Origin of the sequence: Burkholderia sp. BCC1972 (genome assembly GCF_905339605.1) — a bacterium.
Classification (GTDB): Bacteria; Pseudomonadota; Gammaproteobacteria; order Burkholderiales; family Burkholderiaceae; genus Burkholderia.
Genome location: NZ_CAJPGH010000015.1, coordinates 115,344 through 171,782, shown reverse-complemented (window position 1 = coordinate 171,782; position 56,439 = coordinate 115,344). Strand labels below are relative to the sequence as shown.

The 56,439-nt window shown below is 66.8% G+C and carries 52 protein-coding genes (2 of these 52 running past the window's edge); 39 read left to right on the top strand and 13 right to left on the bottom strand.

Going from position 1 to position 56,439, the window contains the following annotated elements; translation table 11 throughout:
• The 3 genes from U5798_RS21890 to U5798_RS21880 all read left to right on the top strand — a co-directional run.
• Nucleotides 1-304 carry the 3' portion of a lysozyme inhibitor LprI family protein gene (locus U5798_RS21890; protein WP_322083171.1) on the top strand. 185 nt of this gene lie to the left of the window's left edge, so the window shows 304 of its 489 coding nt (coding positions 186-489); its start codon lies off the left edge, out of view; it ends in the stop codon at nucleotides 302-304.
• 31 nt (nucleotides 305-335) lie between these two features.
• Nucleotides 336-875, top strand: a complete 540-nt coding sequence (locus U5798_RS21885; protein WP_322083170.1) for an aspartyl-tRNA synthetase — start codon at nucleotides 336-338, stop codon at nucleotides 873-875.
• Nucleotides 876-1,029: 154 nt separating this feature from the next.
• Entirely contained in the window at nucleotides 1,030-1,503 is a 474-nt protein-coding gene (locus U5798_RS21880; RefSeq protein WP_322083169.1) for a VOC family protein, read from the top strand.
• 63 nt (nucleotides 1,504-1,566) lie between these two features.
• Here U5798_RS21880 and U5798_RS21875 read toward each other — a convergent pair whose 3' ends face one another.
• Complete coding sequence (locus tag U5798_RS21875) at nucleotides 1,567-2,538, bottom strand: sensor domain-containing diguanylate cyclase (RefSeq protein WP_322083168.1); 972 nt, start codon at nucleotides 2,536-2,538, stop codon at nucleotides 1,567-1,569.
• A 263-nt stretch (nucleotides 2,539-2,801) separates the two neighbouring features.
• Here U5798_RS21875 and U5798_RS21870 point away from each other — a divergent pair, with 263 nt between their 5' ends.
• A complete protein-coding gene (locus U5798_RS21870; RefSeq protein WP_124454960.1) occupies nucleotides 2,802-3,017 on the top strand; it encodes a hypothetical protein in 216 nt (71 codons plus the stop codon).
• Nucleotides 3,018-3,168: 151 nt separating this feature from the next.
• Here U5798_RS21870 and U5798_RS21865 read toward each other — a convergent pair whose 3' ends face one another.
• Nucleotides 3,169-3,792 carry a phospholipase D family protein gene (locus U5798_RS21865; protein WP_124454962.1) on the bottom strand — a complete coding sequence of 208 codons (624 nt, stop codon included), beginning with the start codon at nucleotides 3,790-3,792 and terminating at the stop codon, nucleotides 3,169-3,171.
• A 139-nt stretch (nucleotides 3,793-3,931) separates the two neighbouring features.
• The gene (locus tag U5798_RS21860; protein WP_124454964.1) at nucleotides 3,932-4,420 is read right to left on the bottom strand and encodes a winged helix-turn-helix transcriptional regulator; all 489 of its coding nucleotides are present in this window, start codon (nucleotides 4,418-4,420) and stop codon (nucleotides 3,932-3,934) included.
• A gap of 176 nt (nucleotides 4,421-4,596) precedes the next feature.
• Here U5798_RS21860 and U5798_RS21855 point away from each other — a divergent pair, with 176 nt between their 5' ends.
• Both U5798_RS21855 and U5798_RS21850 read left to right on the top strand, forming a co-directional pair.
• On the top strand, nucleotides 4,597-5,034 hold the full coding sequence (locus U5798_RS21855; protein ID WP_322083167.1) for a PaaI family thioesterase: 438 nt from the start codon (nucleotides 4,597-4,599) through the stop codon (nucleotides 5,032-5,034).
• A gap of 147 nt (nucleotides 5,035-5,181) precedes the next feature.
• On the top strand, nucleotides 5,182-6,234 hold the full coding sequence (locus tag U5798_RS21850; protein ID WP_322083166.1) for an NADP(H)-dependent aldo-keto reductase: 1,053 nt from the start codon (nucleotides 5,182-5,184) through the stop codon (nucleotides 6,232-6,234).
• 77 nt (nucleotides 6,235-6,311) lie between these two features.
• Here the strand turns inward: U5798_RS21850 and U5798_RS21845 are convergent, their stop codons facing one another.
• Together U5798_RS21845 and U5798_RS21840 are read right to left on the bottom strand one after the other, a co-directional pair.
• Complete coding sequence (locus U5798_RS21845) at nucleotides 6,312-7,598, bottom strand: MFS transporter (RefSeq protein WP_322083165.1); 1,287 nt, start codon at nucleotides 7,596-7,598, stop codon at nucleotides 6,312-6,314.
• Nucleotides 7,599-7,633: 35 nt separating this feature from the next.
• Entirely contained in the window at nucleotides 7,634-9,055 is a 1,422-nt protein-coding gene (locus U5798_RS21840; RefSeq protein WP_322083164.1) for a M20 family metallopeptidase, read from the bottom strand.
• 163 nt (nucleotides 9,056-9,218) lie between these two features.
• Between U5798_RS21840 and U5798_RS21835 the strand changes: the two genes are divergently transcribed.
• The 4 genes from U5798_RS21835 to U5798_RS21820 all read left to right on the top strand — a co-directional run bounded on the left by U5798_RS21835 (nucleotide 9,219) and on the right by U5798_RS21820 (nucleotide 12,938).
• The gene (locus U5798_RS21835) at nucleotides 9,219-10,172 is read left to right on the top strand and encodes a LysR family transcriptional regulator (RefSeq protein ID WP_322083163.1); all 954 of its coding nucleotides are present in this window, start codon (nucleotides 9,219-9,221) and stop codon (nucleotides 10,170-10,172) included.
• Between the two features lie 64 nt (nucleotides 10,173-10,236).
• Entirely contained in the window at nucleotides 10,237-11,364 is a 1,128-nt protein-coding gene (mnmH, locus tag U5798_RS21830; protein WP_124454975.1) for a tRNA 2-selenouridine(34) synthase MnmH, read from the top strand.
• Nucleotides 11,361-12,419 (top strand): permease, encoded by a 1,059-nt coding sequence (locus U5798_RS21825; RefSeq protein ID WP_322083162.1) that lies wholly within the window; start codon nucleotides 11,361-11,363, stop codon nucleotides 12,417-12,419. The genes mnmH and U5798_RS21825 overlap by 4 nt, the downstream gene beginning before the upstream one ends.
• A 96-nt stretch (nucleotides 12,420-12,515) precedes the next feature.
• The gene (locus U5798_RS21820; protein ID WP_185658217.1) at nucleotides 12,516-12,938 is read left to right on the top strand and encodes a hypothetical protein; all 423 of its coding nucleotides are present in this window, start codon (nucleotides 12,516-12,518) and stop codon (nucleotides 12,936-12,938) included.
• Between the two features lie 37 nt (nucleotides 12,939-12,975).
• On the opposite strand, the gene U5798_RS21815 is transcribed toward U5798_RS21820, so the two are convergent.
• Both U5798_RS21815 and nodI read right to left on the bottom strand, forming a co-directional pair.
• Nucleotides 12,976-13,809: an ABC transporter permease gene (locus tag U5798_RS21815; RefSeq protein WP_322083161.1), complete on the bottom strand. Its 834-nt coding sequence runs from the start codon at nucleotides 13,807-13,809 to the stop codon at nucleotides 12,976-12,978.
• 6 nt (nucleotides 13,810-13,815) lie between these two features.
• The gene (gene nodI / locus U5798_RS21810; RefSeq protein WP_322083160.1) at nucleotides 13,816-14,730 is read right to left on the bottom strand and encodes a nodulation factor ABC transporter ATP-binding protein NodI; all 915 of its coding nucleotides are present in this window, start codon (nucleotides 14,728-14,730) and stop codon (nucleotides 13,816-13,818) included.
• A 330-nt stretch (nucleotides 14,731-15,060) separates the two neighbouring features.
• On the opposite strand from nodI, the gene U5798_RS21805 reads away from it, so the two are divergent.
• Nucleotides 15,061-15,558 (top strand): universal stress protein, encoded by a 498-nt coding sequence (locus U5798_RS21805; RefSeq protein ID WP_124454985.1) that lies wholly within the window; start codon nucleotides 15,061-15,063, stop codon nucleotides 15,556-15,558.
• A gap of 84 nt (nucleotides 15,559-15,642) precedes the next feature.
• On the opposite strand, the gene U5798_RS21800 is transcribed toward U5798_RS21805, so the two are convergent.
• Genes U5798_RS21800 through lexA form a run of 3 tightly spaced genes read right to left on the bottom strand, consistent with a single transcriptional unit; the run spans nucleotide 15,643 to nucleotide 17,391 of the window.
• Complete coding sequence (locus tag U5798_RS21800; protein ID WP_322083159.1) at nucleotides 15,643-16,353, bottom strand: DUF2939 domain-containing protein; 711 nt, start codon at nucleotides 16,351-16,353, stop codon at nucleotides 15,643-15,645.
• A gap of 29 nt (nucleotides 16,354-16,382) precedes the next feature.
• A complete protein-coding gene (locus tag U5798_RS21795) occupies nucleotides 16,383-16,718 on the bottom strand; it encodes a hypothetical protein (RefSeq protein WP_006476078.1) in 336 nt (111 codons plus the stop codon).
• Nucleotides 16,719-16,743: 25 nt separating this feature from the next.
• Entirely contained in the window at nucleotides 16,744-17,391 is a 648-nt protein-coding gene (gene lexA, locus U5798_RS21790) for a transcriptional repressor LexA (RefSeq protein WP_006759459.1), read from the bottom strand.
• A gap of 264 nt (nucleotides 17,392-17,655) precedes the next feature.
• On the opposite strand from lexA, the gene U5798_RS21785 reads away from it, so the two are divergent.
• From U5798_RS21785 to U5798_RS21710, 16 genes are all read left to right on the top strand, one after another.
• Nucleotides 17,656-18,693 (top strand): sulfate ABC transporter substrate-binding protein, encoded by a 1,038-nt coding sequence (locus U5798_RS21785; protein WP_124454989.1) that lies wholly within the window; start codon nucleotides 17,656-17,658, stop codon nucleotides 18,691-18,693.
• Nucleotides 18,694-18,814: 121 nt separating this feature from the next.
• Complete coding sequence (gene cysT, locus U5798_RS21780) at nucleotides 18,815-19,708, top strand: sulfate ABC transporter permease subunit CysT (RefSeq protein ID WP_124454991.1); 894 nt, start codon at nucleotides 18,815-18,817, stop codon at nucleotides 19,706-19,708.
• The gene (gene cysW, locus U5798_RS21775; protein ID WP_124454993.1) at nucleotides 19,705-20,643 is read left to right on the top strand and encodes a sulfate ABC transporter permease subunit CysW; all 939 of its coding nucleotides are present in this window, start codon (nucleotides 19,705-19,707) and stop codon (nucleotides 20,641-20,643) included. The genes cysT and cysW overlap by 4 nt, the downstream gene beginning before the upstream one ends.
• Nucleotides 20,644-20,656: 13 nt before the next feature.
• Nucleotides 20,657-21,715 (top strand): sulfate/molybdate ABC transporter ATP-binding protein, encoded by a 1,059-nt coding sequence (locus U5798_RS21770; RefSeq protein WP_011545347.1) that lies wholly within the window; start codon nucleotides 20,657-20,659, stop codon nucleotides 21,713-21,715.
• 75 nt (nucleotides 21,716-21,790) lie between these two features.
• A complete protein-coding gene (locus tag U5798_RS21765) occupies nucleotides 21,791-22,717 on the top strand; it encodes a CysB family HTH-type transcriptional regulator (RefSeq protein ID WP_006484201.1) in 927 nt (308 codons plus the stop codon).
• 344 nt (nucleotides 22,718-23,061) lie between these two features.
• Nucleotides 23,062-23,448, top strand: a complete 387-nt coding sequence (locus U5798_RS21760; RefSeq protein WP_322083158.1) for a DUF805 domain-containing protein — start codon at nucleotides 23,062-23,064, stop codon at nucleotides 23,446-23,448.
• Between the two features lie 325 nt (nucleotides 23,449-23,773).
• Complete coding sequence (locus U5798_RS21755; RefSeq protein ID WP_322083157.1) at nucleotides 23,774-24,724, top strand: sugar ABC transporter substrate-binding protein; 951 nt, start codon at nucleotides 23,774-23,776, stop codon at nucleotides 24,722-24,724.
• Between the two features lie 145 nt (nucleotides 24,725-24,869).
• On the top strand, nucleotides 24,870-26,483 hold the full coding sequence (locus tag U5798_RS21750) for a sugar ABC transporter ATP-binding protein (protein ID WP_124454996.1): 1,614 nt from the start codon (nucleotides 24,870-24,872) through the stop codon (nucleotides 26,481-26,483).
• Nucleotides 26,480-27,499 carry an ABC transporter permease gene (locus U5798_RS21745; RefSeq protein WP_124454998.1) on the top strand — a complete coding sequence of 340 codons (1,020 nt, stop codon included), beginning with the start codon at nucleotides 26,480-26,482 and terminating at the stop codon, nucleotides 27,497-27,499. The genes U5798_RS21750 and U5798_RS21745 overlap by 4 nt, the downstream gene beginning before the upstream one ends.
• 35 nt (nucleotides 27,500-27,534) lie before the next feature.
• Nucleotides 27,535-28,566: a LacI family DNA-binding transcriptional regulator gene (locus U5798_RS21740; protein WP_034186950.1), complete on the top strand. Its 1,032-nt coding sequence runs from the start codon at nucleotides 27,535-27,537 to the stop codon at nucleotides 28,564-28,566.
• Entirely contained in the window at nucleotides 28,563-29,498 is a 936-nt protein-coding gene (rbsK, locus tag U5798_RS21735) for a ribokinase (RefSeq protein WP_322083156.1), read from the top strand. Before U5798_RS21740 ends, rbsK begins: the two co-directional genes overlap by 4 nt.
• A gap of 296 nt (nucleotides 29,499-29,794) precedes the next feature.
• Nucleotides 29,795-31,555, top strand: a complete 1,761-nt coding sequence (locus U5798_RS21730; RefSeq protein WP_124455002.1) for a methyl-accepting chemotaxis protein — start codon at nucleotides 29,795-29,797, stop codon at nucleotides 31,553-31,555.
• A 550-nt stretch (nucleotides 31,556-32,105) separates the two neighbouring features.
• Nucleotides 32,106-34,028 carry a PrkA family serine protein kinase gene (locus tag U5798_RS21725; RefSeq protein WP_124455003.1) on the top strand — a complete coding sequence of 641 codons (1,923 nt, stop codon included), beginning with the start codon at nucleotides 32,106-32,108 and terminating at the stop codon, nucleotides 34,026-34,028.
• 125 nt (nucleotides 34,029-34,153) lie between these two features.
• A complete protein-coding gene (locus tag U5798_RS21720) occupies nucleotides 34,154-35,422 on the top strand; it encodes a YeaH/YhbH family protein (RefSeq protein WP_124455005.1) in 1,269 nt (422 codons plus the stop codon).
• Nucleotides 35,419-37,098, top strand: a complete 1,680-nt coding sequence (locus U5798_RS21715) for a SpoVR family protein (RefSeq protein WP_124455007.1) — start codon at nucleotides 35,419-35,421, stop codon at nucleotides 37,096-37,098. Before U5798_RS21720 ends, U5798_RS21715 begins: the two co-directional genes overlap by 4 nt.
• Nucleotides 37,099-37,332: 234 nt before the next feature.
• Nucleotides 37,333-38,637, top strand: a complete 1,305-nt coding sequence (locus U5798_RS21710; protein WP_124455009.1) for an MFS family transporter — start codon at nucleotides 37,333-37,335, stop codon at nucleotides 38,635-38,637.
• Nucleotides 38,638-38,714: 77 nt separating this feature from the next.
• Here the strand turns inward: U5798_RS21710 and U5798_RS21705 are convergent, their stop codons facing one another.
• Nucleotides 38,715-39,644, bottom strand: a complete 930-nt coding sequence (locus U5798_RS21705; protein ID WP_322083155.1) for a LysR family transcriptional regulator — start codon at nucleotides 39,642-39,644, stop codon at nucleotides 38,715-38,717.
• 101 nt (nucleotides 39,645-39,745) lie between these two features.
• Between U5798_RS21705 and U5798_RS21700 the strand changes: the two genes are divergently transcribed.
• The 9 genes from U5798_RS21700 (at nucleotide 39,746) to U5798_RS21660 (ending at nucleotide 49,245) form a co-directional block, all read left to right on the top strand.
• On the top strand, nucleotides 39,746-40,783 hold the full coding sequence (locus tag U5798_RS21700; RefSeq protein WP_322083154.1) for an agmatine deiminase family protein: 1,038 nt from the start codon (nucleotides 39,746-39,748) through the stop codon (nucleotides 40,781-40,783).
• A 45-nt stretch (nucleotides 40,784-40,828) separates the two neighbouring features.
• On the top strand, nucleotides 40,829-41,743 hold the full coding sequence (gene aguB / locus U5798_RS21695; RefSeq protein ID WP_322083153.1) for an N-carbamoylputrescine amidase: 915 nt from the start codon (nucleotides 40,829-40,831) through the stop codon (nucleotides 41,741-41,743).
• 9 nt (nucleotides 41,744-41,752) lie between these two features.
• Nucleotides 41,753-42,865: a polyamine ABC transporter substrate-binding protein gene (locus tag U5798_RS21690; protein ID WP_415859510.1), complete on the top strand. Its 1,113-nt coding sequence runs from the start codon at nucleotides 41,753-41,755 to the stop codon at nucleotides 42,863-42,865.
• Between the two features lie 50 nt (nucleotides 42,866-42,915).
• Nucleotides 42,916-44,028, top strand: coding sequence for an agmatine deiminase family protein (locus U5798_RS21685; RefSeq protein WP_322083152.1), 1,113 nt, complete (start codon nucleotides 42,916-42,918; stop codon nucleotides 44,026-44,028).
• Between the two features lie 149 nt (nucleotides 44,029-44,177).
• Complete coding sequence (locus U5798_RS21680; protein ID WP_322083151.1) at nucleotides 44,178-45,692, top strand: agmatine deiminase family protein; 1,515 nt, start codon at nucleotides 44,178-44,180, stop codon at nucleotides 45,690-45,692.
• Nucleotides 45,693-45,969: 277 nt separating this feature from the next.
• Nucleotides 45,970-46,662, top strand: a complete 693-nt coding sequence (locus U5798_RS21675) for an alpha/beta hydrolase (protein WP_322083150.1) — start codon at nucleotides 45,970-45,972, stop codon at nucleotides 46,660-46,662.
• A gap of 225 nt (nucleotides 46,663-46,887) precedes the next feature.
• Nucleotides 46,888-47,703: an ABC transporter substrate-binding protein gene (locus U5798_RS21670; RefSeq protein WP_034186939.1), complete on the top strand. Its 816-nt coding sequence runs from the start codon at nucleotides 46,888-46,890 to the stop codon at nucleotides 47,701-47,703.
• A gap of 94 nt (nucleotides 47,704-47,797) precedes the next feature.
• A complete protein-coding gene (locus U5798_RS21665; RefSeq protein WP_322083149.1) occupies nucleotides 47,798-48,520 on the top strand; it encodes an amino acid ABC transporter permease in 723 nt (240 codons plus the stop codon).
• A gap of 2 nt (nucleotides 48,521-48,522) precedes the next feature.
• The gene (locus U5798_RS21660; RefSeq protein WP_322083148.1) at nucleotides 48,523-49,245 is read left to right on the top strand and encodes an amino acid ABC transporter permease; all 723 of its coding nucleotides are present in this window, start codon (nucleotides 48,523-48,525) and stop codon (nucleotides 49,243-49,245) included.
• Between the two features lie 28 nt (nucleotides 49,246-49,273).
• Here U5798_RS21660 and U5798_RS21655 read toward each other — a convergent pair whose 3' ends face one another.
• Both U5798_RS21655 and U5798_RS21650 read right to left on the bottom strand, forming a co-directional pair.
• Nucleotides 49,274-50,539, bottom strand: a complete 1,266-nt coding sequence (locus U5798_RS21655; protein WP_322083147.1) for a M23 family metallopeptidase — start codon at nucleotides 50,537-50,539, stop codon at nucleotides 49,274-49,276.
• Nucleotides 50,540-50,862: 323 nt separating this feature from the next.
• Nucleotides 50,863-51,525, bottom strand: a complete 663-nt coding sequence (locus tag U5798_RS21650; RefSeq protein WP_124451609.1) for a TetR family transcriptional regulator — start codon at nucleotides 51,523-51,525, stop codon at nucleotides 50,863-50,865.
• Between the two features lie 151 nt (nucleotides 51,526-51,676).
• On the opposite strand from U5798_RS21650, the gene U5798_RS21645 reads away from it, so the two are divergent.
• The 3 genes in view from U5798_RS21645 to U5798_RS21635 are tightly spaced (at most 15 nt apart) and all read left to right on the top strand, a layout consistent with a single transcriptional unit that may run on beyond the window.
• A complete protein-coding gene (locus tag U5798_RS21645; RefSeq protein WP_124451611.1) occupies nucleotides 51,677-52,879 on the top strand; it encodes a MexX/AxyX family multidrug efflux RND transporter periplasmic adaptor subunit in 1,203 nt (400 codons plus the stop codon).
• 15 nt (nucleotides 52,880-52,894) lie between these two features.
• A complete protein-coding gene (locus U5798_RS21640; RefSeq protein WP_322083146.1) occupies nucleotides 52,895-56,032 on the top strand; it encodes a multidrug efflux RND transporter permease subunit in 3,138 nt (1,045 codons plus the stop codon).
• A protein-coding gene (locus U5798_RS21635; protein WP_322083192.1) for an efflux transporter outer membrane subunit crosses the window boundary here: on the top strand, nucleotides 56,032-56,439 show its beginning. It continues 1,053 nt past the right edge of the window; only the first 408 of its 1,461 coding nucleotides appear in the window; its start codon is at nucleotides 56,032-56,034; the stop codon falls past the right edge of the window. Before U5798_RS21640 ends, U5798_RS21635 begins: the two co-directional genes overlap by 1 nt.

Below are 56,439 nucleotides of genomic sequence, written 5' to 3'. Positions count from 1 at the left end.
TCTCGAGGCCGCGCGCGCGAGTCTCACGTGCGCTGAACGCGATGCGGCCAGGAACGACAAGGCGCTGAACGAAGCGTATGGGCGCCTGAATGCCTCGCTCGGCAGCCGGCCTGACGAGCGAGATGCGTTGCGCACGGCGCAGCGCGCATGGATCGCGTTTCGTGACGCCGAATGCGACCTGCGCGCGATCGATGCCGGCGGTGCGCCGCAATGGGTGCCGGTCAACCGAACACAGTGCATGTCGGAGCTGACAGCCGAACGGGCCGCGCAGCTGCGCAGCTTTCGAGACGGGCATGCCGACTGATGCCGGTGGCCATTGCCGAGGCGATCGAACGATGAGCGACGAACACGCAGCAAGCGATTCCGGCTTGCATGTCGATCCTGCCGGCGGAACGGTCCTCGGCCCGTTGCCGGTGACGCTGGCGGTCGACGGCCGGAGCCTGAAAAGAAGGGCGGTGGCGTGTGCGGTGCTGGCCGCGGCGAGCCTGTGCGGTTATGCGGCCGATCCGACGCTTTGGCCCGTGGCGGCGCTGGCCGCGCTGCTGGCGCTGGCCAGTGGGGCCTTCTTCGCCTCGTCGCGGCGCAAGCTGGCGTTGCATATCGACGAGACAGGTTTCAGGCTGATCGGGGCCGTGCGCGAAAAGCCCGTCACGCCATGGCGCGACGTCACCGAATTCCGGATCGTCAGCGTGGCCGGAAATCGCTACATCGGCTACCAGTTCTCGCCGCATTCGTCGCGCACCAAGGTGCCGGGCGGCGTGATGCTGCCGATCGCGCGGTTTGTCGATCTTCCGCTCGACGCGGTGGCCGGATTGCTGGAGGCATGCCGTCGCCAGTTCGGTGTGCCGGATGAGCGGGTCGACCGAATGGAGTGACGGCAACCGATTCAGGCGCCCGCCGACCCGCGCCTAAAAAAAGTCGGGCGTCGTGTCGAATTTCGCTGCGGTCGTCCGTCGTAGCATCGGAGGCGTGCGCATCGCGCGTCCGTCCCGATTTTCGATACGACAACCGACTGAAGGAGCGACACCCATGTCCACGTCCGTCAAACCGATCCCGGAAGGGATGCGCACGCTGACGCCGCACCTGATCTGCGCCGGCGCGACAGCCGCCATCGACTTCTACAAGCGCGCATTCAATGCAATCGAACAGTTTCGCCTGGCAATGCCTGATGGCCGGCTCGCGCACGCGTGCCTCTTGATCGGCGATTCGACGCTGATGCTGGTGGATGAAATGCCCGAACACGGCGCGCTCGGGCCGAAGGCGCTGAAAGGCACGTCGGTCTGCCTGCATCTGTACGTACCGGACACCGATGCGGCGATCGCGAAGGCTGTCGCGGCCGGCGCGACGGTCACGATACCGGCCGCCGACATGTTCTGGGGCGATCGCTATGGCCAGGTCGAGGATCCGTTCGGCCATCGCTGGTCGCTCGCGACGCATCAGCGCGACCTGACGCCCGAGCAGATCGCGGAGGCCATGGCCAGCGCGCCGCCGTGCGGGAGCTGATGCAGCGGCGCCACCGCCGTTGAAAAAGGCGGCGCCAAGTGCCAAAGGCCGGTTCGCGCGTGGCTACGTGCCGGCCGTCTTGCCGCGCTGCTTGTCCTCGTACATCAGGTGATCGGCGGAGGCGAGCAGGTCGGCCACGGCCGGATGGCGGGCGGGATCGTATGCGACGTGGCCGACGCTGAACCGGATTGCATAGCCGCGCGAATCGGCCGCGTTGCGTACCGCGAGTGCCTGTGTCACGCGTTCGACCGGCTCGGCGAAGTCGGCCGGATCGGTGGCGCTCAGCAGCACGACGAACTCGTCGCCGCCGAGCCGGGCGATCACGTCGCTGTCGCGCAGCGCGCCCGTCAACGTCTCGGCGAATGTCTTGAGCGCACGATCGCCTTCGGCATGGCCGAAGCGATCGTTGATCGCCTTGAAATCGTTCAGGTCGAAGAACAGCAGCACCGCGTGACGGTCGAGGCGATCGCACAGGCTCAGCACGTGACGGGCGAGGATCTCGAAGCCGCGCCGGTTCGTCAGTTGCGTGAGTTCGTCGGTGGTCGCGAAATGCAGTGCGGCGATCTCGCGTTCGGTCATGTGCGCGAGATCGCCGAGCAGCGCGAGTTCTTCGGGTTCGAGCGAACGCGGCCGCGTGTCGATCAGGCACAGTGTGCCGATGGGGGCGCCGTTCGGCGCCGCGAGCGGCCGGCCGGCGTAGAAGCGGATGCCCGGCGAGCCGGTGACGAGCGGGTTGTCGTGGAAGCGGTTGTCGTTCAGCGCGTCCTGGATGACCATCGTATTGCCCGTGAGCAGCGCGTGCGCGCAGAACGATACGTCGCGCGATGTCTGCGTGGCGTCGAGGCCCGCGTGGCTCTTGAACCACTGGCGATCCTCGTCGACGAGACTGACGAGTGCGATCGGTACGTCGAACAGCCGGCGCGCGAGACGCGTCAGGCGGTCGAATCGCTCTTCGGGCGGCGTATCGAGGATCGAGAGCGAATGAAGCGTGTCGAGTCGGGCCGCCTCGTCGGCCGGTTTCGGTGCGATTTGCATGGGCTTCGTCTCTTGTCCGGGCTGAAACGCCGGTCACGGGATCATATGTCGGACAGTATCGCGCATTATTCGGCGCGTCGCCAAGTTGCCAGTCCGGCGACGGGCATTTCGGCGTCGCCCCGATCGATGAAGATGCGGTGAGAAGCAGGTGTCATGAACCTGCGTTGCCTCACGATGCGGAATCGGATGCGCGACGTCTCAAGGTGCGCGGCGCAATGCCGTAAATAGGGCGAGTCCAATCGTTCATCGCATCCCACCGCACCATGGTTCGAATTCTGTACGCGGGCTATCTCGCGTTTGCGCTGTATCTTCTGTACCCGATGGTTCAGAACACACTGGCATTCAGCACCGATTGCGTGCGCAATGCACTGCCCGGTTTGTCGACGTCTTCGGCAAGCGGCGTGGACGGGCACGCGAACCGCTGTGCGCCGACCACGCAGGCCGGCACCGCGACCGGGCGAACGACCGAAATCCATTGAGTGCGATGGCCGTTACGTGTCCCGTTCGATGCACGAGGCGGCGTACTGGCCATTCGGCCGAATTGATTGTCGCGCCACACTCGACGATCATCTGCAACACGACGGTTCGCATGCGAGGTATCGGGCAGCGGCGCCAGGCGCGCGGCGTGCGTCAGTAGCTGGAGCGGTACGGCGTGCCCTGGTCGAAGCGGCTTTGCCAGTGTGTGAGATAGCGTGACGCGAGTTGCGGATTGTTCCACACCACGACGACGTTCTCCGAATTGCGGCTGGCCGCCGACGCGCTGTAGTTGAACGAGCCCGTTTCGACGTGCTCGGCGTCGATCACGAGGTACTTGTCGTGATGAATCGCATAGGCGTCGATCGTGCGAGTGGGAATGCCGGCGTTGACGAGCAGGTTCAGTGCCTGCTTGCTGCTCTTCGCGCGGTTGCCCTTGTCGTCGACGACCACCGCGACATTGACGCCACGTCGCTTCGCGTCGAGCAGCGCGCGCGTGACGGGCGGCGACGTGAACGAATACGCGGCAACGCGGATCGAGCTGCGTGCGGCGCCGATCGTTTTCAGCACGAGCGCCTCGGCGCCGCCGTCGGGCGAGAATGCCGATTCGACGACTTGTGTCGCGGGTGCTTCGTGGGTGGGCGCAGGCAGCCATCGCGACACGAGGTCGATCGCCTGCTGGAGCAGCGATTCATTTTGCGTCTTGCCGAAGGCGGCGAAGGGTGTGGCGAGCAGGGAGGCGGCGAGACAGGCAGCGGCGAGGCGATTGCGCGACAACATCGTGGACAGCGAATAATTTCGAGACAGCGGGCCGTGAGTGTAACGCAGACGTTGCGGCGCGGTCACGCGAGTATCGTGCGCGATTGCCCGCGCGATGTTCATTCACGCGAATGGAGATGTCGCGAAGTTGCGGTGCGCGTCAATCCTTGGTCGTCGGCACGCCGGTTTCGCCTGAAGCGATCCACCCGGGCCCGGGTTCGGGCTGAACGTCGCGTGCATCGAGTGGTTCGCCGCAGGCCGAGCACACGGTGACCGCATGCATCAGCTGGCCGCAGGTACGGTGGCGCAATTGCACCGGCGGCCCCTGGCCGTCGTCCTTCCAGCGGTCTCCCCACGCCATCAGCGCGAGCAGGGCCGGGTAGAGGTCGAGGCCCTTGTCCGTCAACCGGTATTCGAAGCGCGGCGGGCGTTCCTGGTACGCGCGCTTGACCAGGACGCCTTCGTCGACGAGCCGCGCGAGCCGTTCGGCCAGCACGTGGCGCGTGAGGCCAAGCTGGGTCTGGAACGCATCGAAGCGGCGGCAGCCGAGGAACGCGTTGCGCAGGATCAGCATGGTCCAGCGGTCGCCGAGCACGGCGAGCGCGCGTGCGACCGAACAGTTCAGCGTGCCGATGTCATCCCATTTCATCGTCGAGTCTCTTGCCTTTTGCGGCGGTTCAGCGAAATAGCGGGTTCGATTATAGAACCCGCCCTCAGTCGTAGCGGTCGCGGCTGCGTTGACAACGGCCGGTGTCGTTGTCAATAATGAGTTCCAATTTAGAACTTACTCGCGCGGCGACGCGCTTTCAACCCGGAGACAACCCGATGAATCCGCTTTCCCTGTCAGGTCTCGATCTGTTGCGCGCAGCCGCGTCGGGCGATGCGCCGCTCGCATCGATTTCCGAGACGATTCCGATGCGTCCGCTCGACGTCGAGCTCGGTTACGTGAAATTTTCCGCGCGGGCGGACGGCCGGCACCTGAATCCGCTTGGCGGCGTGCATGGCGGGTTCGCCGCGACGGTGCTCGATTCGGTCACCGGGTGCGCAGTGCACTCGATGCTCGACGCGGACATCGGCTATGGCACCGTCGACCTGCACGTGAAGATGCTGCGGCCGGTGCCGCGCGACGTCGACCTGATCGCCGAAGGGCGCGTGATTCACCTGTCGCGTTCGCTGGGCGTCGCGGAAGGCACGCTGAAGACGCCGGACGACAAGATCGTCGCGCATGCATCGGCGACCTGCTTCATTCAGCGGCCGCAGTAACGGCAGGCGGCAGCGCTGTCGTCCGGGCACACGCGTGAAGCGCCGGATCAGCGCCGAAGGCGGCTTGTAAGCGTGCGCGGCGCGCGCCTGAAGCGGTTGCTTCAATGTGATAGCGTTCCTGCTTTCCACCGACGCGACAGGAACAGCATGGAATACCGCACACTCGGCGATTCAGGCATCGAAGTCAGCCTGATCGGGCTCGGCACGATGACGTGGGGCGAACAGAATTCGGAGCGCGACGCGCACGAGCAGATCGACTACGCGATCGCCCAGGGCGTCACGCTGATCGATGCCGCGGAGATGTATCCGGTGCCGCCGAAGCCCGACACGCAAGGACGCACCGAGCAGTACATCGGCACCTGGCTCGCGCAGCATCGCGCACAGCGCGACCGCATCGTGCTCGCGACGAAGATCGCGGGTCCCGCGCGGCAGCCGCACAACCCGCGCCATATCCGCGGCGAGGGCAACCAGTTCGACCGCAAGAACCTGACCGAAGCGCTCGACGGCAGCCTCAAGCGCCTGCAGACCGACTATGTCGACCTCTATCAATTGCACTGGCCCGATCGCAGCACGACGACGTTCGGCCGTCCCGCGTATCCGTGGGTCGACGACGCCTACACGGTGCCGATCGAGGAAACGCTCGGCGTGCTCGCGGAATTCGTGAAGGCCGGCAAGGTGCGCGCGATCGGCGTGTCGAACGAGACGCCGTGGGGCGTCGCGCAGTTCCTGCGCGCGGCCGAGAAGCTCGGGCTGCCGCGTATCGCGAGCATCCAGAATCCGTACAGCCTGCTGAACCGTACGTTCGAGAACGGATTGTCGGAATTCACGCATCGCGACGGCGTCGGCCTGCTCGCGTACTCGCCGCTCGCGTTCGGCTGGCTGTCCGGCAAGTACGAGAATGGCGCGCGTCCGGCCGGTGCACGCATCACGCTGTTCGAGCGCTTTCAGCGCTACAGCAAGCCGCAGTCCGTCGAGGCAACGTCGCGTTACGTCGCGCTCGCGCAGCGTCACGGGCTGTCGCCCGCGCAACTCGCGCTCGCGTTCGTCAACAGCCGGCCGTTCGTGCGCAGCAACCTCGTCGGTGCTACGTCGCTCGAGCAGCTGAAGGAGAACATCGGCAGCATCGACGTGAAGCTGTCCGACGAGATCCTGGCCGAGATCGACGCGCTACATGAACTGCAGCCGAACCCGGCGCCGTAAGCGGCGCGCGGCCCGCGCGGCAGCGAAGCCGCGACGGGCCGCAGCGGCGGAGCATTGCTGCGCCGTCGTTTCCTTCGTTATCGCATCTTGAGCCGCGTGCGCGCGATGAACAGCGCGGCGAGACTCAGCACCGCACAGCCCATCAGATAGAGCGCCGGCGACAACCGGTTGCCGGTCGTGCTGATCAGCCAGGTGATCACGAACGGCGCAAAGCCGCCGAACAGCGTGACGCCCGTGTTGTAGCTGACTGCGAGCCCCGTTGCGCGCGTCTGCGACGGGAACAGTTCGGCCATCAGCGCCGGCAGCGCACCGCAGTACATCGCCTTCAGCACCCCGATCCAGACCAGCGCGGCGAGCATCGTCGCGAACGACGCGTGGTGCGTCAGCCACGCGAATGTCGGCCACACGGTGACGAGCATCAGCAGTGCCGCGACCGCCATCATGCGGATCCGCCCGGTGCTGTCGGACAGATGGCCGACGACCGGCGTGACGAGCGTCAGCACGAAGCCGGTCGCGAGCGTGGCCGCGAAGCCCGTCGACGCGGGCAGCCCGAGCTGCTTGATCGCGTAGGTCGGCATGTAGAGGATCATGTAGTTGATCGCGGTCGAGATCACGAGCGCGCCGATCGACAGCAGCACGCGCACCTTTTGTTCCGCGAACAGCTCGCGCACCGGCGCTGCGGAACGCGCCTGCGTCTTGAACTCGACGCCTTCGTCGACGTAGCGGCGGATATACAGCCCGACCGGGCCGATCGCGAGACCGAACAGGAACGGCACGCGCCAGCCCCAGCTTTCGAGTTGCGCGGGTGTCAGCGTGGCCGTCAGCAGCGCGCCGAAGCCCGACGCGAGCAGCGTCGCGAGGCCCTGGCTCGCGAACTGCCAGCTCGACATGAAGCCGCGCCGCTGCGGTGCGTGTTCGACGAGGAACGCGGTCGAGCTCGCGAATTCGCCGCCGGCGGAAAAGCCCTGCATCAGCCGCGACAGCATGATCCCGAGCGGCGCGAGAATGCCGATCGATGCGTAGGTCGGCATCAGTGCGATCAGCAGCGTGCCGGCCATCATCATCGCGATCGACAGCAGCAGCGACGCCTTGCGGCCCGCGCGATCTGCGTACGCGCCGAGCACGAAGCCGCCGATCGGCCGGATCAGGTAGGACAGCCCGAACGTGCCGAGCGTCAGCATCAGCGACGTCGCTTCGCTCGTCGCGGGAAAGAACAGCTTGGCGATCGTCACCGCGAAGAAGCCGTAGACGATCAGGTCGAACCATTCGAGCGCGTTGCCGATCGACGCCGCGAAGATGAGGCGCCGGATCTTCGCGGCGCTGGGGCGCGCGGCGTCCTGCGAGGTCAGGGTGGTCGTGTTCATCGTATGTGCAGCTCCCGTGAAAGGGGCGAAGCGCGTTACAGGGCGGCGCCGGCCGCGGCGGAGGCCGCGCGGCGAACGGGCGGGGCGTCGTCGCCGAGGTCCCAGAAAAGGCCGGCCATCATCTGCAGCCCCTCGCTGACGACGCTCGCGAGCAGGTGCTCGTCGGGTGCGTGCTGCGAGCACGCCGGATACGAGTGCGGCACCCACAGCGTCGGCAGCCCCAGCGTGTCGGCGAACACCTCGTTCGGCAGCGTGCCGCCGAGATTCGGCAGGATCGCGGGCTTCTTGCCGGTCGTGCGCGCCAGCGACGCGACGGCCCAGCGCACCCACGGATCGTCCGGCGGCACGCGCGTCGCCGGGGCGCCGCGTTCGACGTCGATCTCGATGTCGACGAAACCGTGCGCATCGAGGTGCGCGCGCAGGTGCGCACGCAGCGCTTCCCAGTCGGTGCCGACGACGAAGCGCAACTGGCAGTGCGCATACGCGACGGGCGGGATCGCATTGACGGGATGCTCGGGATTGCCGGCCTTGAACGCGAGGATCTCGAACGTGTTCCAGCCGAACACGCGCTCGGCCGCGGACAGGCCGGGCTCGCCCCAGCCGGCGTCGAGCGCCGGATCGCCGGGACCGCCGCCGACGGTGAGGTCGGCGAGCGCGTCGCGCACGGCGGCAGGGATCGGCGGCGGGCGCAGCCCCTCGACGCGAATCGCGCCGCGCGCGTCGACGAGGCTCGCAAGCGCATGCGCGAGCACGATCGCCGGATTGCGCAGCAGCCCGCCCCAGTTGCCGGAGTGATGCGCGCCGTCGCGGGCGCGCAGGCTCAGCTTGAAATTGACCGAGCCGCGCGAGCCGAGGAACACGGTCGGACGCGCGGCGGCGATGCGCGGTCCGTCGGACGCGATCAGCACGTCGGCCGCGAGCGCGTCGCGCTCCTGGCGGCACAGTGCGTCGAGGCCCGGCGACCCCGTTTCTTCACCCATCTCGATCAGCAGCTTCGCGTTGAAGCCGAGCCGGCCGCCGCGCGCGTCGAGCACGCTCGCGAGCGCGGCCAGGTTGATCGTGTGCTGGCCCTTGTTGTCGGCGCTGCCGCGACCGTACCAGCGATCGCCGTCGGCCGTCAGCGTCCACGGCGACAGCGGCGCGCGCCACTGCGCGTCGTAGCCGCGCACGACGTCGCCGTGGCCGTAGATCAGCACGGTCGGCAGCGCGTCGTCTTCATGGCGCGACGCGAGCAGGAACGGACCGCCGCCGTCGACGGGGTTGTCGACGATCCGCGACGTGAAGCCGAGGCGGGCCGCCTCGGGGGCGATCTCGTCGGTCAGGTACGCGTGCAACGCGGCGTCATTGCCGCTGTCCTGGCTTTCGGTGCGCAGGCCGACGCGGCGGCTCAGGGTCGTGAAGAACGCACCGGATTCGAACTGGTTCAGCGCGTGCTGGATGGCGGCGGTACGGCTCAAGTCGGTCTCCTCGGACGGGGCGCTGCAAGCGCGGAGCGCGCGTGCAACATGAAGTGCGATCGATTCTAGAAAGCCGTTTTTTTTGTCACAATGATCGAATTTCGAACCTTTCTTTGCCGAAAAGGCAAAGCAGCGCGGCCAGAAAGGGCCCGGGGACAGAACGATGGCGGCTTTCCTGTATGGCCTGGCGTTGCGGTATTTCGTCGAAGTGGCGCGCACCGGCTCGATCAGCGACGCGTCCGCGCGGCTGCACGTGGCCGTGTCGGCGATCAGCCGCCAGATCGCGAAGCTGGAAAGCGAGCTCGGCGCGCCGCTGTTCGAGCGCCGGCCGCGCGGCATGGCGCTGTCGGAGGCCGGCGAGCGGCTGCTGGCGTTCGCGCAGCGCAGCCTGCTGGAAGCCGAGCACGTGATGAAGGACATCGGCGGGCTCGATGCGCTGCACGGCAGCCTGTTGAAGCTCGCGTGCTCGGAAGGGTTCGCGATCGATTTCCTGCCCGGCGCGCTCGCGAGCTTCAAGGCGCGCCACCCGGGCGTCGATTTCACCGTGTGGGTCGTGTCGCCGGCGGAAGCGACGCGGCGCGTGCGCGACGGCGATGCGGACATCGCACTGACCTTCAGCCTCGCGCCGGAGAAGGGCGTCCGTGTCGAGCACACCGAGCGCGCGCCGGTCTTCGCACTGGTGCGGCACGATCATCCGCTCGCGACGCGCGACGCGGTGTCGCTCGCCGAGGTCGCGCGGCACGCGCATGTGCTGCCCGAGGCCGGCACGACCGTGCGCCAGCTGATCGACATCGCGTGCGCGCTGGACGGGCTGCTGCTCGAGCCCGAACTGACGAGCAACAACACGGCGGCGATGTACGGCTACGCGCGGCGCACGGGCGCGGTGATGTTCACGGGGCTGCTGTCGGTGCGCGACCGTTTCGACGCGGACGGCTTTGTCGTCGTGCCCGTGACGAACCCGCAACTGCGTGAACGCAGCATCCAGGTACAGACGATGGCGGGGCGCGATCTGCCCGCGTCGGTACGCGCGTTTCGCGACCACCTGATCGACGCGATGCAGGTCGCATCGGCGCCGCCGACTGCCGTGCGCGGCCCGAGACGCCGGCCCGTGAGATAATCGTCAATCCGCCTTCCGTGCCCATACGGCTCATCGAGCCGTATCGCCCCTGTTCGACGCCAAATTGAAGAACCTGATTGTCACCCTCGATCGCGCCGGCGAGTTCGACGAGATCATCGACGTGCGTACACCGCTCGAGTTCGCCGAGGACCATATTCCCGGCGCGCTGAACGCGCCCGTCCTCAGCAATGAGGAGCGCGTGCTCGTCGGCACGATGTACCGCCAGGTATCGCCGTACGAGGCGACGCGCGTCGGCGCGGCGATCGTCGCGCGCAACATCGCGCGCCATCTCGACACGACGTTCGCCGACCGGCCGCGCAACTGGCGGCCGCTGATCTACTGCTGGCGCGGCGGCAAGCGCTCGGGCTCGATGACGACCTGGTTCAACCTGATCGGCTGGAAGGCACGCCAGCTCGACGGCGGCTACAAGGCGTACCGCCAGTCGGTGTGCGCGACGCTCGACTCGCTGCCGACGCGCTTTCGCTACATCGCGCTGGTCGGCCATACGGGCTGCGGCAAGACGCGCCTGCTGAACGCACTGCACGACGTGGGCGCGCAGACGCTCGATCTCGAGGCGCTCGCATGCCATCGCGGCTCGCTGCTCGGTGCGCTGCCAGGCAAGCCGCAGCCGGCGCAGAAGGGGTTCGATTCGGGGCTCGTCGAAACGCTGGGGCGTTTCGACCCCGAATGGCCGGTGTTCGTCGAATCGGAAAGCCGCAGGATCGGGCTCGTGCAGTTGCCGATCGCGTTGATCGAAGCGTTTCACGCAGGGCCGTGGGTGCACGTCGACGCGGCGCACGACGAGCGGATCGCGTTCCTCCTCGACGATTACGCGCACCTGTTCGACGAACCGGACGCGTTCAAGGCGCAGCTCCATCGGCTGATCGGCCTGCACAGCCGCGAGCAGGTGACGCACTGGAAGGCGCTGATCGACGCGAACGCACGCGCCGAACTGTTCACCGAGCTGATCGACAAGCATTACGATCCGGCCTACGCACGGACGTACCGCGCGGCATACAACAAGCCGAACCGGGCGCTGACGTTCACGTTCCGGCCCAACGCGGCCGACGGGCGCGATCAGGCGCGCACGCTGCTGGCCCAGCTCGCGCAGGCCGGGCTGCCCGCATCGGCCGCGTTTGCTGCAGGCGCGACACTCGAAACCGATCAAAACCAATCGACGACCACACGATGACGACCACACGCACCCAACCCAATCCGGCCCTCGGCTGGATGACCTTCCTGCTGATCGCGGTCGCGGGACTGTTCTATGTGAAATGGTTCCCGTACTACAACAAGGCGTTCGTTGCCGCCGAGCATCATTCGATCGGCCAGTCGATCCTGATGGGCACGTCGGCGGCCGCTCCCGAGCCGTCGCTGAAGGCCGCGCTCGACTACGCGTGGGCGTACGGCAAGGCGATCTGGCAGGCGATGGTGCTCGGCCTGCTGCTCGGCTCGGCCGTGCAGGCGCTGCTGCCCGCGCACTGGGTCGCGCGCGTGCTCGGCCGTACCGGGTTCGGCAGCGTCGCCGCGGGCGGCCTGCTGTCGCTGCCGGGGATGATGTGCACGTGCTGCGCGGCGCCGGTCGTCGCGGGGCTGCGTGCGCGCCATGCGTCGCCGGGCGGTGCAGTCGCGTTCTGGCTCGGCAACACGGTGCTGAATCCGGCTGCGCTGGTGTTCATGGGCTTCGTGCTCGGCTGGCACTGGAGCGCGCTGCGCTTCGTGCTCGGCATCGCGATGGTGTTCGGCATCGGCTATCTGCTGAACCGCATTGCGCGTCCGGAAGACCGCAGCATCGACGATACGCAGCTCGCCGCGCTGGCGGCAGAGCAGGCCGCGGCCGGCAATCCGTTCGTGCGCTGGGTGAAGCTGCTCGCGCGCATGGCCGTGCGGCTCGTGCCCGAATACATCGTGCTGGTGCTGCTGCTCGGCGCCGCGCGCGCATGGCTGTTCCCGCATATCGGCCCGGACATCGGCAATCATCTCGGCTGGATCGTCGCATTCGCGGTCGCGGGCATGCTGTTCGTGATCCCGACGGCCGGCGAGGTGCCGATTATCCAGGCGATGCTGTCGCTCGGCGTGGGCGTCGGGCCGGCCGCCGCGCTGCTGATGACGCTGCCGCCGATCAGCGTGCCGTCGCTCGCGATGCTCGCGCGTTCGTTCAAGCCGACCATGCTGGCGATCGTCGCGGCGCTCGTCGTCGTGTTCGGGATCGTGAGCGGCTTGCTCGCGATCGCGTTCGGATTCTGACGCGCGCAGGCCCGGTGCGATAGCCGCATTCATATTCATCCGGCGCCGCCGCGTCACGCGTGCGGCGCCCTTTACAAGAAGCAAACAGGAAAACGCATGACCCAACCGAAGATTCATCCTCGACTCGAAAAGGCGCTGACGCGCGGCGATCTCGCGATCCGCCAGGCCAATTCCGCGCGGGCGACTGCCGTGCTGAGCGCACTCGGCATGATGATCATCGAGGCCTCCGCAACGATCGGTGTGGAAGCCAGCATCGACATTCCGCAGGGCGACCGCATTTACGATCCCGTCAACGGCCTCTGGCCGCAGAAGATGCTGGTGTCGTTCGACGGCCCGGTGGACGAGGCCGAAAAGGAAGAACTGCGCACGGTCTATCTGGTTGCGGACGATCCGGGTACGCAGTTCCGCGTCGAATGGCATCGCGCGGACGGCAAGCTCGGTCGCCAGGAAGGCGGCCCGCTCGCGACCGTCGCGTTCCTGACCGACGTCGAGATTCCGTGGAGCGACGACGACGAGTAACGTCGTCGCATGAAGCCGGCGCCTCGCGCGCCGGCCGTCAGCGCATCATCCGCCGCCGGAACAGCCACGCGGACAGCAGGAATCCGCCGAGCACGTAGCCGGCGAGCACCGCGACATGCAGCACGATGTCGGTTGCCGGCCGGCCGAGCATCGCGGGCCGGATCAGCTCGACCGCGTTCGCGAGCGGCAGCGCCTGCGCCGCGAGCTGCGCGAGCGGCGGCAACTGCGTGATCGGGAAGAACACGCCCGACAGCAGCAGCATCGGCGTCAGCACGAGCGTCTGATAGAACATGAAGAAATCGTAGGACGGCGCGAGCGCCGTGACGATCATCGCGATGCTGGCAAACGCGAGGCCCGCGAGCGCGATCACGGGCAGCGCCGCGAGCATCGACGGAAACTGCGCATAGCCGAGCGCGCCCGCGACCAGCATGATCGCGACCCCCGACAGCATCGCCTTGCTGGCGCCCCAGACGATCTCACCGAGCACGATGTCGCCGAGCGCGAGCGGCGTATGCATGATCGCCTCCCACGTGCGCTGCACGTGCATCCGCGAGAAGCCCGAATACATCGACTCGAAGCTCGCGGACATCATCACGCTCGACCCGACCGTGCCGGCCGCGAGGAACGCGATATACGACACGCCGTCGACATGGCCGAGCATCAGGCCGAGCCCGAAACCCAGCCCGAACAGATAGATCATCGGATCGGCGAGATTGCCGAACATCGACGCGAGTGCGAGCTTGCGCCAGACGAGATAGTTGCGTCGCCAGACGGCAATCCAGTTGGTTGCGTTCGCGGGCATCGCGATCGCGAAGCGTGACTCGCGCAGCGGCGCGGACGGTGTGGCGGCGGAATAGTTGCGCACGTCCATGATCGATCAGTCCTGCATTTCGCGGCCCGTGAGCCGCAGGAACACATCTTCCAGATTGGCCGGGCGATGCAGATAGCGCAACCCCGTACGACCCTTGAGTCGCGCACTGAGCGGCTCAGCGTCGCTCACGTAGCAGAACAGCGTCTCGCCGCTGATCTCGGTGTGCTTCGCGAATCCCGACAACTCGTCGCGCAGGGCGGCCGGATCCGGCCCGTAGATCTCGATCACGTCGCAGCCGATCTCCGATTCGATCAGCGCGTGCGGCGCGCCTTCGGCGATCTTGCGACCTTCCTCGATCACGCACAGCCGGTCGCACAGGCGTTCGGCTTCTTCCATGAAGTGCGTGGTGATCAGGATCGTCTTGCCGCGCGCGAGCAGCGAGCGCAACCGCTCCCACATCAGGTGCCGTGCCTGCGGATCGAGGCCGGTCGTCGGCTCGTCGAGCACCAGCACGTCGGGATCGTTGACGAGCGCGCGGGCGAGCGTGAGACGGCGTCGCATGCCGCCCGACAGTTCGCCGACCTTCGCATCGGCCTTGCTCTCGAGCTTCGCGAATTCGAGCAGCGGCTGTACGAGTGCGCGCGCAGCCTGTGCCGACATGCCGAAATAGCGGCTGAACACGAGCAGGTTCTCGCGCACGGTGAAGTCGGGGTCGAGATTGTCGAACTGCGGGACGACGCCGACGCGCTGGCGTGCATGCCGCGCACGCGATGGAACCGGTTCGCCGCACAGGGAAATGGTGCCGGCATCGGGGTGCGCGAGGCCGAGCAGCATTTTCAGCGTGGTGGTCTTGCCTGCGCCGTTCGGCCCGAGCAGACCGTAGCATTCGCCGGCCTGCACGTTGAAGGACAGGCCGTTGACGACGACCTTGTCGCCATAGCGCTTTTCGACGTTGCGAAACTCGATCGGTGTGACGGACATGGGCATGTTGTCGTTGTAAGCGGGCACCTGGCTGCCCGATGCGCGGCCGGCTGGCGAACGGATCGCGCGAATGCGTGTCACACGAGCATGACCGAAGCGCGCGGCGCCTGCGTAGTGATGGCCCGCTGGAGTACGAACGGGCCATTCTAGTGCATCGGCTGCGTCTCTTCAGGGCATGCCTGCACGGTGCGATGCATGCGCGCACCGATCGTGCACTGCATCATCGCGCACGGGCCGAGCGGGGCGAATCAGCGTTTTCCATCCCTTGCGTCCTGAATTGCGGCGCACCATGATGAATGCGTAGGCTCGTTGTCGCGATAGGGAGGTTTCATGGCTAGCTACAACAAGATTTTGCTGTGCTACGACGGCACGCTCGAAGGGCGCAAGGCACTGCGCTGCGGTGCCAATCTCGCAATGGACCTGAAGGCTGAAACGCACTTGCTGTCGGTCGTCGACATGCGTTCGAGCATTGCGCAAAGCGCAGGCCTGCTGACCGATGTCGCGTGCGGGCGCTTCGAGGAAACCGCGCGGGAGATCCTGCAGGAAGGCGTGAACTGGCTGCGCGAGCGCGGCGTGCAGGCCGAAGGCCATTTCGCATTCGGCTATCCGATCGACGAAATCGCGAATCTCGCGACGGAGCTGAAGGCCGACCTCGTCGTCGTCGGCCACAGGTGCCGCAGCGGGCTGTCGAGATGGTGGATGGGGTCGGGCAATACGCAACTGCTCGATCGCGTGAATTGCAGCATCCTGGTGGCGTGTTCGTCGGCACAGGAGCAGAAGGAAGAAATCGCACGCGAGCGCGAAGCCGCCATGGCGAACGGCAAATGATCGAATGATTCGATGACGGCCCGACCGGCGATGCGCGCCGGTCAGGCGCCGTGCCGCATCAGCGGCGCGGGACCCGCGCCGCTGTTACGCGTGCAGGTCGATCGCGGACAATTTCCACGAGAACAGTCCGAAGCGGTGGAATATCGCCGCATAGCGCGTGCCGTCGGCGCTGCGCTGGTACGTCACGACGAATTCATCGAAATTCCGGTATCCCGCACTGGTTTGCTGCTGATGCGGCGAATGCGTTGCATCGTTCGCGCTGGCCGGTGCGGCAGGGGTGGGTGCCGGGGATGACGCAGTTGCCGCGTTGTTGCCCGGAGCGGCAGCGCTTGCCGGTGCCGGGCTCGCCGGCGGTGCCGCTGGTGTGTCGGCCGGTGCATTGCCTTGCGGCTGATTCGACCATTCGGGCGGGCGCTCGCCGGGATTGCCGCGCGGCGGCATTCCGCTCATCAGCGCGGCCACGCCGTCCGGTGTCGCGTACGCATCGACCAGCGGCCCGACCAGTGCGGACCCGATCAGCGCGCCGATCACCGCGAACGGATTGTTCTTCTTCACCGCGTCGATCCGGCGCATCAACTCTTCCGTGACCTGCTGCTTCAGGCTGATGCGCAGCGACGGGAAATCGACATATTCGCTGATGGCCTGCGCATCGCGCGCGTCGATCGCCGATTTCAGGCGACCGAGCGCGACGTACGGTGACGCGTACGCATAGCCGATCGTCGACACGACGGCGATGGCCAGCACGACGATCAGCAGGGGCTTGAGCCGCCATGCGCGGCCCGAAGATCCAGTCACGTTGCCTCCGGTGCGGGGATGTTCCGCAATCAGAGACCGCCAGGCGTAGCCGATCGTTCCTCGGCGATGCAGCGGTCGATCATCCGGCATACGGCATCGATCGTGCCGACCATGATCAGGCGCGAACGGCCGTGATAGACGCGTACCGGCGCGCGGCGGGCGGGTTCCGCATGATTCAGGCCGGCGTTCAGCGATACCCGCGCGAACGCGGGAAGCGCCGACGGCAGCAGGGACGCCTGCCGTTCGACTGCGACTTCTTCTTGCACGGGCGCGGCCGCGGACAGCGGTGCGCAGGGCGTACGGCCGCGCAGATGGCGCAGGCGACCGAATTGACGGAAAGGCAGCAGGCGGGCAAGGCGTTCCATGATGTTCTCCTAGCGAGACGGAATGTCAGAGTTCGCCCGAGCGGATCAGCCCGACGGCGATGCCTTCCAGCGCGAATTCCGCGCTGCCGGCCTTGACGAAGATGTTTTCGTAATCCGGGTTCTCCGCGATCAGCTCGAGACCGCCAGGCCGGCGCATCAGGCGCTTGACCGTGACGTCGTCGCCCAGACGCGCGACGATGATCTGGCCGTCCTTCGCTTCCGTGCGTTTCTGCACGGCGAGGAGGTCGCCGTCGAGAATGCCGGCGTCGCGCATCGACAGGCCGCGCACCTTCAGCAGGTAGTCGGGCTTGCTCGTGAACAGCGCGGGATCGCACGCGTAGTGCTGCGAGATGTGCTCCTGCGCAAGGATCGGGCTACCGGCCGCGACGCGGCCGACGAGCGGCAGCGACAGCTGCATCAGGCCGGCATGCGGCAGCGTGAACTGGTGCGGGGCGTCTTCGATGCCGAGCAGGCGGATGCCGCGCGACGCGCCGGCAGCCAGTTCGATCACGCCCTTGCGTGCCAGCGCACGCAGGTGCTCCTCGGCCGCATTCGGCGAGCTGAAGCCCAGTTCGGCCGCGATCTCGGCGCGGGTGGGCGGGAATCCGGAGCGCTCGATCGCGCGACGGATCAAGTCGAACACTTGCTGCTGACGGGCGGTGAGTTTGGTCATGGCTGAACTGTATGGATAGACAGTGAGCTGTATTTTTATACAGTACTTCGCGAATTTCAAGCGTTACTTGAGGTTCGACGCGATCGCGCCGGTTCCGACGTGATTTCGCGACGTCCGGACGGCGGTTTATCTGCCGCAACCATCCATCCCGTCTGCGTTAGCACTTTTGAGTATTAAAAAATAAGGAACGATTATTTTTAATCATGTAACCCGTTCGTTAGACTGGCCCGACATCGCAATACCGACAACACTGGAGAACCAAGGATGGCGAAGCGCAATACGGGGCTGGTGGGCGGAGTGGGCCGCCTGATCGCAACACTCGCGCTGGGCGCGGCGGCGGCGCTGGGCGTCGCGACGCATGCCCAGGCCGATACGACGTTCCTGAACGTGTCGTACGACCCGACGCGCGAGCTGTATCAGGACTTCAACCAGGCGTTCGGCAAGGAGTGGAAGGCGAAGACGGGCGAGACCGTCAACTTCAAGCAGTCGCACGGCGGCTCGGGCGCCCAGGCACGCTCGGTGCTCGACGGCCTGCAGGCCGACGTCGTCACGCTGGCGCTCGCGTACGACATCGATGCGATCGCGAACAAGGGGCTCGTGAACAAGGACTGGCAGAAGCGTCTGCCCGACAACGCGTCGCCGTACACGTCGACGATCGTGTTCCTGGTGCGCAAGGGCAATCCGAAGGGGATCAAGGACTGGGACGACCTGACCAAGCCGGGCATCTCGATCGTCACGCCGAACCCGAAGACGTCGGGCGGCGCGCGCTGGAACTACCTGGCCGCATGGGCGTACGCAGTGCACAAGCCGGGCGGCAACGAGCAGACGGCGAAGGAATTCGTCACGAAGCTCTACAAGAACGCAGGCGTGCTCGATTCGGGCGCGCGAGGCGCGACGACGAGTTTCGTGCAGCGCGGGATCGGCGACGTGCTGATCGCATGGGAAAACGAGGCATTCCTGTCGGTGAAGGAGTTCGGTACCGACAAGTTCGAGATCGTCGTGCCGTCGGTAAGCATCCTGGCCGAGCCGCCCGTCGCGGTGGTCGACAAGGTGGTCGACAAGAAGGGCACGCGCAAGCTGGCCGAAGCGTACCTGAACTTCCTGTACAGCCCGCAGGGCCAGGAGATCGCGGCGCGCAACTACTACCGGCCGCGCTCGAAGAACGTGCCGGCGGAACTGACGAAGCAGTTCCCGAAGCTGAAGCTGTACACGGTCGACGACACGTTCGGCGGCTGGACGAACGCACAGAAGACGCATTTCGCGGACGGCGGCGTGTTCGACTCGATCTACAAGCCGCAGTAACGCCATAACGACAGCGGCGCGCCACGCAGCGCGCCGCATCCCCGACGGTTCGCCGGCGCGATGCACTGCGCCGGCGTTTGCGTCGGACCCGTGAGCAGCATCGACCCAGCAAGAGCATCCGATGACGACGTACACCTTTCGCAAGCCGAGCGCGCTGCCTGGCTTCGGCGTGACACTCGGCATCACGGTGGCCTATTTGAGCCTCGTGGTGCTGATTCCGCTCGCCGCCACGTTCCTGAAGACCGCGACGCTGTCGTGGGATCAGTTCGTCACCGCCGTCACGTCGCCGCGCGTGCTCGCGTCGTACCGGCTGACGTTCTCGGCCGCGCTCGGCGGCGCGCTGATCAACGCCGTGTTCGGCTTCCTCGTCGCGTGGGTGCTCGTGCGCTACACGTTCCCGTTCAAGCGCCTCGTCGATGCGATCGTCGACCTGCCGTTCGCGCTGCCGACGTCGGTCGCCGGCATCTCGCTCGCGGCCGTCTACGCGACCAACGGCTGGGTCGGCCAGTATCTCGCGCCGCTCGGCATCAAGATCGCGTTCACGCCGGCAGGCGTGCTCGTCGCGCTGACCTTCATCGGGCTGCCGTTCGTGGTGCGCACCGTGCAGCCGGTGCTCGAGGATTTCGAGCGCGAGCAGGAAGAAGCGGCCGCGTGCCTCGGCGCATCGCGCTGGCTGACGTTCCGCCGCGTCGTGCTGCCGGCCGTGCTGCCGGCGCTCCTCACCGGCTTCGCGCTCTCGTTCGCGCGTGCGCTCGGCGAATACGGCTCGGTGATCTTCATCGCCGGCAACGTACCGATGAAATCCGAGATCACGTCGCTGCTGATCATCACGAAGCTCGAACAGTACGACTACGCGGGCGCGACCGCGCTGGCGGTCGTGATGCTGGTCGTGTCGTTCCTGATGCTACTGCTGATCAACACGCTGCAGTGGTACCTGCAGCGCAGGACGAGCAAGGGCGCAAGCGGCCCCGCGCCCGCCACCGTCACCGCCGTCGCAGCAGGAGGCCAGCAATGAGCCAGGAGGCCACCGTCGTGCTGAAAACCCCGTCGCCGGCCGTGCGCGCCGCGAAACGGCTCGACCCCGTCAGCGAGTCGCGCGTCGTGCGCTGGCTGCTCACGGGCATCGCGCTGGCGTTCCTCGCGTTCTTCCTCGTCGTGCCGCTCGCCGCGGTGTTCGTCGAGGCGCTGCGCAAGGGCGTCGGCTTCTATCTCGAATCGCTGGCCGATCCCGACGCGTGGTCGGCGATCAAGCTGACGCTGACCGTCGCCGTGATCGCCGTGCCGCTGAACCTCGTGTTCGGCGTGTGCGCGTCGTGGGCGATCGCGAAATTCGAATTCCGCGGCAAGGCGCTGCTCACGACGCTGATCGACCTGCCGTTCTCGGTGTCGCCGGTGATCTCGGGCCTCGTGTACGTGCTGCTGTTCGGCGCGCAGGGTTGGCTCGGGCCGTGGCTGCAGGATCACGACGTGCAGATCATCTTCGCGGTGCCGGGCATCGTGCTCGCGACGATCTTCGTCACGTTCCCGTTCGTCGCGCGCGAGCTGATTCCGCTGATGCAGGCGCAAGGCACCGACGAGGAGGAAGCCGCGCGCGTGCTCGGCGCGTCGGGCTGGCAGATCTTCCGCCGCGTGACGCTGCCGAACGTGAAGTGGGGCCTGCTGTACGGCGTGATCCTGTGCAATGCGCGCGCGATGGGCGAATTCGGCGCGGTGTCGGTGGTGTCGGGCCATATCCGCGGCCAGACCGACACGATGCCGCTGCACGTCGAGATCCTGTACAACGAATACAACTTCGCGGCGGCGTTCGCGGTGGCGTCGGTGCTGGCGCTGCTCGCGCTCGTCACGCTCGCGCTGAAGCTGATCGCCGAGCGTCATCTCGCCGCCGAACTGGCCGGCGCGAGCGACACCGTTCCCGCACATGCCGGCCCCGCCGTTTCGTCGAAATCGTAAAGAGGCAACCAGAATGGGTATCACCGTCCGTAACCTTCAGAAGCGCTTCGGCGATTTCACGGCGCTCGACAACGTGTCGCTCGACTTTCCGCCGGGCGAACTGGTCGCGCTGCTCGGGCCGTCCGGGTGCGGCAAGACCACGCTGCTGCGCGTGATCGCGGGCCTCGAGCACGCGGACGCCGGCCAGGTCGTGCTGCAAGGGCTCGACGTCGCGTCGGTCGGCGCGCGCGACCGCCAGGTCGGCTTCGTGTTCCAGCACTACGCGCTGTTCCGCCACATGACGGTATTCGAGAACGTCGCGTTCGGGCTGCGCGTGAAGCCGCGCCGCGAGCGGCCGTCGGAAGCCGCGATTCGCGAGAAGGTGCACGAATTGCTCAAGCTCGTGCAGCTCGACTGGCTCGCGCAGCGCTATCCGTCCGAGCTGTCGGGCGGCCAGCGCCAGCGCATCGCGCTCGCCCGCGCGCTCGCGGTCGAGCCGAAGGTGCTGCTGCTCGACGAGCCGTTCGGCGCGCTCGACGCGAAGGTCCGCAAGGAACTGCGCGGCTGGCTGCGCAGGCTCCACGACGACCTGCACATCTCGACGATCTTCGTCACGCACGACCAGGAAGAGGCGCTGGAAGTCGCCGATCGCATCGTCGTGCTGAATCGCGGCCACGTCGAGCAGGTCGGCAGCCCGCAGGACGTCTACGATCATCCGCAAAGCGCATTCGTGTACGAGTTCCTCGGCGCGGCGAACCGGCTGCCGGGCACGGTGGCCGGGCGCGGCTTCGTCGCCGAGGGCGCGGCTGCGCCGATCGAGGTCGACGCCGATTTCGCGGGCCCCGCGAACGCCTACGTGCGCCCGCACGACCTGCAGCTGTGGCCGGTGGGCGAAGGGCACCGCGACGGCATCGCGGTGGACGTGCGCCGCGTGATCCCGCTCGGCGGGTCGGTGCGCGTGGAGCTCGAGGCGCGCGCGGGCGGTGCGCTCGAGGCGGAACTCGATCGCGATGCGTGGCGGGCGCTGTCGCTGCAGGTCGGCGACGGTGCGACGGCCGTGCCGCGCGCGGTGCGTGTGTTTCCCGCGCGTTGACGAGCAAATACAGGGCAGGGGGCGGAACATGCTCCGAATCGACAATCAAACAACGACAGCCTAAGAGGCATACCCATGAATTTTCAGCAATTGCGGTTCGTGCGCGAAGCGGTGCGCCAGAACATGAACCTGACGGAAGTCGCGAACGTGCTGTACACGTCGCAGTCGGGCGTGTCGAAGCAGATCAAGGATCTCGAGGATGAACTGGGCGTCGACATCTTCATCCGGCGCGGCAAGCGGCTGACGGGGCTCACGGAGCCCGGCAAGGCCGTGCACCAGCTGATCGAGCGGATGCTGCTCGACGCCGAGAACCTGCGCCGCGTCGCGCGCCAGTTCGCCGACCAGGACAGCGGCCACCTCGTCGTCGCGACGACGCACACGCAGGCGCGCTACGCGCTGCCGAAGGTGATCCGGCAGTTCACCGACGTGTTCCCGAAGGTGCATCTGGCGCTGCGCCAGGGCAGCCCGCAGCAGATTGCGCAGATGATCCTGAACGGCGAAGCCGATCTCGGCATCTCGACCGAGGCGCTCGACCGCTATCCGGACATCGTCACGTTCCCGTGCTATTCGTGGCATCACACGGTCGTCGTGCCGAAGGGCCATCCGCTCGTCGGCCGCGAGAACCTGACGCTCGAGGAAATCGCCGAGTATCCGATCATCACGTACGACCAGGACTTCACGGGCCGCTCGCACATCGACCAGGCGTTCACGCAGGCGGGCGCCGTGCCGGACGTCGTGCTGACCGCGATCGACGCGGACGTGATCAAGACCTACGTCGAGCTCGGAATGGGGATCGGCGTCGTCGCGGCGATGGCCTACGATCCGCAGCGCGACACGGGGCTCGTCGCGCTCGATACGCAGCACCTGTTCGAGGCGAGCACGACGCGCGTCGGGCTGCGCAAGGGCGCGTTCCTGCGCGCGTATGCGTACCGGTTGATCGAGATGTTCGCGCCGCACCTGAACGAAGCGGAAATCGCGGGGCTGTTGCGCGAAGCCGTTTGACGGCTGCTCGCAGCGCACGCCGTCCGGGCAGTTGCCGCGGACGGCGCGAAGCGCGCGCACGGAGCCGTGCACCGGGCTGCGGCAGCGCAATGGCCGCGGTCACGGTTGCCTGATTCATCGAACCACCGGTTGCGGTCGCCGCGCCCGGCCCGGTTCTTCGCCGCGTGCGGCGATCGACATGTGTTCTCGTGCCGACAGAACGACAAGACGGCAGATACGAGTGCCTCGATCCGGTGTCGGCCATCCCTGGCCATCGCGGCCGGGCCATTTCTCGGAAGATATGATTCAATGCCCGTGCATGGTCTGAACGCGGGCGTTCACGCCGCACGACGAAGAGGCGAACAATGAATCTGAAATGGTTTCTCTTTTCCTTCAAAGGCCGGACCGAGCGCCTGCCGTGGTGGATCTACTCGCTGGTTTCCGGGTTGATCGGCGTGTTCTTCGACGCGGGGTCGCGCGGTTCGTCGAACGACGACCTGCCGCCGCTGGTGGTGCTCGTCATGGTCGCGATCGCCGTCGTCGCGACGTGGTCGTGGCTGGCGGTCACCGTGAAACGGCTGCACGACATCGACAAGTCGGGGTGGTGGATGCTGCTGCTCTTCGTGCCGATCGTCGGTGCGATCGCGTTGTTCGTGATGAACGGATTCATCGCCGGTACGCCGCATGCGAACCGCTTTGGCGAACCGTCAGCGGTCGATGAGGACGAACCCGCGCCGCAGGACCCGGCGTGATTGCGCCGCGCTGTGTGGCAGCGTTGCGACTGTCGCATTTGCGCGTCGTGCGGCACGATCGCGCGCTCCGAATAAACCCTTAAATATTGATCAGACAGGTTGCGCGCCGAAGCGAATCGGTACAGCATAGCCTTCACTCCGCCGGCCTCCCGCCGGCGGCGGCGCGTCAACGACAGCACGCGCCAGGCAGTCGGCCGTCTGCCTCGCTTCCATTCCGTGGTACCGACAGCAGCATTGATGGCCATTGCCCGGGTAGTGTGGCGCAAACGTTTGCTCACATTAAAACAACAGTCCGGCCCTATGGGCCAGTCGCCAGGAGATGTGTATGAATGTCCGCTTTCGCCGTCGCTTCCTGACCGCCGCGCTCGCCGCCGTCGCGGTCGCTGCCGCACCGGCCGTCCACGCGCAATCGGCAGCCAAGCCGAAGGTCGCGCTCGTGATGAAGTCGCTCGCCAACGAGTTCTTCCTGACCATGGAAACCGGCGCGAAGGAATACCAGAAGCACAACGCGAATCAGTTCGACCTGATCACCAACGGCATCAAGGACGAGACCGACACCGCGAACCAGATCCGCATCGTCGAGCAGATGATCGTGTCGAAGGTCGACGCGATCGTGCTCGCGCCGGCCGATTCGAAGGCGCTCGTGCCGGTCGTGAAGAAGGCCGTCGACGCGGGCATCGTCGTCGTGAACATCGACAACCGGCTCGATCCCGACGTGCTGAAGTCGAAGAACCTGAACGTGCCGTTCGTCGGCCCGGACAACTGCAAGGGCGCGCGCAAGATCGGCGACTACCTCGCGAAGCGGCTGAAGGCGGGCGACCAGGTCGGCATCGTCGAAGGCGTGTCGACGACGACCAATGCGCAGCAGCGTACGGCCGGCTTCCAGGACGCGATGAAGGCGGGCGGGATGAAGGTCGTGTCGGTGCAGTCGGGCGAATGGGAAATCGACAAGGGCAATGCGGTCGCTGCCGCGATGCTCAACGAATACCCGAACCTGAAGGCGCTGCTGTGCGGCAACGACAACATGGCGATCGGCGCCGTGTCGGCCGTGCGCGCGGCCGGCAAGCAGGGCAAGGTGCTCGTGGTCGGCTACGACAACATCAACGCGATCAAGCCGATGCTGAAGGACGGCCGCGTGCTCGCGACCGCCGACCAGTACGCGGCGAAGCAGGCCGTGTTCGGCATCGACACGGCGCTCAAGGCGATCGCCGAGCATCGCAAGCAGGCCGACATGTCCGGCGTGGTCGAGACGCCGGTGGATCTCGTGACGAAGTGACGCGGCTCCGGGCCGGCCGCCGCCCTCAAGAATCCGGCGTGGCGGCCGTTATCCGGAGTGAGCGCGATCACGGCCACTGCATGCACATGCACTTGTGAGCGTCATACCCGCGCGTCGCGTGCGCGCGGCCGCAACCAGGATCGCGATGGAACCGACCTTCCAACCCTCCCGTTCAGCCATCCCCGTGCTGTCCGTATCCGGCATCGGCAAGACCTATGCCGAACCCGTGCTCGCCGACGTCACGCTGACGCTCGAGGCAGGCCACGCGCTTGCGCTGACGGGCGAGAACGGCGCCGGCAAGAGCACGCTGTCGAAGATCATCGGCGGGCTCGTCGACCCGACCACCGGCACGATGCAGCTCGGCGGCCAAGCGTACGCGCCGGCCAGCCGCACGCAAGCCGAGGCGCTCGGCGTGCGCATGGTGATGCAGGAGCTGAACCTGCTGCCGACGCTGACGGTTGCCGAAAACCTGTTCCTGAATCGCCTGCCGCGGCGCTTCGGGATCATCGATCGTGCGCGGCTGCGCGAGGACGCGCGTGCCGCGATGGCGCAGGTCGGGCTCGACGCCGTCGATCCCGATACGCCGGTCGGCGCGCTCGGCATCGGCCATCAGCAGATGGTCGAGATCGCGCGCAACCTGATCGGCGACTGCCGCGTGCTGATTCTCGACGAACCGACCGCGATGCTGACCGCGCGCGAAGTCGAGCTGCTGTTCGAGCAGATCGACCGGCTGAAGGCGCGCGGCGTCGCGATCGTCTACATCTCGCACCGGCTCGAGGAGCTCGCGCGTGTCGCCGAGCGCGTCGCGGTGCTGCGCGACGGCCGGCTCGTGCATGCGGGCGACATGGCCGCGACGACGTCCGACGGGCTCGTCACGCTGATGGTCGGACGCGAGATCGGCGAGCAGATCGATCTCGGCGAGCGTCATATCGGCGCGCCGCGGCTCGTCGTGTCGGGGCTCACGCGCGGGACGGCCGTGCGCGACGTGTCGCTCGAGGTGCGCGCGGGCGAGATCTTCGGCATCTCGGGGCTGATCGGCGCGGGGCGCACCGAGTTGCTGCGGCTGATCTACGGCGCCGACACGCCGGATGCGGGGATGATCGCGGTCGGCCAGCCGCTGAAGCCGGCGAAGATCGATTCGCCCGTCGATGCGGTGAAGCTCGGCATCGCGCTGATTACCGAGGACCGCAAGGGCGAGGGGCTGCTGCTGTCGCAGTCGATCACGTCGAACGTGTCGCTCGGCCAGCTCGACCGGCTGGCGCGCGGCGGCGTTGTAGATGCCGCACGCGAGACGGCGCTCGCCGAGCAGCAGATCGATGCACTGCGGATCCGCACGCACGGCGCGGCGCAGCCGGTCGGCGAGTTGTCGGGCGGCAACCAGCAAAAGGTGGTGATCGGCCGCTGGCTCGCGCGCGACATGGGCGTGCTGCTGTTCGACGAGCCGACGCGCGGAATCGATGTCGGCGCGAAGTTCGAGATCTACACTTTGATGGGCGCGCTCGCGCGCGAAGGCCGCGCGCTCGTCGTCGTGTCGAGCGACCTGCGCGAGCTGATGCTGATCTGCGACCGGATCGGCGTGATGTCGGCCGGCCGCATGACCGCCGTGTTCGAGCGCGGCAACTGGACCCAGGATGGGCTGCTGGCCGCGGCGTTCGCCGGCTTCGGCCGCGAGACGCCGGCGGGCGGTGCGCCGCATCCGGACGCGGGGCAGGCGCGAGGCGCCGCTCCGGGCAATTCGACGACAGGACCACAGCAATGACCCAGCCTCCCGTATCCCCGACCGACGCAGGCTCGCAGCAGGACGTGACGGGGCGCCGCGCGCGCACGCTGTCCGGCACGCGCCTCGGCCTGTCGAACTATCTCGGGCTCGCCGGCGCGCTCGCCGCGATGATCGCGCTGTTTTCGGTGCTGAGCTCGCACTTCCTGACCTACGACACGTTCAGCACGATCGCGAACCAGATTCCCGATCTCGTCGTGATGTCGGTCGGGATGACCTTCGTGCTGATCATCGCCGGGATCGACCTGTCGGTCGGCTCGGTGCTCGCGCTCGCCGCGTCGATGGTCAGCGTCGCCGCGCTGAAATGGCAGTGGGGGCCGCTGCCGGCCGCGCTGATCGGGATCGCGGTCGCGACCGTCACGGGCGCGCTGACCGGCGCGGTCACGGTCGGCTGGCGGATTCCGTCGTTCATCGTGTCGCTCGGCGTGCTGGAGGCCGCGCGCGGCCTCGCGTACCAGCTGACGAATTCGCGCACGGCGTATATCGGCGACGCGTTCGATTTCCTGTCGAACCCCATCGCGCTGGGCATCTCGCCGGCGTTCGTGATCGCGGTCGCGGTGATGATCGCGGCCCAGTTCGTGCTGACGCGCACGGTGTTCGGGCGCTATCTGGTGGGCATCGGCACGAACGAGGAAGCGGTGCGACTTGCAGGGGTTAACCCGCGGCCGTATAAAATCCTCGTATTCGCATTGATGGGCGCGCTCGCGGGGCTCGCGTCGCTGTTCCAGATTTCGCGGCTCGAGGCCGCCGACCCGAACGCGGGCGCGGGTCTCGAACTGCAGGTCATCGCGGCCGTCGTGATCGGCGGCACGAGCCTGATGGGCGGGCGCGGCTCGGTGATCAGCACGTTCTTCGGCGTGTTGATCATCTCCGTGCTGGCCGCGGGGCTGGCGCAGATCGGCGCGAACGAGCCGACCAAGCGGATCATCACCGGGGCGGTGATCGTGGTGGCCGTCGTGCTCGATACGTATCGCAGCCGGCGCTCGCGCGCCCGGTAGAAAGACAGACAGAACAGACCAGAGAGAAACGGGAAATGGCGACGATCAAGGATGTGGCAGCCATGGCGGGCGTGTCGTTTACGACCGTCTCGCACGTGGTGAACAATTCGCGGCCGGTGTCCGCGGATGTGCGTGCGAAGGTCGAGGGCGCAATCCGCGAGCTGAATTACGTGCCGTCGGCCGTGGCGCGCTCGCTGAAGGCGCGGGCGACGGCGACGATCGGCCTCGTCGTGCCGAACAGCACGAATCCGTACTTCGCCGAGCTGGCGCGCGGCATCGAGGATCAGTGCGCGGCCAACGGCTATTGCGTGTTCTTCTGCAACTCGGACGACGATCCCGTGAAGCAGCGCAACTATCTGCGCGTGCTGCAGGAAAAACGCATCGACGGACTGATCGTCGCGTCGGCTGGCGAGGACGCGGTGCTCGCGCAGACGCTCGCGGATATCCATGCGCCGCTCGTCGTCGTCGACCGCAACATCGAGGGGCTCGCGGCCGATCTCGTGCAGATCGACCACGAGCGCGGCGCGTACCTGGCGACGCGCCACCTGCTCGAACTCGGGCACGCGAAGATCGGCTGCATCACGGGGCCGACCGACACGGCCGTCAGCGCGATGCGCGTGCACGGCTTCATCCGCGCGATGGCCGAGCGCGGCGTCGACATCGTGCCGGGCGCGATCGCGGAAAGCGACTTTTCGTGCCTCGGCGGCTATCACGCGGCGTCGCGGCTGTTCGAATCGGTGCGGCCGAGCGCGATTTTCGCGGGCAACGACCTGATGGGCGTCGGCGCGCTGCGCGCGGCGGCCGAGCGCGGGCTGCGCGTGCCGGACGACTGCTCGATCATCGGTTTCGACGACATCGAGTTTTCCCGCTACACGTATCCGGCGCTGTCGACGGTCGGCCAGTCGGTGCGCGCGCTCGGTGAAATGGCCGCGCAGACGCTGATCGAGCGGATCGGCGGCGGCTCGACGGCCGTGCCGAGCCGCCGCCGCGTGGTGTCGCCGCGCCTCGTGCTGCGCGAATCGACCGCGGTTTACCGCGAGCCGCCGGCATCGGGCGGTCGCGCATGACGGCGCCCGCAGCGGATGCCGGCCGCGTGACGGTGGTCGGCAGCCTCAACATGGATCTCGTCGTGCGGGCGCCGCGGCTGCCGCTGCCGGGCGAAACGCTCGCCGGCCATGCGTTTGCGCAGGCGGCGGGCGGCAAGGGCGGCAACCAGGCCGTGGCCGCCGCACGGCTCGGCGCGCAGGTCGCAATGATCGGTTGCGTCGGCGCGGATGCGCACGGCGCGGCACTGCGCGCGGGCCTGGAAGCCGAGGGCATCGACTGCACGGGGCTCGCGACCAGCGCGTCGGCGTCGACCGGCGTCGCGCTGATCGTCGTCGACGATGCGAGCCAGAACGCGATCGTGATCGTCGCGGGCGGCAATGGCGAGGTCACGACCGGGACGGTTGCGCGGCACGAGGCCGCGCTGGCGTCGGCCGACGTGCTGATCTGCCAGCTCGAGACGCCGCCGGACACCGTGTTCGCGGCGCTGTCGGCCGGGCGGCGGCTCGGCCGCACGGTGGTGCTCAATCCGGCGCCGGCCGTCGCGCCGCTGCCGGACGGCTGGCTGCCGCTCGTCGACTACCTGATCCCGAACGAGGTCGAGGCGGCCGCGCTGACCGCGCTGCCCGTGCGCGACCCGGCGGAGGCGGAAGCCGCCGCGCGTGCGCTGCAGGCCGGCGGCGCGCGCAACGTGCTGGTCACGCTCGGCGCGCGCGGCGTGCTCGCGCTGACGGCCGACGGCACCGCACGGCACTATCCGGCACCGGTCGTGCAGGCCGTCGACACGACGGCCGCCGGCGACACCTTCATCGGCGGTTTTTCCGCACGGCTGGCGGCCGGCGCGGACGTCGACACGGCGATCCGCTTCGCGCAACGCGCGGCGGCGCTGTCGGTCACGCGCGCGGGCGCGCAACCGTCGATTCCCACGCTCTCCGAACTGGCCGACCAGGCCTGATCCCAGGATTTCGGGTCCGTATCGAGGCCGGTCCGTCGCACGAGACGGCCGGCCGCGCCTGCGCGCGCCGGCACATCGCCGATCTTTTCCTCCCGTTGTCGAACTCCTCCCGTTGTCGAACCGGTCCGAATTTGCGTCGATTCATTCAGCTATTTGTAATGTTCAGACTAATAATTCGAAAAAATGGGCTGAAATCCGTCAAGTTGTGCGTGGTGCGGTCGTAAATAAATCAAGTGAAGCAATGCTTCGAGCCAACGGGCCTGGCCCGTTCATGACGACGCAACACAGGATGGATGATGGTGTTCAAGAACCTGACGATTCGTGCGCGCATCGGTTTGACGATGGCGTTTCTGGCGGTACTGCTGGGTGTCACCGGCGTGCTCGGTCTGTACGGGATGACGCGTTCGAACGATTCGACGCGCGAGATATTCACGAACCAGATGCCGAGCGCGGTCGACGTGACGCTCTCGGAAATGTTCGCCGCGCGCGAGCGCCTCGCGCTCGACCGGGCGGCGCTGCTGGCCGGCACGCCCGACTCCACGGCCGCCATCGAGCGCAGCCGCGGGATGCGCACGCAGTCGGACGCGTGGTGGCAGAAATACCTCGCACTGCCGCGCGGTGCGGAGGAGGACCGGCTCGCACAGGACGTCGCCGCCCGCCGCAAGGCGGTGCAGGACACCTGCGACGCGTTCGCGAGTGCGATCGGGGCCGGCGATCACGACCGGATCGGCGAGGGCGCGAAGCAGCTTCAGACGCGCTTTAACGATCTGGCCGTGGCCGGCGAAGCACTGCGCAATTTCCAGTTCACCGATGCGCAAGCCGGATTCGATCGGGCGGAATCGGTGTTCGAGACGCTGCGCGTGCTGTCGATCGTCGCGTTGCTGGCCGGCATCGGCGCCGCGCTGCTGTCGTGGCTGACGCTGAGTCGCGCGATCGGCCGCCCGATCGCCGACGCGCTGTCGCATTTCGACGCGATCGCCGCCGGCGACCTGCGCCGTCCGATCGTCGTCGACCGGCGCGACGAGATGGGCCAGTTGCTGGAAGGCCTCGCGAAGATGCAGCGCGGGCTGGTCGACACGGTGCGCACCGTGCGCGGCGGCAGCGAGTCGATCGCGACCGCGGCGCGCCAGATCGCGGCCGGCAACATCGACCTGTCGTCGCGCACCGAGGAGCAGGCCGCGGCGCTGCAGGAAACCGCGTCGAGCATGGAACAGCTGACCGGCACCGTGAAGCAGAACGCCGACAATGCGCGCCAGGCAAGCTCGCTGGCCGCGAATGCGTCGGAGATTGCGAACAAGGGCAATACGGTGGTCGGCCAGGTGGTCGGCACGATGGGCGAAATCAACGACAGCTCGGCGAAGATCGCTGACATCATCGCGATCATCGAGGGAATCGCGTTCCAGACCAACATTCTTGCGCTGAATGCGGCCGTCGAAGCCGCGCGGGCGGGCGAGGAAGGCCGCGGCTTCGCGGTCGTCGCGGGCGAGGTGCGCAGCCTCGCGCAGCGTTCGTCGAGCGCGGCGAAGGAAATCAAGGCGCTGATCGACGCGTCGGTGGAGCGGATCCGGACGGGTTCGACGCTGGTCGACGAAGCCGGGCGCACGATGAGCGACGTGATCGGCGCCGTGCAGCGCGTGACCGACATCATGGGTGAGATCGCGGCGGCGTCCGAGGAGCAGAGCGGCGGCATCGACCAGGTCGCGCGTGCCGTGGCGCAGATGGACGAAGTCACGCAGCAGAATGCGGCGCTCGTGGAGGAAGCGGCGGCCGCCGCGCAGTCGCTCGACGAGCAGGCCGGGCGCCTGCGTGAAACGGCAGCGGTATTCCAGCTCGATGACGAAGCAGCACGCGCCGTCGCGCCGGTTGCGGCGCGCCAGGTGTCGCGCGCGCCTGCCGCTGCGGTTGCCGCACCCGTGCAGGCCGCTGCGCGCGACGATCGCGATGCACCGCCGAAGCGCACGGCCGCGCCGCTGCCGGCACGCAAGCCCGTCGCGGCCGCTGCTGCGCCGGCACCGGCTGCTGCCGCGGCAGGCGGCGACGACTGGGAGACCTTCTGATACGCGCGTGCCGCGCATCTATCCCCATTTGGTGACGAACGACGCCCGCGACATGCGGGCGTCGTCGTTTCCGCGACAGACGAAATGTGACAGTGCGAACGATCGATCGCGCATCGTTGCGTGCGTCGCGCGTCCCGCCTCGATGGATGCGCGTACGCGTGCGGCATCGATGAGGTTCCCGCGTCCGTCGTACGGGTATCTCCGTAAGGGCGCTGCGAAAAAAATTTGTAACGGTGCGCGCAACGTGTCATCGCACGCGGTTGCTCGAACGTCTAGGGATGAAGGGGGGAAGCGACGACGTCGGATGTGTCCAACGCACAGGATGTTCCGTCGTTCGACGAGACGTGGCGGATGCAGTTTCTGCGGCTCGGGAGATCGATTGTAAAACGACGAAATGCGTTGTCCAAGCGGTGTTGTCGAGAATGACGAACTTCATACGAAGAGTTCGTGAAAAAAAATAAGAAAGGGTTTAGGATGAATTCGAACGCGCTTGCTTCTGCGCAGTCGTACGAAGGCAGGCACGTCTTCAGACTCAGGCGAGGGAGGTAGCATGGATATTTACAGCAGCTTCGCGAACCGCTTCGAAAAAACGCGAGAGGAAGAGCTCTCGCTGGAGGAGTATCTCGCGCTCTGCAAGAACGATCCATCCGCGTACGCGACGGCGGGTGAACGCATGCTGGAAGCAATCGGGGAACCTGAACACATCGATACCCGCAACGATCCGCGCCTGTCGCGCATCTTTGCGAACAAGGTCATCAAGGTCTATCCGGCATTCCGTGAGTTCTACGGAATGGAGGAAGTGATCGAGCAGGTGGTCGCGTACTTCCGCCACGCTGCGCAAGGGCTCGAAGAGAAGAAGCAGATCCTCTACCTGCTGGGCCCCGTGGGCGGCGGCAAGTCGTCGATCGCCGAGCGTCTGAAGCAGCTGATGGAGCACGTGCCGTTCTATTCGCTGAAGGGCTCGCCCGTCAACGAATCGCCGCTCGGGCTGTTCGACTACGACGAGGATGGTCCGATCCTCGAGGAACAGTACGGCATTCCGCGCCGCTACCTGAAAAGCATCCTGAGTCCGTGGGCCGTCAAGCGCCTGCACGAATACAACGGCGACATCCGGCAGTTCCGCGTGGTGCGCCGCTACCCGTCGATCCTGCGGCAGGTCGGCATCGCGAAGACCGAGCCGGGCGACGAGAACAACCAGGACATCTCGTCGCTGGTCGGCAAGGTCGATATCCGCAAGCTCGAACAGTATGCGCAGGACGACGCCGACGCCTACAGCTACTCCGGCGGCCTGTGTCTCGCGAACCAGGGCCTGCTCGAGTTCGTCGAAATGTTCAAGGCGCCGATCAAGGTGCTGCACCCGCTGCTCACTGCGACGCAGGAAGGCAACTTCAAGGGCACCGAAGGGTTTGGCGCGATTCCGTTCGACGGCGTGATCCTCGCGCACTCGAACGAGTCGGAGTGGAAGGCGTTCCGCAACAACCGCAACAACGAGGCACTGCTCGACCGGATCTTCGTCGTGAAGGTGCCGTACTGCCTGCGCGTGTCGGAAGAGACCAAGATCTACGAGAAGCTGATCCGCAACTCGTCGCTCGCCGAGGCCGTGTGCGCACCGGGCACGCTGAAGATGATGTCGCAGTTCGCGGTGCTGTCGCGCCTGCACGAGCCGGAGAATTCGAGTTTGTTCTCGAAGATGCAGGTGTACGACGGCGAAAACCTGAAGGACACCGATCCGAAGGCGAAGTCGTACCAGGAGTACCGCGACTACGCGGGCGTGGACGAAGGGATGACCGGCGTGTCGACCCGCTTCGCGTTCAAGATCCTGTCGCGCGTGTTCAACTTCGATTCGAGCGAGGTCGCGGCCAACCCCGTGCACCTGATGTACGTGCTCGAACAGCAGATCGAACGCGAGCAGTTCCCGCCGGAAACCGAGCAGAAGTACCTGTCCTTCGTGAAGGACGTGCTCGCGTCGCGCTACGCGGAGTTCATCGGCAAGGAGATCCAGACGGCTTACCTCGAATCGTATTCGGAGTACGGTCAGAACATCTTCGACCGCTACGTCACGTATGCAGACTTCTGGATCCAGGACCAGGAATTCCGCGATCACGATACGGGCGAGAGCTTCGACCGCGCCGCGCTGAACGCGGAGCTGGAGAAGATCGAGAAGCCTGCGGGCATCAGCAATCCGAAGGATTACCGCAACGAGATCGTGAATTTCGTATTGCGCGCACGGGCGGCGAACGCCGGCAAGAACCCCGTGTGGACGAGCTACGAGAAGTTGCGCGTCGTGATCGAGAAGAAGATGTTCTCGAACACCGAGGAACTGTTGCCGGTGATTTCGTTCAACGCCAAGGGTTCGGCGGAGGAGCAGCGCAAGCATGAGGACTTTGTGAACCGGATGGTCGCGAAGGGCTATACGCCGAAGCAGGTGAGGCTGCTTTGCGACTGGTACCTGCGCGTGCGCAAGTCGTCATGACGCGCGCGGTACCGCGCCCGTACGGCGAGTCCGTACGGGCGCTTTCAGAGGCGCCGCCCGCATGACGGCAGACGGCATGCGCGGCGAGTGCCCCGGCAGATCGACTTTCGAGCGGGAGACCGGGAGTGCTTCATCAAATCATCGACCGCAGGCTGGCCGGCAAGAACAAGAGCATCGCCAATCGCGAACGCTTTCTGCGTCGCGTCAAGAACTACATTCGTCGTGCCGTGTCCGACGCGGTACGCGACCGTAGCATCAAGGATATCCAGAGCACGCAGAGCATCACGATCCCGCGCAAGGACATCGCGGAGCCGAATTTCCGGCACGCGCCCGGCGGGCGTCGTGAATACGTGCACCCCGGCAACGAGGACTACGTGCGCGGCGACAAGATCCCGCGCCCGCAGGGCGGCTCGGGCGGCGGCGGCAGTCAGGCGAGCAACGAGGGCGAAGGTCAGGACGACTTCGTGTTCGAGTTGTCGCGCGACGAGTTCATGCAGTACTTCTTCGACGATCTCGAACTGCCGCGCCTCGTGAAGACGCACCTGCTGACGGTGCCGAGCTGGAAGAACGTGCGCGCGGGCTGGTCGGCGGAAGGCACGCCGAACAACATCGACGTCGTGCGTTCGCTGCGCAGCGCGCTCGGCCGGCGCATCGCGCTCGGCTCGCCGCTCGTCAACGAGTTGCGCGAACTCGAGGCGCAGCTCGAAGCCCTGAAGAGCGACCCTGAGGACCGCCGCGCGGAAATCTCGGCGCTCGAGGCCGAGATCCATCACCTGAAAGGGCGCATCTGGCGGATTCCGTTCATCGATCCGTTCGACCTGCGCTACATCAACCGCGTGAAGCAGCCGCAACCGTCGAGCCAGGCCGTGATGTTCTGCCTGATGGACGTGTCGGGTTCGATGGACGAGCAGCGCAAGGATCTCGCGAAGCGCTTCTTCATCCTGCTGTACCTGTTCCTCAAGCGTAACTACGAACGCATCGAGGTCGTGTTCATCCGTCACCACACGCGCGCCGAGGAAGTCGACGAGGACACCTTCTTTCATTCGACCGAAAGCGGCGGCACGGTCGTGTCGAGCGCGCTCGAACTGATGCGCAAGGTGATGAACGAGCGCTACTCGCCGACCGAGTGGAACATCTACGGCGCGCAGGCCTCCGACGGCGACAACTGGACTGACGATTCGCCCAAGTGTCGCAAAATCCTGGAAGAGGATATCCTCACGAAGACGCGTTACTTCGCGTATATCCAGGTCGCGCCGGAAGAGCAGAACCTGTGGCTGGAATATGCGCAACTGGCGGTGTCGCAGCAGCATCTCGCGATGAAAAAAGTGGAATCGGCTGCCGACATCTACCCGGTGTTTCGCGAATTGTTCGAAAAGCAGGTGGAAACGTCATGACGACCCGCCATCTGCACAACGAGTCGCGCGGCTACGAGCCGCGCCCTTCCGGCGACGATACGGCCGGTCCTGCCGCAGCGCAGCAACGCGTGCAGGCCGAACCGCCGCCGCCGGCCGCCGACTTGCCCGGTTCCGGGCAGAAGGAAGCGCGTATGAACGTTGCCGAACGCAAGCCGCTGCCGTGCCCGTCCGACTGGACGTTCGAACTGCTCGAGGAATACGACACGCACATCGCGCAGGTCGCCGAACAATACGAGCTCGACATCTACCCGATCCAGCTCGAACTGATCAGCGCCGAGCAGATGATGGACGCGTATGCGTCGGTGGGGATGCCCGTCAACTACCGTCACTGGTCGTTCGGCAAGCACTTCCTCGCGACCGAGAAGAGCTACCGCCGTGGCCAGATGGGCCTCGCGTACGAAATCGTCATCAATTCGAATCCGTGCATCGCGTACCTGATGGAAGAGAACACGATGACGATGCAGGCGCTCGTCATCGCGCACGCGGCGTACGGACACAACTCGTTCTTCAAGGGCAACTACCTGTTCCGGCTGTGGACCGACGCGCACGCGATCATCGACTATCTCGTGTATGCGAAGAACTACGTCGCGGAATGCGAGGAGCGCTACGGTCTCGATCGCGTCGAGGAACTGCTCGATTCGTGCCATGCGCTGATGAATTACGGCGTCGACCGCTACAAGCGCCCGCAAAAGCCGTCGCTGTCGAAGGAATCCGCGTTGCGGCGCGAGCGCGAGGCGTACCTGCAGTCGCAGGTGAACGAACTGTGGCGCACGCTGCCGGGCAAGAAGCCCGAGCTGATGGAGGAGCAGGAAGACCGCTATCCGCCCGAGCCGCAGGAGAACCTGTTGTATTTCGCGGAGAAGAATGCGCCGCTGCTCGAGCCGTGGGAGCGGGAAGTGATCCGCATCGTGCGCAAGATCGGCCAGTATTTCTACCCGCAGCGGCAGACGCAGGTGATGAACGAGGGTTGGGCGACGTTCTGGCACTACACGCTGCTGAACACGCTGTACAACCAGGGGAAGCTGGAAGACGGCTTCATGATGGAGTTCCTGCATTCGCACAGCAACGTGGTTTACCAGCCGCCCGTCACGAAGCCGTACTACAGCGGGATCAACCCGTATGCGCTCGGTTTCTCGATGATGAGCGACATCCGGAGGATCTGCGAAGCGCCGACGGACGAAGACTACAAGTGGTTTCCGGAGATCGCGGGCACCCCGTGGCTGCCGGCGATGCACTACGCGATGCGCAACTTCAAGGACGAGAGCTTCATCGCGCAATACCTGTCGCCGAACCTGATCCGCGAAATGCGGCTCTTCTCGGTGCTCGACGACGACATGCGCGATTCGCTCGAAGTCTCGGCGATCCACGACGATTCCGGCTACCAGTACGTGCGGCAGGCGTTGTCGCGGCAGTACGACATCCATCACCGCGAGCCGAACATCCAGGTGTGGGCGGTGAACACGCGCGGCGACCGCAGCCTCACGCTGCGCCACTTCATGACCGACAACCGCCACCTGTCGAACGACAGCGACGAAGTGCTCAAGCACATGGCGCGGCTCTGGCAGTTCGACGTGTACCTGGAAAGCGTCGACGAGGCCGGTACCGTGCGCAAGCGCCACGAGTGCCGCTACGTGCCGCCGGAGATCCGCGTTTGACCGGTGTCTTCGAAAATGTTTGCATCGGACGCCAGCCTGACGGCTGGCGTTTTCATATGACAAGCGCGTGGCGGGAGAAAATTCTTCTACATCCGGACGAACCCGGAGTGCCTGTTACTTTACATTTCGCTAAACTCTCGTAGCGCCGTGCGCCGGAACCGGTGCCACGTGCGACCGCATGCGGCGGCCCCCAGCCGTCTCGCCCAGAAAGCACTAAAAGGAACAGACCAACCCATGGACGTCCAGACCGACCAAGCTGCGCTGTCCGCGCATGACACCCGGCGGCGCGTGTTCGCCATCGTCGGCGCCTCATCGGGCAACCTCGTCGAGTGGTTCGACTTCTACATCTACTCGTTCTGCGCGCTGTACTTCGCGCCGGCCTTCTTCCCGAGCGGCAACACGACGACGCAGCTGCTGAATACGGCCGGCGTGTTCGCGGCCGGCTTCCTGATGCGTCCGATCGGCGGCTGGCTGTTCGGCCGCATCGCCGACCGTCACGGCCGCCGTGCGGCGATGATGATCTCGGTGCTGATGATGTGCGGCGGGTCGCTCGTGATCGCGGTGCTGCCGACCTACGCACAGATCGGCGCGCTCGCGCCGGCGCTGCTGCTGGTCGCGCGCCTGTTCCAGGGCCTGTCGGTGGGCGGCGAGTACGGCACCAGCGCGACCTACATGAGTGAAGTCGCGCTGAAGGGGCGCCGCGGCTTCTTCGCGTCGTTCCAGTACGTGACGCTGATCGGCGGCCAGCTGTGCGCGCTGCTGGTCCTCGTGATCCTGCAGCAGACGCTGTCGGCCGACGAACTGAAGGCATGGGGCTGGCGCATTCCGTTCGTGGTCGGCGCGGCGGCTGCGCTGATCTCGCTGTACCTGCGGAAATCGCTCGACGAGACGTCGACCAGCGAATCGCGCGACAAGAAGAACGCCGGCACGATCCGCGGCGTGTGGGAACACAAGGGCGCGTTCTTCACGGTGGTCGGCTTCACGGCCGGCGGCTCGCTGATTTTCTACACGTTCACGACGTACATGCAGAAGTACCTCGTGAACACGGCCGGCATGCACGCGAAGACGGCCAGCAACGTGATGACCGTCGCGCTGCTCGTCTACATGCTGATGCAGCCGGTGTTCGGCGCGCTGTCCGACAAGATCGGCCGCCGCACGTCGATGATCCTGTTCGGCTCGTTCGCGGTGATCGGCACCGTGCCGCTGATGCATGCGCTGAAGGACGTGACGAGCCCCGTGGCCGCGTTCGTGCTGATCACGGTCGCACTGGCGATCGTCAGCTTCTACACGTCGATCAGCGGCCTCATCAAGGCCGAGATGTTCCCGCCGGAAGTGCGCGCGATGGGCGTTGGCCTGTCGTATGCGGTGGCGAACGCAATCTTCGGCGGTTCGGCCGAGTACGTCGCGCTGTGGTTCAAGTCGATCGGTAGCGAGGAAACCTTCTACTGGTACGTGACCGTGCTGTGCGCGATCTCGCTGATCGTGTCGTGGCGGATGCGCGATCCGAGCAAGGAAGGGTACCTGCGTCACGAGCCGTGATCGGCTGCGCGTTGCGCATACCTGCATCATGACGAAACGTCCCGCCGGTTGGCGGGACGTTTTTTTGCGGCGTGCGATTACGCGGGCGGCAGCTTCGCGCGGTCGGGTGCCGGGTCGGCCGCGCTCGACAGGATGCCTTGTTGGACCAGCCAGTCGAACATCTGCTCGACGATCGGCGAGCGCGACGGGCCTTCCAGCCGCGACAGCCACCACGTGGTGCCGGGCAGGCGCGGGTAGTCGGCGAGTACGGTCAGGGTGTGCTGGTCGAGCCCGGCCTGTGCGACGAGACGCGGCAGGCACGCGATGCCGCGACCGCGCTGCACGGCATCCAGTACGAGCCGCTGATCGTCGTAGATCGCCTGCATCCGGAAGTCCGACAGCTGCTCGCGAAAGACGGTCGCCATGCGCTCGTCGGTCAGGCTCGTCTCGAGGCAGACGAGCCCCGTGTGCTGCGCGTGTTCGGCGCGCGGCACACGGGCGAGCGCCTCGGCCACCGGCGTCGCGCACACCGTCACCCATTCGTCGCGCATGAACGGGATGTCGACCAGGCCGGGCTGCAGCATCGGCCGCGTACCGATCGTCATGTCGACGTCGATCTCGTCGACGTAGCGCGCGGTTTCGTCGGTCGACAGCAGCGGGCACAGATCCGGCAGCACTTGCTGCAATTGCTCGAGGCGTGGCTGCAGCCAGCCGTGCAGCAACGGCGCCGGGCAGACCAGCACGACAAGCCCCGGGTTCAGGTAGGTCGCGATGCGGTCGAGCCCGCCCCGCAACGTGTCCATCGCGCGCTGCACGCTGCGATGCAGGACCTCGCCGGCGATGGTCAGCTCGACGCCGCGGCCGCGCCGGCGGAACAGCGGCTGCCCGAGTTGCGCTTCGAGCTGCTGGATCTGATGGCTGATCGCCGATTGCGACAGGTGCAACTCGTCGGCCGCACGCGAGAAATTGCCCAGCCGGGCCGCGGCTTCGAAGCCGGTCAACAGTTTCAGGGACGGAACGCGTCGCATCGAGATATGAGGTGAATTGATTGATTCGGTCAATAAATATCAATATTCATCAAGTTTAGCCTGACGGACAATCGCTCATCAATCACAACGGAGTCGGATCGATGGGTCGCTTTGATGCTCGCCAGCGCGGTTACCGGATGCCCGCCGAATGGGAAGCCTCGCATGCCACGTGGCTCGGATGGCCGGTTCTCGACAACCGCGAGGACCTGTGGGGGACGCATTACGCGCAGGTCTGCCGCGAGTTCGCGCTGGTCGCGCGGACCATCGCGCGCTACCAGCGCTGCGTGGTCGCGGTGCACCACAGCCAGGCCGATACCGCGCGCGAGCTGGTGGGGCCGAGCGTCGACGTGCTGCCGGTCGCGGCCGAGGACAACTGGCTGCGCGACTGCGGGCCGATCTTCCTCGTGAGCGAGCAGCACGGGCTCGGCGCGGCCGTATTCCGTTTCAACTGCTGGGGCGAGAAGTACCAGCCGTACGACGGCTGCCAGCAGGCCGGGCAGGACATCGCGCGTGCGGCCGGCGCCGAGATCTTCAATTCGCACATGGTGCTGGAGGGCGGCTCGTTCTACGTCGACGGGCAGGGCACGCTGGTCACGACCGAGAGCTGCCTGCTGCATCCCAATCGCAACCCGCATCTGAGCCGTGTGGAGATCGAGGCGGAACTGCGCCGGATGCTGGGCGTGGAGAAGATCGTCTGGCTGCCGGGCAACCCCGACGAAGTGGAGACGAACGGGCACGTGGACGGCATCGCGTCGTTCATCGCGCCGGGCCGGATGCTTTGCCAGACCGCCGTGCCCGGGCAGGGCGACTATTTCCGCGTGATGCGCGAGAATCGCCGCGCGCTGGAGCTCGCGACCGATGCGGCGGGGCGCCGTTTCGAGCTGCTCGACCTGCCGTCGCCGATCGTCAGCGAACGCTTCGGTTCCGAGCGCTACTGCGATTGCTATGCGAACTACATCCTGGTGAACGGCGCGGTGATCGTGACTGCGTTCGGCGTCGAGCAGGACGAGGCCGCACGCGACGCGTTCAGCCGCGCGTTCCCGGAGCGCAAGGTGGAGATGTTGCCGATTCCGACGCTGTCGATCGGCGGCGGCAGCATCCATTGTTCGACGCAGCAGCAGCCTTTCGTCGCGCACTGAGCGACGTTCCGTCAGCGGTTTCCGGTCTCACCGAGGAGCAACGCAATGCCGTCCAAACACATCACCGTCGCCGCCGTGCAGATGGCGTCGGGCAGCTGGAACTTCGAAGACAACATGGCCACCGCGGAGCGCCTGATCCGTGCGGCCGCCGCACAGGGCGCGAATCTCGTGCTGTGCCCGGAGTTGTTCGCGATGCCGTACTTCTGCGTCGACCAGAACGTGCGCCACCTCGAACTTGCGCAGCCGTTCGAAGGCAACGCGCAGATTGCCCGGTTCGCGGCGCTGGCCGGCGAGCTCGGCATCGTGCTGCCGATCGGCTTCTTCGAGCGCGCGGGAAATGCCGCGTACAACTCGATCGCGGTGGCGGATGCCGACGGGCGCGTGCTCGGCGTCTATCGCAAGACGCATATCCCGGACGGGCCGGGTTATACGGAGAAGTTCTATTTCACGCCGGGCGACACCGGCTTCAAGGTGTGGGACACGCGTTTCGGCCGAATCGGCATCGGCATCTGCTGGGACCAGTGGTATCCGGAGACGGCGCGCAGCCTCGCGCTGATGGGCGCCGAGATCCTGTGCTTTCCGACCATCATCGGTTCGGAGCCGTTCAGCAGCGAGTTCGATTCGGCCGGCCACTGGCAGCGCACGATGCAGGGCCACGCGGCGGCCAACATGGTGCCGGTCGTCGCAGCCAACCGGATCGGCCGCGAAACGGGCTTCGGCAACGGCAATCCGCGGCAGCAGGGGCTCACCGGCGTGTTCTACGGGTCGAGCTTCATCGCGGACCATACCGGCGAGAAGCGGGCCGAGGCGAATCGCACCGACGAAGCCGTGCTCGTGCAGACGTTCGACCTCGACGCGATCCGCACCGACCGGCAGTCGTGGGGCTTCTTCCGCGATCGTCGCCCCGAGATGTATCGCACGTTGCTGACCAGCGACGGCGTGTCGTCCTGCTATCGATAAGGACTCGAAATGAAACGGAAAGGATGGCTGCGCGTCGCGGCGCCGGGTCTCGCGCTGTGCATGCTGGCCGGTGCGGCCCGCGCCGATGAAGAGAAGGTGCTGAACCTGTACAACTGGAGCAACTACTTCGCGCCGGATACGATTTCCGCCTTCGAGAAGGAAACCGGCATCAAGGTGCGCTACGACGCGTACGACAGCGACGAGACGCTGCAGTCGAAGCTGCTGACCGGCAACAGCGGCTACGACCTCGTGTGGCCGACCAACGACTTCATGGCCAGGCAGATCCAGGCCGGCGTGTATCGCAAGCTCGACAAGGGCCGGCTGCCGAACCTGAAGTATCTCGACCCGTCGCTGCTGAAGCAGATGGCGCAGTCCGATCCCGGCAACCAGTATGGCGTGCCGTACATGTGGGGCACCGTGGGCGTCGGCTACGACCGCGCGAAGGTGAGCGCGATCCTCGGCAAGGACATGCCGGCCGACAGCCTCGACCTGCTGTTCAACCCGGCGATCGCGGCGCGCGTCGCCGCAAAATGCGGGCTGGGCCTGCAGGACTCCGCGAGCACGGTGCTGCCGCTGGCGTTGCGCTACGTCGGCCGCGATCCGATGCATCCGTCCGCGCAGGATTACGCGGCCGCGCACGCGATGCTGATGAAGGTCCGGCCGTTCATCCGCCAGTTCGTCGGGTCGTCCGACGCCAACGAGCTGATCGAAGGCGAGCTGTGCGTGACGGTCGGCTTCTCCGGCGCGATCAACCTGGCCGCGCTGAAGGCGAAGGCGCGCGATCCGAAGCGCAACATCGTGTACGACATCCCGCGCATCGGCAGCCTGATGTGGTTCGACGCGATGTTGATTCCGGCGTCGGCGAAGCATCCGGACAACGCGCATGCGTTCATCAACTACATCCTGCGTCCGGACGTGATCGCGAAGATCTCGAACTCGACGCGCTACGCGAATGCGAACCAGGGTGCGCTGAAGCTGATGGACCCGGCGCTGGTGCGCGATCCGGGCGTCTATCCGGACGAAGCGACCCGACGCACACTGTTCACGCCGATCGCCGAATCCCCGGCTGCGATGCGCCTGGAAGGCCGGACCTGGCTCGGCTTCAAGACCGCGCGGCCGTGATGACACACCACGAAACCATTGAAGTAACCGGCAAGCGAAAGAGGAATGCCATGACCACACGACGTCAACTGTTGAAACGCGGCCTGTCCGTCTCGGGCGCGGCGCTGGCCGCCAGCGCGATGGGCGGGTTGTTCGGCCGCGCCGCGCATGCGCAGCAGGGTGCCGCCTGGCACATGCCGGACGAAGGCGCACCGCACACGGCGACCTGGATGGCGTTCGGCCCGAGCGAGGACATCTGGGGCGCGCGCCTGTTGCCGGTGGTGCGCGAGAACCTCGCGGCCGTCGCGAAGGCAATTGCTGCGCACGAACCGCTGAAGATGCTGGTGCGGGAGCAGGACTACGCGATCGCATCGCGGCTGTGCGGTTCGTCGGTCGAGCTCGTCCAGCATCCGGTCGACGATCTGTGGATGCGCGACACGGGGCCCGTGTTCGTGAAGAACGCGTCGGGCCAGCTCGGTGGCGTGAGCTTCAATTTCAACGGCTGGGGCAACAAGCAGGAACACGACCAGGACGCGGAAGTCGCGCCGTTCGTGGCCGAACGCGCCGGCGCGCGGCTGATCGACACGAAGCTCGTTCTGGAAGGCGGCGGCATCGAGGTGGACGGCGAAGGCACGGCGATCGTCACGCGCAGCTGCGTGCTCAATGCGAACCGCAATCCAGGCGTCAGCCAGGCGCAGTGCGAGGCCGAACTGAGCCGCCTGCTCGGGCTGAAGAAGATCATCTGGCTGCCCGGCATCGCGGGCAAGGACATCACCGACGGGCATACCGACTTCTATGCGCGATTTACGAGCCCGGGCGTCGTGGTCGCCGGGCTCGACACCGATCCGTCGTCGTACGATCACGCGGTGACGCGGCAGCATCTGGAGATCCTGCGGAAATCCACCGATGCGAAGGGGCGCCCGTTGAAGGTCGTCGTGCTGCCGGGGCCGAAGACCGTCCGGCACATCTACGAGAACGCGGAGTTCGCGGCCGGCTACATCAACTTCTACGTGTGCAATCGCGCGGTGATCGCGCCGCAGTTCGGCGACAGCCGCGCCGACCGCAATACGCGCGACACGCTCGTCGACCTGTTTCCCGGCCGCGAAGTCATCCAGCTGAACATCGACGGCATCGCCGCGGGCGGCGGCGGCATCCACTGCACCACGCAACAGCAGCCGGCCTGAGAACGGCCCCGGGCCGGTTCGCATGACCGGTCCGCACGCTGCTTCAATTTTCCAGTCTTTCCGAACGACTGAAAACAATGCGGAGTCCGTCCCGCGGGACGGAAGCCGGCGCATGCCTGCGCGCCGTCCGCGCAATGGAGTTGAAATACATGACGAAGAAAGATACTTACGCGAGCCCGAACAAGCGCGAGCCGAACCTGCCGGATGCGCGCCGACGCGGATTCATCCGCTGTTCGGCGGCGTGGCTCGGCATGCCGCTGCTGGGCAGCCTGGCCGCGTGCGGTGGCGGCGACGGCAGCAGCGGCGTGTCCGACGCGGCTTCCGCGTCGCGCCCGACGCCGTCGGCACGGCAGGCCGTGTACCGGCTGCCGGCCGAAGATGCGCCGCACGCGTTGACCTACATGACCTTCGCATCCGGCGCGGACGGCATCTGGGCGCCCGTCACGTCGCAGAGCACGGACGCCGGCATCGACCGCGTGCGGGCCGACCTGATGGACGTCGCGAAGGCGATCGGCGCAACGGAACCGGTCAACATGCTGGTGTTGCCGGTCGATCTGGACGCGGCCCGTGTGCTGCTCGGGAACGCAAGCGTGGCGAATCCCGACCTGCATGCACGTTATGCGGCGCGCGCCGCAGGCACGGGCGGGATCACCCTCGTGCCGCTCGCCGACGGCTTCAACGATTTCTGGGTGCGCGACACGGGTTGCGTGTTCGTCAGGGATACGACGAACGGCGATGCGCTGAACGCGATCGGCTTCAACTTCAACGGCTGGGGCAACGCGAACACCGACGGCGCCGGCCAGAGTGCGGGAGCGATTCCGCCGGTGCTCCTGGCCGCGAGCAACCGGTCGAAAGCGGGCAAGTTCTTCCAGGCGTTCAGCCAGGACAGCAGGGTGGCGGGCTGGATGGCGCAAACCAAAGGCGTGAACCTGATCCGCAGCACATTGACGCTCGAAGGCGGCGCGATCGAATTCGACGGCGACGGGACGGCGATCCTCACCGAATCGTCGGTGCTGCACGTGAACCGCAATCCGCAGCTGTTCGACATCCCGAACGGCGTGATCGCCAATGCGACGCTGCGGCCGACGGCCCGCGATACCGTGCTGGCCGAACTGCAGCGCACGCTCGGGGTGCGGAAGATCATCTGGTTGCCGGGCACGGCGACGTTTCCGCGCGGCAGCGGCGTCGGTGGCGCGGGCGGTGCGTCGACGCCGGCCGGCGAAAGCGACATCACGAACGGCCACGTCGATTTCTACGCGCGCTTTCTCGCACCCGGCGTGGTCGCGTGCTGCTACGACGCGTCGAATTCGACCGGCGAACGCGCATTGACAGACGCCAACCGGCAACGCCTGGCCGGCCAGACCGATGCGAACGGCCGGCCGCTGAAGATCGTCGAGCTCGTGCCGCCGGTCAACTACGGCACGTCGGCGGGCACGACGCTGAACGAGCGGCAGATGTCGCATTTCGCGGCCGGCTACATCAACTTCTATACGTGCAACGGCGCGATCGTCATGCCGAAGTTCAACGACGCGGCGGCCGACGCGGCCGCGATCGCAGCGATCCAGCCGTATGCGGCGAACCGCGCGATCGTGCAGGTCGACATCCTCGGCATCGCGTCGGGCGGTGGCGGCATCCACTGTGCGACCCGGGAAGTGCCGGCGTGAGCGCGTCCTGTCATATCGATATGGAAATCGATTCGTTGTCCGTCGCACGCGAATTCCTTAATCTGGGCCTGTAGTTCGTGTGACACCTCCTTGACTGGGATTCGCGCCCGCTGCATGCAGCGGGCGTCTTTTTTTGTGCGCTGCATCTCACGCCGGCCCCGGCGGGGTTGGTGACGCGCGTTGGCTCGCCTATGCTGGTTGCTGCGTGTCCGCGCGAAGGTCCGGATCGGCTGGACCGGTGACGGTTCGATGACATGCCACGTCAAGGAGATTCACGATGAGCAAACCCGCGATCGTGCTCGTGCACGGCTTCTGGGGCGGCGCCGCGCACTGGGCAAAGGTAATCGTCGAACTCGCGCGCAAGGGCCAACCATCGCTGCACGCGGTCGAGATACCGCTGACGTCGCTTGCCGACGACGCCGAGCGCACGCGCAAGATGGTGGCGCAGCAGGCCGGCCCCGTGTTGCTGGTCGGCCATTCGTACGGCGGTGCCGTGATCAGCGAGGCCGGCAACCTGCCGAATGTCGCGGGCCTCGTGTTCATCGCCGCGTTCGCGCCCGACGCGGGCGAAAGCCCCGGCGGGATCACGCAGGAACACCTGCCGGCGGCGGCGCCGAATCTCGCGCCCGACAGCGACGGCTATCTGTGGCTCAAGCCCGACAAATTCCACGAGAGCTTCTGCCAGGATCTTTCGTCAGACGAAGCGCTCGTGATGGCCGTCACGCAGAAGGCGCCGCTGGCGAGCACGTTCGCGGACACCATCAGCACGCCTGCATGGCGTTCGAAACCGTCGTGGTATCAGATTTCGAGCGAGGACCGGATGATCGCGCCGGAGAACCAGCAGCGGACGTCGGCACGAATGGACGCGCGCAAGATCATCACGCTCGATGCCAGCCATGCGTCGCTTGCGTCGCAGCCGGTGGCGGTCGCCGCGCTGATCGACGAGGCCGCGACGGTGCTCGCAGGGTAAGGCGCGGGAAGCGGGGCATGGCGGGAAAGGCACGGTGCGATGCTGCGCCGGTGCCCGCCGTGGCTCATCACGAAACCCGCAGAGCAAAGCACCATTTGTTGGTTCTGATTCGCCGCACGCGCTGATACGTTAGCGGCTTCGCGACGGCACACTTCGTCGCGATGTTCTTCGAACCGGGCCGCCGCGCGATCCGCGGCGGCCTTCATAACAAATCAGGTCGTGCTCATGAAATTCCACACTCTCGCTACGTGGCTCGTCGGGGCCGCGCTCATCACCGCAGGCACCGTCGCGCATGCGGACCGGCTCGACGACATCAAGAAGGCCGGCGTGCTGCGCGTCGCGACGTTCGACAGCAACCCGCCGTTCGGCTATGTCGATGCGAAGAACAACCACATCGTCGGCCTCGACGTCGACTACGCGAAGGCGCTTGCCGACAAGCTCGGCGTGAAGCTGCAACTGCAACCGACCAATCCCGCGAACCGCATTCCGTTCCTGACGTCGGGCAAGGTCGACCTCGTGCTCGCGAACTTCACGATCACCGACGAGCGTGCGAAGCAGGTCGACTTCAGCATTCCGTATTTCTCGTCGGGCCAGCAGTTTCTCGCGAAGAAGGGCGTGCTGAAATCGGCCGACCAGCTGAACGGGCTGCGCGTCGGCGCAGACAAGGGCACGACCAACGAGATCACGCTGCGCGAGAAATTCCCGAAGGCGACGATCGTCGCGTACGACGACACGCCGTTCGCGTTCGCCGCGCTGCGCGCCGGCAACGTGCAGGCGATCACGCAGGACGGCCCGAAGCTGATCGGCCTGCTCGCGAACGTGCCGGACAAGCAGAACTACGAGATCCCGGCGTTCACGATCTCGAACGACTACATGGGCGTCGGCGTGCCGAAGGGCGAGACGCGCCTGCTCGGCTTCGTCAACGACACGCTGAAGGGCCTCGAGGCGAACGGCCGCGCCACGCAGATCTACGACGCATGGTTCGGGCCGACGACGAAGACGCCGCTCACGCGCATCTTCCGCATCGGCGACAAGACCTGACCTGCGCCGCACGCGCGCCGCGACCGGCCGGAACACCGGCTGCGCGGCGCTTTCCGTTTTCTTCCGATCGCGTGCTTCACGCGCGCACCCCAGCATGCTCGGGTTGGCTCCCAAATATCTGTCCTGGCTCTGGCAGGGCTTCCTGCTGACACTCGGCCTTGCCGCCGCGGCAGCCATCGCCGCGACCGTCGGCGGGCTGCTGCTTGCCGTCATGCGGCATGCGCGCGGCAGGGCACCGCGCGCGGCCGCCGCCGCGTACGTCGTCGCGTTCCGCAACACGCCGCTGCTCGTGCAGTTGCTGTTCTGGTATTTCGGCGTCGCGTCGTTGCTGCCCGACACGTGGATCGCGTGGCTGAATGCGCGCCATGCCGTGAGTGCAGGCTCGGTCACGCTCGCGTGGCCTTCGTTCGAATTCGTCGCCGGCTGGGTCGGGTTGAGCGCATACACGGCCGCGTTCGTCGCCGAGGAATGCGAGGCCGGCCTGCGCGGCGTGCGTCGCGCGCAGCATGACGCGGCGGCGGCGCTCGGCCTCACGCCGATGCAGTCGCTGCGCTACGTGGTGCTGCCGCAGGCCGTGCGGATCGCGCTGCCGCCGCTGTTCGGCCAGTACATGAATCTCGTGAAGAACTCGTCGCTCGCGATGGCGATCGGCGTCGCCGAGCTGTCGTATGCATCGCGGCAGGTCGAGACCGAGACGTTCAAGACGTTCGCCGCATTCGGCGTCGCGACCTTGCTGTACGTCGCGGCGGTGGCCGCGATCGAGGCCGGTGCGTACGCGGCCACGCAATGGCGCGACCGGCTCGGAGCAGGGCGCTGACGATGGACCTTTCGCTGCTGTTCTCCAATCTGCCGTACCTGCTCGTCGGCGCGTTCCCGGACGGCCCGCTCGGCGGCGCCGCGCTGTCGCTGGTGCTGGCGATTGCGTCCGCCGTCGCGTCGGCCGTGCTCGGCGTGGCGCTCGGTGTCGCGATGGCGCTCGCACGTGGGCCGGTGCGCGTGCTGCTGCTCGCGTTCATCGGCTTCTTTCGCGCGATTCCGGTGCTGATGCTGATCTTCTGGACGTATTTCCTGATGCCCGTGCTGCTGCACATGGATGTGCCGGGACTCGCGACGGTCGTGTGCGCGCTCGCGCTGATCGGCGGCGCGTATCTCGCGCATGCAGTGCACGCGGGCATCGTCGCGGCGGGCGACGGGCAGTGGCAGGCCGGGCTGTCGCTCGGGCTCACGCGCTGGCAGACGGTGCGCTACGTGCTGCTGCCGCAGGCGATCCGGATCATGACGCCGTCGTTCATCAACCAGTGGGTCGCGCTCGTGAAGGACACGTCGCTAGCGTATATCGTCGGCGTGCCCGAGCTGTCGTTCGTCGCGACGCAGGTGAACAACCGGCTGATGGTGTATCCGGCGCCGATCTTCCTGTTCGTCGCCGTGATCTACCTGGTGCTGTGCACGTCGCTCGACGGCGCGGCGCGCTGGCTGCTGACGCGGCGCCCGAGGGCGGAACGCGCCGCGCAGGCGGCGGAGTATACGGAACCCGCGCGGTAACGGCGCGCCGCAACCTGCGGCACGTACATCACGACGCCGAGTAGTGCGTGTTGAAGACGGCGCGCAGCGTCGACTCGTCGGTGGCGAAATCACCCCACAGCGGCCCGTCGTTCTGCGCGAACGCGAACGGCGTCGTATTGATCGACGCGAGGCGGAAGCGCCATTGTGCGGCTTCCTGGCGGAACGCGGTGAGCTGCATGTCGGACAGCGCCGTCTGGGCGTTCGCGAGCGTGACGAGCGGATCGACCGGATCGTTCGCGACACGCACCTCGAAATGCAGGTGCGGACCCGTGGCGGCGCCCGTCATCCCGACCGATCCGATGCGCTGGCCCTGCTTCACGGTTTCGCCGGTCTTGAGCCCGCGTGCGAACGCGGACAGGTGCGCGTAGTAGGTCGAGTAGCCATCCGCATGATCGACGATCACGTACCGGCCGTAGCCGCCCGGATCGGTGCCGACGAACGACACGACGCCGTCGGCGGCCGCGTCGACGGGCGTGCCGCTCGGCGCGGCGAGATCGACGCCCGTATGGAACGCCATCGCCTGCGACAGCGGATGGATGCGCTCGCCGAAGAACGAGCTGATGCGCGTCCACTTGACCGGCATCGTGAATGCCGCGGCTTCGAGCGGCGAGCCGTCGAGCGTGTAGTACGCGCCGTGCTCGGCGCCCGGTGCGCGGAACCAGATCGCGCCGAACGTGCGGCCGGCGACGCGCAGCTCGAGCGCCGTGAGGCGCGGCGTGCCGCCGTTCGTGTCGAACGCGACGCGGTAGTAGTCGCCGCGCTGCGCGGTCGCACGCATCGCGACCTTGCCGGTGACGAGATCGCCGAGCTGGATGCGCACTTCGGGCGGTACGTCGAGACGGTTCAGCGTATCGGACAGCGTGAGCTCGATGCCGCCCGCGCGCATGCCGTGCTGGTTCTCGGGTGCCGCGAACTGGAACAGGCTCGCATAGCCGAGCACGTCGTTGCGGTGCGCGCTGAGCGGGGCGAACAGGCCCGGCTGCGGGCTGCGGTCGTGGCTGTCGACGTGCTCGTCGCGCGCGCCGATCGTGCGGGCGAGCTCGCTCGTCACGAAATGCTGCGCGGTGGGAAACGGCGTGTCGGACAGCACGCGCTGCGGCAGCGCGGCCGTGCCGGAATCGACGGCGCCCGGCAGTTGCGAGACGGCCGGCAGTGCGGCGGCGAGACCGAATGCGGCGAGGGCGCCGAGCACGGCGGCCGGCACGAGCGCGCGCGCGACGCGCTGCGCGCGGCCGGGCGCGAAAGCATCAGGGGTAGCGGCAGACTTGACCAAGGTGTCCACATCCAGGAAAGCGGTTCAAAGGGGTGTGGGCAGGGGCCGCCGGCGGCTCATCCGTCGAACGGCGACGGGGCGGGTGGCGGGCGTGCAACAAAACAGGCCCCGCCAGGGGCCTGTGTCGTTTCCGTTCGACCCAACACACGGGGCGGGCCCGCTTCGAACGGCGGCGTGCATACCGGGTCGAACCCGGTTATCACGAAGACGCTAAAGAAAGATGACAGCGTCAGTCTACCGGTGTTCCGCAAAACGTTAAAAATTTTAAAGGGGGTCAGCTCATTCGTTTCGCAGTGCGGTAAATCGGGTTAAATCAGCATTTGTTACGACGTTTGTCGTCGGTCTGGCAATTTTTGCGCGCGGCCGCGCAGCGCGGCGGAGGTGCGGACGGTGTCGAAACCGGCGTCGAGCATCGCTTCGGCGTCGTTCCACAGGTTGCCGCGCAGCCGGTTGGTCCAGATCATCGACGCGAACACGCCTTCGAGCAGCGACACGAGATAGACGGCGGCCAGGTGCACGTCGAGATCGGCGGCGAGTTCGCCGGCCGCGATCGCGCGGCGCAGCAGCGCCTTCGTGATGCGCAGCATCTGCAGTTCGAGCAGCATGCGGCGCCGCTGCAGCGCGCCGTTTTCCTCGCTTTGCTCGCACTTCGTATAGAGGATCACGAGCACGCGCTGCATCGGGCCCGGCTCGCCGCATTCCTGCAGGTAGTGCGACGCGGCGCGCCGCAGCGTGGCGAGCGGCGGCAGGCCGTCTCCTGCGTCGAAACCTTCCGACGTGCGCGCGAACGCGCGGTCGCACATCGCGAGACACACTTCCATCTTGTTGCGGTAGTGGCCGTAGACGGCGCCGCGCGACATCCCGGCGGCCTCGGCGAGGTCCGCCATCGCGGTTTGTGCGACGCCTTTCTCGAGCAGCACGAGCTCGGCGGCGTCGAGGATCCGGTGCTTGATGGCGAGCGATTCTTCCCGGGTCTTGCGGGCCATGTCGTGAAATTCCTTACAGTTCGCTGTCGTTTTATTGAGACAGTGTGCCAGGCAGATTGAAAGCTCATGTATTTAATCAGTCGTGACTGATTATAATCGGCCACCCTGAGCCGCCGCATTGTATCGGCGGCGAACGATCCGAGGTCAGAACATGAATAACAAACGCACCCTGTGGCGCCGCCTGCGGCTGGCGCCGTTCGCGCTGGCGGCCGTACTGGCCGTGGCCGGATGCGGAAAGGGCGACAAGGACGCCGCGCCGGAGACCGCAAAGCAGGCCACCGTCGTCACGGTGCGTCCGACGGCCGTGCCGATGACCGTGGAACTGCCGGGCCGGCTCGACGCGTACCGGCAGGCGGAAGTGCGCGCGCGGGTCGCGGGCATCGTCACGGCGCGCACCTACGAAGAAGGCCAGGAAGTGAAGCAGGGCGCGGTGCTGTTCCGCATCGATCCGGCACCGCTGAAGGCTGCACGCGATGCCGCGCAGGGCGCGCTCGCGAAGGCGCAGGCCGCCGCGCTCGCGGCGAGCGACAAGCGCCGCCGCTACGACGATCTCGTGCGCGACCGCGCGGTGAGCGAGCGCGACCATACCGAAGCCGTTGCGGCCGATACGCAGGCGAAGGCCGAGGTGGCATCGGCGAAGGCCGAACTCGCGCGTGCGCAACTGCAACTCGACTATGCAACCGTCACCGCGCCGATCGCGGGGCGTGCGCGACGCGCGCTCGTGACCGAAGGCGCGCTCGTCGGCCAGGACCAGGCGACGCCGCTCACGACCGTCGAGCAGCTCGATCCGATCTACGTGAACTTCTCGCAGCCGGCCGCCGACGTCGACGCGTTGCGCCGCGCGGTGAAGAGCGGGCGCGCGACGGGCATCGCGCAGCACGACGTCGCGGTGACGCTGCTGCGCGCCGACGGCACCGCGTATCCGTTGAAGGGCAAGCTGCTGTTCAGCGATCTCGCGGTCGATCCGACCACCGACACCGTCGCGATGCGCGCGCTGTTCCCGAACCCCGAACGCGAGTTGTTGCCGGGCGCGTACGTGCGGATCGCGCTCGACGCGGCGGTCGACCAGCGGGCGATCCTCGTGCCGCGCGACGCGCTGCTGCGCACGGCCGACCGTACGTCGGTGCGCGTGGTCGGCACGAACGGCAAGGTCAAGGACGTCGAGGTCACGGCCGACCGGATGAGCGGCCATGACTGGCGCATCACGCGCGGCCTCGCGGGCGGCGAGCGCGTGATCGTCGACGACGCATCGCAGTTCGCGCCCGACACGGCCGTCAAGCCCGTCGAGAAGGCGCCGCCGTCGAAGGCGGCGCCGGCAGCGGCCGCTTCGCAGGCGGCCGCCCGTCAAACCTGACCGGTTCAAACCAACATGGCACGTTTCTTCATCGATCGCCCCGTCTTCGCGTGGGTGATCGCCGTCTTCATCATGCTGGGCGGCCTGTTCGCGATCCGCGCGCTGCCCGTTGCGCAGTACCCGGACATCGCGCCGCCCGTCGTCAGCATCTATGCGACGTATCCGGGCGCATCCGCGCAGGTCGTCGAGGAATCGGTGACCGCGCTGATCGAGCGCGAAATGAACGGCGCGCCGGGGCTGCTGTATACGTCCGCGACGAGCAGCGCGGGGGCCGCGTCGCTGTACCTGACGTTCAAGCAGGGCGTGAACGCCGATCTCGCGGCCGTCGAAGTGCAGAACCGGCTGAAGACGGTCGACGCGCGCCTGCCCGAGCCCGTGCGCCGTGACGGCATCCAGGTCGAGAAGGCCGCCGACAACATCCAGCTCGTCGTGTCGCTGACGTCCGACGACGGCCGGATGACCGACGTGCAGCTCGGCGAGTACGCGTCGGCGAACGTCGTGCAGGCGCTGCGCCGCGTCGAGGGTGTCGGCAAGGTGCAGTTCTGGGGCGCCGAATATGCGATGCGGATCTGGCCCGACCCGGTGAAGCTGGCCGGGCACGGCCTCACCGCGTCGGACATCGCCTCGGCCGTGCGCGCGCACAACGCGCGCGTGACGATCGGCGACATCGGCCGCAGCGCGGTGCCGGACAGCGCACCGATCGCGGCGACGGTGTTCGCCGACGCGCCGTTGAAGACGCCGGCCGATTTCGGCGCGATCGCGCTGCGTGCGCAGGCCGACGGCTCCGCGCTGTTCCTGCGCGACGTCGCACGCATCGAATTCGGCGGCAACGACTACAACTATCCGTCGTACGTGAACGGCAAGGTCGCGACCGGGATGGGCATCAAGCTCGCGCCGGGCTCGAACGCGGTGTCCACCGAGAAGCGCGTGCGCGCGACGATGGACGAGCTGTCCAGGTACTTTCCGTCGGGCGTGAAGTACCAGATCCCGTACGAGACGTCGTCGTTCGTGCGCGTATCGATGAACAAGGTCGTCACGACGCTGATCGAGGCCGGCGTGCTGGTGTTCCTCGTGATGTTCCTGTTCATGCAGAACCTGCGCGCGACGCTGATCCCGACGCTCGTCGTGCCGGTCGCGCTCGCGGGCACGTTCGGCGTGATGTATGCGGCCGGCTTCTCGATCAACGTGCTGACGATGTTCGGCATGGTGCTCGCGATCGGCATTCTCGTCGACGATGCGATCGTCGTCGTCGAGAACGTCGAGCGGCTGATGGTCGAGGAAGGGCTCGCGCCCTACGATGCGACCGTCAAGGCGATGACGCAGATCAGCGGCGCGATCGTCGGGATCACGGTCGTGCTGACGTCGGTGTTCGTGCCGATGGCGTTCTTCGGCGGTGCGGTGGGCAACATCTACCGGCAGTTCGCGCTGTCGCTCGCGGTGTCGATCGGTTTCTCCGCGTTCCTCGCGCTGTCGCTCACGCCTGCGCTGTGCGCGACGCTGCTCAAGCCCGTGTCCGGCGACCATCACGAGAAGCGCGGCTTCTTCGGCTGGTTCAACCGCTTCGTCGCACGCGCGACGCAGCGCTATGCGTCGCGCGTCGGCACGATGCTGAAGAAGCCGGTGCGCTGGCTCGTCGTGTACGGCGCGTTGACCGCGGCCGCTGCGTTGATGCTCACGCAACTGCCGACCGCGTTCCTCCCGGACGAGGACCAGGGCAACTTCATGGTGATGGTGATACGCCCGCAGGGCACGCCGCTCGCGGAAACGATGCAGAGCGTGCGCGAGGTCGAGTCGGCCATCCGTCGCGACGAGCCGACCGCCTATACGTATGCGCTCGGCGGCTTCAACCTGTACGGCGAAGGGCCGAACGGCGGGATGATCTTCGTCACGCTGAAGAACTGGAAGGACCGCAAGGCCGAGCGCGACCACGTGCAGTCGATCGTTGCGCGCATCAACGAGCGCTTCGCGGGCACGCCGAACACGACGGTGTTCGCGATGAACTCGCCGGCGCTGCCCGATCTCGGCTCGTCGAGCGGTTTCGACTTCCGGCTGCAGAACCGCGGCGGGCTCGACTACGCGACGTTCAGCGCCGCGCGCGAGCAGTTGCTCGCGGCCGGCGGCAAGGATCGCGCGCTCACCGACCTGATGTTCGCGGGCACGCAGGACGCACCGCAGCTGAAGCTCGACATCGATCGCGCGAAGGCGTCCGCGCTCGGCGTGTCGATGGACGAGATCAATACGACGCTCGCGGTGATGTTCGGCTCCGACTATATCGGCGACTTCATGCACGGCACGCAGGTGCGACGCGTGATGGTGCAGGCCGACGGGCTGCATCGACTCGATCCGGACGACGTGAAGAAGCTGCGCGTGCGCAACGCGCGCGGCGAGATGGTGCCGCTCGCGGCGTTCACGACGCTGCACTGGACGCTCGGGCCGCCGCAGCTCACGCGCTACAACGGCTATCCGTCGTTCACGATCAACGGCTCGGCCGCGGCGGGGCACAGCAGCGGCGAGGCGATGACCGCGATCGAGCGGATCGCCGCGAAGCTGCCGGCCGGCATCGGCTATGCGTGGTCGGGGCAATCGTTCGAGGAGCGGCTGTCGGGCGCGCAGGCGCCGATGCTGTTCGCGCTGTCGGTGCTCGTCGTGTTCCTCGCGCTCGCGGCGCTCTACGAGAGCTGGTCGATCCCGTTCGCGGTGATGCTGGTCGTCCCGCTCGGCGTGATCGGCGCAGTGCTCGGCGTCACGCTGCGCGCAATGCCGAACGACATCTATTTCAAGGTGGGGCTGATCGCGACGATCGGGCTGTCGGCGAAGAATGCGATCCTGATCGTCGAAGTCGCGAAGGATCTCGTCGCGCAGCGCATGTCGCTCGTCGACGCCGCGCTCGAGGCCGCGCGCCTGCGGCTGCGGCCGATCGTGATGACGTCGCTCGCGTTCGGCGTCGGCGTGCTGCCGCTCGCGTTCGCGTCGGGTGCCGCGTCCGGTGCGCAGATGGCGATCGGCACCGGTGTGCTCGGCGGCATGATCACGGCGACCGTGCTCGCGGTGTTCCTCGTCCCGCTGTTTTTCGTGAGCGTCGGCCGCCTGTTCGACGTCGGCCCGCGCCGGCGCGGCGGGGCGCAGCCGGCGACGATGGAGGGTTCGCAATGATGTTCGCGCTGAATGCACGCGCCGCGCTGCGGGTTCAGCTCGCGCTGGCCGCCGCGCTAGCGCTCGCCGGTTGCTCGCTCGCGCCGCGTTACGAGCGGCCGGCGGCGCCGGTGCCGGCGACCTATGCGCCGGCCGACGGCAGCACGGCGCCGGCCGCTGAACGGGCCGCGGCGCAGGATGCCGCGCTGCTCGACGACTGGCATGCGTATTTCACCGATCCGGCGCTGCAGGCGTGGATCGACGCCGCGCTCGAAAACAACCGCGACCTGCGGATCGCGGCCGGCCGGCTCGACGAAGCGCGCGCGCTGTACGGCGTGCAGCGTGCGGACCTGATGCCGTCGGTCGATGCGAATCTCGGCTACGAGCGCGCGCGCCAGTACGATCCGGTCGTGCGCGAAAGCGCGATC

What these genes read in the sequence shown, in the direction of transcription:
- U5798_RS21885 (WP_322083170.1), top strand. Translation starts at nt 336, where the DNA reads ATGAGCGACGAACACGCAGCAAGCGATTCCGGCTTGCATGTCGATCCT.
- U5798_RS21880 (WP_322083169.1), top strand. Translation starts at nt 1,030, where the DNA reads ATGTCCACGTCCGTCAAACCGATCCCGGAAGGGATGCGCACGCTGACG.
- U5798_RS21875 (WP_322083168.1), bottom strand. Translation starts at nt 2,538, where the DNA reads ATGCAAATCGCACCGAAACCGGCCGACGAGGCGGCCCGACTCGACACG.
- U5798_RS21870 (WP_124454960.1), top strand. Translation starts at nt 2,802, where the DNA reads ATGGTTCGAATTCTGTACGCGGGCTATCTCGCGTTTGCGCTGTATCTT.
- U5798_RS21865 (WP_124454962.1), bottom strand. Translation starts at nt 3,792, where the DNA reads ATGTTGTCGCGCAATCGCCTCGCCGCTGCCTGTCTCGCCGCCTCCCTG.
- U5798_RS21860 (WP_124454964.1), bottom strand. Translation starts at nt 4,420, where the DNA reads ATGAAATGGGATGACATCGGCACGCTGAACTGTTCGGTCGCACGCGCG.
- U5798_RS21855 (WP_322083167.1), top strand. Translation starts at nt 4,597, where the DNA reads ATGAATCCGCTTTCCCTGTCAGGTCTCGATCTGTTGCGCGCAGCCGCG.
- U5798_RS21850 (WP_322083166.1), top strand. Translation starts at nt 5,182, where the DNA reads ATGGAATACCGCACACTCGGCGATTCAGGCATCGAAGTCAGCCTGATC.
- U5798_RS21845 (WP_322083165.1), bottom strand. Translation starts at nt 7,598, where the DNA reads ATGAACACGACCACCCTGACCTCGCAGGACGCCGCGCGCCCCAGCGCC.
- U5798_RS21835 (WP_322083163.1), top strand. Translation starts at nt 9,219, where the DNA reads ATGGCGGCTTTCCTGTATGGCCTGGCGTTGCGGTATTTCGTCGAAGTG.
- U5798_RS21825 (WP_322083162.1), top strand. Translation starts at nt 11,361, where the DNA reads ATGACGACCACACGCACCCAACCCAATCCGGCCCTCGGCTGGATGACC.
- U5798_RS21820 (WP_185658217.1), top strand. Translation starts at nt 12,516, where the DNA reads ATGACCCAACCGAAGATTCATCCTCGACTCGAAAAGGCGCTGACGCGC.
- U5798_RS21815 (WP_322083161.1), bottom strand. Translation starts at nt 13,809, where the DNA reads ATGGACGTGCGCAACTATTCCGCCGCCACACCGTCCGCGCCGCTGCGC.
- nodI (WP_322083160.1), bottom strand. Translation starts at nt 14,730, where the DNA reads ATGTCCGTCACACCGATCGAGTTTCGCAACGTCGAAAAGCGCTATGGC.
- U5798_RS21805 (WP_124454985.1), top strand. Translation starts at nt 15,061, where the DNA reads ATGGCTAGCTACAACAAGATTTTGCTGTGCTACGACGGCACGCTCGAA.
- U5798_RS21795 (WP_006476078.1), bottom strand. Translation starts at nt 16,718, where the DNA reads ATGGAACGCCTTGCCCGCCTGCTGCCTTTCCGTCAATTCGGTCGCCTG.
- lexA (WP_006759459.1), bottom strand. Translation starts at nt 17,391, where the DNA reads ATGACCAAACTCACCGCCCGTCAGCAGCAAGTGTTCGACTTGATCCGT.
- U5798_RS21785 (WP_124454989.1), top strand. Translation starts at nt 17,656, where the DNA reads ATGGCGAAGCGCAATACGGGGCTGGTGGGCGGAGTGGGCCGCCTGATC.
- cysT (WP_124454991.1), top strand. Translation starts at nt 18,815, where the DNA reads ATGACGACGTACACCTTTCGCAAGCCGAGCGCGCTGCCTGGCTTCGGC.
- cysW (WP_124454993.1), top strand. Translation starts at nt 19,705, where the DNA reads ATGAGCCAGGAGGCCACCGTCGTGCTGAAAACCCCGTCGCCGGCCGTG.
- U5798_RS21770 (WP_011545347.1), top strand. Translation starts at nt 20,657, where the DNA reads ATGGGTATCACCGTCCGTAACCTTCAGAAGCGCTTCGGCGATTTCACG.
- U5798_RS21765 (WP_006484201.1), top strand. Translation starts at nt 21,791, where the DNA reads ATGAATTTTCAGCAATTGCGGTTCGTGCGCGAAGCGGTGCGCCAGAAC.
- U5798_RS21760 (WP_322083158.1), top strand. Translation starts at nt 23,062, where the DNA reads ATGAATCTGAAATGGTTTCTCTTTTCCTTCAAAGGCCGGACCGAGCGC.
- U5798_RS21755 (WP_322083157.1), top strand. Translation starts at nt 23,774, where the DNA reads ATGAATGTCCGCTTTCGCCGTCGCTTCCTGACCGCCGCGCTCGCCGCC.
- U5798_RS21750 (WP_124454996.1), top strand. Translation starts at nt 24,870, where the DNA reads ATGGAACCGACCTTCCAACCCTCCCGTTCAGCCATCCCCGTGCTGTCC.
- U5798_RS21745 (WP_124454998.1), top strand. Translation starts at nt 26,480, where the DNA reads ATGACCCAGCCTCCCGTATCCCCGACCGACGCAGGCTCGCAGCAGGAC.
- U5798_RS21740 (WP_034186950.1), top strand. Translation starts at nt 27,535, where the DNA reads ATGGCGACGATCAAGGATGTGGCAGCCATGGCGGGCGTGTCGTTTACG.
- rbsK (WP_322083156.1), top strand. Translation starts at nt 28,563, where the DNA reads ATGACGGCGCCCGCAGCGGATGCCGGCCGCGTGACGGTGGTCGGCAGC.
- U5798_RS21730 (WP_124455002.1), top strand. Translation starts at nt 29,795, where the DNA reads ATGGTGTTCAAGAACCTGACGATTCGTGCGCGCATCGGTTTGACGATG.
- U5798_RS21725 (WP_124455003.1), top strand. Translation starts at nt 32,106, where the DNA reads ATGGATATTTACAGCAGCTTCGCGAACCGCTTCGAAAAAACGCGAGAG.
- U5798_RS21715 (WP_124455007.1), top strand. Translation starts at nt 35,419, where the DNA reads ATGACGACCCGCCATCTGCACAACGAGTCGCGCGGCTACGAGCCGCGC.
- U5798_RS21710 (WP_124455009.1), top strand. Translation starts at nt 37,333, where the DNA reads ATGGACGTCCAGACCGACCAAGCTGCGCTGTCCGCGCATGACACCCGG.
- U5798_RS21705 (WP_322083155.1), bottom strand. Translation starts at nt 39,644, where the DNA reads ATGCGACGCGTTCCGTCCCTGAAACTGTTGACCGGCTTCGAAGCCGCG.
- U5798_RS21700 (WP_322083154.1), top strand. Translation starts at nt 39,746, where the DNA reads ATGGGTCGCTTTGATGCTCGCCAGCGCGGTTACCGGATGCCCGCCGAA.
- aguB (WP_322083153.1), top strand. Translation starts at nt 40,829, where the DNA reads ATGCCGTCCAAACACATCACCGTCGCCGCCGTGCAGATGGCGTCGGGC.
- U5798_RS21690 (WP_415859510.1), top strand. Translation starts at nt 41,753, where the DNA reads ATGAAACGGAAAGGATGGCTGCGCGTCGCGGCGCCGGGTCTCGCGCTG.
- U5798_RS21685 (WP_322083152.1), top strand. Translation starts at nt 42,916, where the DNA reads ATGACCACACGACGTCAACTGTTGAAACGCGGCCTGTCCGTCTCGGGC.
- U5798_RS21680 (WP_322083151.1), top strand. Translation starts at nt 44,178, where the DNA reads ATGACGAAGAAAGATACTTACGCGAGCCCGAACAAGCGCGAGCCGAAC.
- U5798_RS21675 (WP_322083150.1), top strand. Translation starts at nt 45,970, where the DNA reads ATGAGCAAACCCGCGATCGTGCTCGTGCACGGCTTCTGGGGCGGCGCC.
- U5798_RS21670 (WP_034186939.1), top strand. Translation starts at nt 46,888, where the DNA reads ATGAAATTCCACACTCTCGCTACGTGGCTCGTCGGGGCCGCGCTCATC.
- U5798_RS21665 (WP_322083149.1), top strand. Translation starts at nt 47,798, where the DNA reads ATGCTCGGGTTGGCTCCCAAATATCTGTCCTGGCTCTGGCAGGGCTTC.
- U5798_RS21660 (WP_322083148.1), top strand. Translation starts at nt 48,523, where the DNA reads ATGGACCTTTCGCTGCTGTTCTCCAATCTGCCGTACCTGCTCGTCGGC.
- U5798_RS21650 (WP_124451609.1), bottom strand. Translation starts at nt 51,525, where the DNA reads ATGGCCCGCAAGACCCGGGAAGAATCGCTCGCCATCAAGCACCGGATC.
- U5798_RS21645 (WP_124451611.1), top strand. Translation starts at nt 51,677, where the DNA reads ATGAATAACAAACGCACCCTGTGGCGCCGCCTGCGGCTGGCGCCGTTC.
- U5798_RS21640 (WP_322083146.1), top strand. Translation starts at nt 52,895, where the DNA reads ATGGCACGTTTCTTCATCGATCGCCCCGTCTTCGCGTGGGTGATCGCC.